Below are 57,671 nucleotides of genomic sequence, written 5' to 3'. Positions count from 1 at the left end.
TCCCGGTGCGAGCTTGTTGTCAAATGGGACGTCGCGCTGAGATTGATGGCCTTGGTGCATGTCCTCGTGTTGCAGAACAAGCTGCTCCGCGGTGAGGCCCCGGAGATCAGGGGCGCACCTGATAGGGCGCAAGTCTTCGAGGTGACTGGAGGCTTGCGCTCGTCCCCGATCGTATGCTCGTGGGACGCGTCGACGGCAGGTGTCGAGTTCAGACCTGTCCATGAAGGGATGGCCGATCCGTTCGAACTCGTGATGAAGGAGGAGGCGGCCGTTGAGCTGGTTTTGACACTCGCGGAGAGAATCGCGCACAACGGCACCACGATGGCTCGAGAGGGTGGATGATTGGCGAGCCTGATTCGTTTGCGCCTTCTCTGCCGGAAGACGCGGAAAGGGGCATGCATCCGGCGGAGGGCCCCCGCTCCACGAGCTCGGACCGAGAAGCGGACGCACGCATCCCAGCGTTTCTTCTCCCCAGCAGACAATGATTGACGGGAGCCAGCCCCTGCGCTGGCTCTACGTCCTCAATCCGCGTGTTCGCAAGCTCTTTCCGTCCCTCGTTGGCCTCGCCACTGGCGGTCGCCTCGACGCCGGGGCCACGATCCGCGCCGGTCGATCTTCCAACCGACCCCCCGTTCATGCTACGCGCCTCCCGTATGACGAACCTCGTGGAGTTCGGGACGCCTGCCGCGATGCCGCCGTCGGAGCGGCGTCTGCTTCTCGTGTTCGACGGGGGGAACGCGCCGGGATACGCGTCGGTCGCCGTCGCGCTCACCGAGGAGGCTTCGCGCCGCGGCTACGAGGTATGGGCCGCGACCGAGGGCTTCCGCTCGCTCACGCCCGACGCGACGAACGAGCCGCGCTTCGAGCGGCTCATCGTGAGCCGCCGCGAGCGCTACGCCCTGCTCGCCAAGGGCATCCCGGCCCGCAGCATGGGCCGCCGCGTCCTCGACGCCGGCAGCGACTTCCGCAGCGAGCGGTACCTCGGCTTCCACGATGTGCAAAAACGCCGCGCCGCCGCGGAGACCTTGCGAACCCAGGGGTTTTCCCACCTCGTCGGCGTGGGCGGCAATGGTACGTTCGAGGGCCTGCGCGCGCTGCTCGGCGAAATTTCCCCGCGGGTGCCGACGGGCTTCGTGAATGTCTCGATCGACAACGATCTCGCCGGCGATCGCGCGATCGGCTTCCTCACGGGCGTCGAGGCGGGCTCGACGATCGCCCGCGGGCTCTACGAGGATGCCTACACGCACAAGCGGATCTACCTGCTCGAGATGATGGGCAACCGGAGCGGCCGGCACGCGCTGCACTGCGGCGTGGCGGCGCGCGCGCACCTCATCGTGCTGCCGTTTTTCCAGTTCCCGGAGGCCGTGCTGCGCGAGACCGCCGAGGCGCTGTCGCGGGCCGACTACGCGCTCGTCGTGGTGGCCGAGGGCTACGAGCGCGAGCGGCGGGCGCGGGAGATGCCCGGCGCGTCGGCGAGCGAGTTCCTCCGGCGGCAGCTCGAAGCGGCGGGGCTCGCCGATTCGGCGCAGAAGCGCGTGATCGCCGAGCCGTTCAGCCGGTACCTGCGCGGCGTGCGGCCCGCGTTCCTGGAGATCTCGGCGGCGTACGTCAAGGCGTCGCTGCTCTTCGACGCGTTCGAGGAGGGCCGGACGGAGATCATGCCGTTCGTGCTCGCGTCGAACGACGTCGGCGTGCGCCCGTTCCACCTCATCGCGCGGGAAGACCGCGTGGAGCGAGCGTTCCTGCCGCTGCTCGCGCGGCTCCAGATCCCCGGCTTCTCCACGTGGATCCGGGACAATTTCACGAGCGAGAAGACCAGTCTCTGAGCGGAGGAGCGTCGTGGCAACGAAATGCATCATCCTCGATTTCGACGGCACGTTCACCGACGTCGAGCGAGAAGCCGCCCCGTTCGTGGAGGTGTACCGGGAGGCGGTCTTTGATCTCCTCGGTCGAGAAGATGCCGCCGTCTGGGAAGAGCGCGCCGCCGAGATCGCGCGAAATCCAGGCCGTTACGGCTGGATCCACGACGGGCGTATCGTCGCGCCCGCCGGGGCCGATCCATACATCCGCTCGACGAGCATCGCGCAGCTCCTCTTCGAGAAGTACGGCGTCCTGCGCGGCGAAGCGACCCGCACGGCCGTGCTCACGGTCCTGTATCACCTCGCCTACGAGCGCACGCTGACCGCGTTCCGGCCGCGCGCGAAGGAGGTCCTCGAAGCCCTCGCGGCGTCGGGCGTGCCGACGTTCGTCGTCACGAACGCGCGCACGGAGGCGGCGCTGAAGAAGCTGCGGACGCTCGGGCCCGAAGGGCTCTCGAAGATCGAGGTGCACGGCGACGCGCGCAAGTACGTGGTGGCCGAGCCCGAGACGGAAGACGCGCGGTTCTCGCGGGTGCCCGCCGAGATCCTCCTGCCGGGCCTCGAGCGCCCGGTGTATCCGCGGCGCGGTCGCTACTGGGAGAAGCTCGCGCACATCCTGCAAACGACGAACGTCGCGCCCGAGGAGGTGCTCGTCTGCGGAGACATCTACGAGCTGGATCTCGCGCTGCCGCTCGCGCTCGGCATGCAGGTGCACATGGTCACGGGCCCACGCGCGCCCGCGGCGCACGAGGTCGCTTTCTTCGAGTCGCTTGGCGCGCGCGCGAGCCACGGCGACGATCTCGGGCAGATCCTCGCGCGGGCCGGGCTCTCCGGGTAATTTCAGCCGCCGGTGCTGCCTTCGGGCGCCGGCGCGTCGACGTTGCGTTTGCGGCTCGGGAACATCCGCCGCGTTGTGATGGGCGTGAGCTTGGGGATGGATGGATCGCGCTCGTGGGCGCGGTTGACGATCTTCATCACGCGCTCCATGAGCGCGAGGCAGATGCCGTCTTGCAGGTCGAGATCGGCCTGCGTGATCTTGCCCTTGGTCCGCGCGCCGGAGGCGAGCGCCCCGGTGGACTTCACGTTCGCGGCGACGTCCTCGAACGCGAGGATTTGCGCGCTGTCGAGCCCTCCGTCTTCGAGCTGCCGCGCCGCCTTCGAGAGGGGGTTCTGGCGGATGTCCTTCGCGATCTTCGTCAGTGCTGTGAGGGATTGGGCGAGGGTGGTGAAATCGGTGACGCGGCCGGTGGCCTTCGAGATGCGCTCTTCGAGCCCTGGTTCGAGGTGCGCCACGCCTTCGAGTGCGGTGACGAGGCGCTCGCGATCCTCCATTCCCTCCTTGTAGGTCCGGTCGGCGACGGCGTGGGCGGCGGCGCGGCTGACCTCGCGGTCATCCTCGGTGGCGTCGAATTGCGCCACCATGTCCGCGAGTTTTTTCCCGGAATGGACGAAGACTTTGAGGAGCGGCTCGGAGAAACCGAGGACGTGGCGCTTTTGCGCGGCGGTGGCCTTGGGCCAGAACTCGCCGAGGATTCCGCCGAAGCGCACGAGGTCGGTGAGGATCTTCTCGCTGCGGATTTGCGAGCCCCGCTCCATCAATTCGGCATTGGGGATCTCGTTGGCGTAACGCTCCGCTTCTTCCTCGGTAGGGGCGGAGACCATCGCGAGGACAGCGGGCCAGGTGTAGGTGGCGGTAGTAGTCACGCTCGCTACGGTACCTGCCAGCGATCCGGGTGAGAAGGGGAAAAATGCGAGGGAAACGGGTGAAGCGGCACATGTAGGTGTTGTGTCGGTCACCGTGGACGCGTTCGCGGTGCCGGCCGACGCGTTTGCGGTGGTGCTCGACGTGTTCGCGGTGGCGCTCGACGTGTCGGCGGCGGGGGTCGACGGGGCTGCGGTGGGTGGGAGGGGCGTCGAGGAGGAGGGATGCGGGCGACTGCGCTGGATACCCGACCTGCATGCATCCTGCTTCGACGCGCCCGGGGAGGTTTGCCTGGAGGAGGGGGATCACCCTCGTTCGCACGTGGGCCAACCATTGCGGTTGGGGCGGGACCCCCGAGGGATGTAGGAGCCATCCGGACGGGATGTGGTACCGTGCGTCGTGCCCGTGGATCGCACCCTTGCGCCTCGACTCTCCCGCGCCCTGCCGCTGTTCGCGCTCGTCCTTTCGACCGCCGCCTGCGATCGCGTCGGCTACCGCGCCCTCGAACCACGCCCGAACGCCGGCCTCGCGACGAGCGGCGCCGGCATCTCGGCGCGGGTCGAGCGTATTCACGTCGGGTACTGGCAAACGAGCGCGAACACGCGGGTCGACGTGCACGTCGTCAACGAGGGAAAAACGCCCCTCCACGTCGAGCCCGAGCGAATCGAGCTCGCCGTGCTCGGGAGGCCGTCGCCGCTCGTCTCCGCATCCGTGGCCGACGGCGATGAGGACCTCGCGCCCGGCGAGGGCGGCACCTATCGCCTCACGCTCCCGGGCGCGCCGATCGAATCCGGCGCCCCCTATGTCCTCCGCCTCCATCCTGCCGTCCATGCGCCTGCCGACGCGATCGAGCCTTTGCCCCTCGTGAATCCGGGCAAGCCGCACCTCGGGTATGGCCCTCCGGCCGATTCCACGTGGGTCTTCGTCGCCCGCGTCGGCGGCGGCGCCATTCGGCGTGATGACGTCACGGCGGGGCTCGGCGGGATCGAGGTCTTCACCGGGCCGCAGTTCGGTCGATTCTCCTTTGGCCTCAGCGCGATGATCGGCGCGGGCTCGATCGGCGGCGAGGTCCGTTATCGCTTCGAGCCGGCGAAGGTGCTCGCGATCGTCCCGTTCGCCGGGTACGGGTATTATCCCATCGCGGGGATCGTCGGCCTGAATGTGGGTCACGGCGGCCGCGTCGGCGCCGAGCTCCAGTTCTCGCTCGGCGAGGTCTCGCGCTTCGGCTGGGCCCGGAGCGGCGCCCGCATGGGCCTCTTCGCGCACGCCGGGCCCGTCTACATGCGCGTCCTCGATTCGGTGGGCTTCGCCGCGCAAGGGGGCCTCACGTTCGGATTTTTCTAGCGCCTGCAATCGGAATCGACCCGGACATCTGGTAGCATGATCGGCCGGATTGCTTCGGAGGTCCCTTCATGACGCGTGACAGACTCTGGTTTCTTTTCCTTGCGGCGGCCGTCTCCTCCGCGGGGGCGATCGCCGCGTGCGGCGGCGGCGGCGAATCGAGCGGCGGCGCCGCGGGCAGCGGCGCTTCGGCCCCGGACGCCGGCTCGTCGTCCGGGGGCGGCGGCTCGGGCGGCGAGGGCGGTTTCATCAATTTCGACGGCGGCGAGCAGTCGCTCGTGATCGAGCCCCAGGACCCGATCCTCGACGTGACCGGCGTCCCCGGCTCGCTCCCCTTCCACGCAAAGCTCACCGACGGCTCGAACCCCGGCGCCGTGGATTGGTTCCTCGACGATGTCACCGTAGGAACCATTGGCGCTGACGGTGTTTTCGCGTCCGGCGGCTTCGTGGCCGGCAAGGCCAAGGTCACCGCGAAGAGCGGGCAACTGGAGGCGAGCACGACCCTCACGGTGCGCGTGAAGATCGCCGACAATGCCGGCAGTCTCTCGCCCGACGATCAGACGAAGCTCGACACCGGCGGCAATGCCGATCCGGGCTTCCGGTGGCTTTATCCGTACGACAAGACCGTCTTCCCCCGAGGACTTGCGGCCCCCACGCTCCAGCTCGCCGGCAATGCGGACGCCGTGCTCGTGAAGATCCACGTGGGCGACTTCGAATACAAGGGCTACTTCGGCGCGTCGGCCCCCGCGCGGGTGGACCTGCCCCCGGCCGTATGGAAGGGCGTCACGCAGAGCGCCGGCGCGAGCGACACGGTGTCCGTCACGGCCACGAGGCTCGCGGGCGGCGTCGCGACGGGGCCCGTCACGCAATCGTGGCGCATCGCGCAGGGCAGCCTGAGCGGCATCGTTTATTACAACACGTACGTCTCGAAGCTCGCGAACGGCGGCGCGGTGATGCGCATCAAGCCGGGGTCGAATGCGGAGGTCCTCCTCGGCGGATGCAATGTCTGCCACTCCGTCAGCGCGAACGGGAACGTGCTCGTGGCGGGCGTCAACTGGACCGTCGACAATCCGCTCGACAGCGCGAGCTACGATCTCACGCAGGACGGCACGGCCTCGCAGCGCTACCTCGACAACGACGGCCGCAAGTTCTCGTTCGGCGGCCTCACGCCCGACGGCACGTACATGATCACGAACGGCATCCCGGCGGGCGGCTCGCCCGTGCGTGGTTTGGCCGGGGATTACCCCTCGCGGCTCCTCGACACGAAGACGGGCGCCGACGTGGGGGCCTCCTCGTTCACGAACGCCGTGAAATACGCGCTCACGCCGACGTTCTCTCCCGACGGCAAGCACCTCGCGTTCACGTGGTACGACGCCTCGCCTGGGCGAACGCTGGCCATGATGGACGCCGACCTCTCGCAATCGCCGCCTTCGTTCTCGGCCATCACGGAGCTGCTCACGGTGCCCTCGGGTATCGTCGGCTGGCCGAGCTTCACGCCCGACGGCGGCGCGGTGCTCTACCACGCGGGGGATCGCTTCGACACCGCGGGTGGCGGCGCGACGCCTTCGTATGCCGAGGTCCTCCTCGTCGAGACGGCGACGAAGACGGTGAACAAGCTCGCGGCGCTGAATGGCTACGACGAGAATGGGCAGTTCATCCTGCCGTTCGGCGACGCCGAGGAGGCACGCCTGAATTACGAGCCCACGATCCTGCCCGTCCCGGTCGGCGGGTATTACTGGGTCTTCTTCACGAGCCGGCGCGTGTATGGCAACACGATCGGCCCCGGCGGCACGGTGCCGGCAGGCGACAACAAGTGGGGCACGTACATCAACGGCGCCGAGACGCCGAGCCCGCGCAAGAAGCTCTGGGTCGCCGCGATCGACATCAATTACCAGGGCAAACCCGATCCGAGCCACCCGGCGTTCTACCTGCCCGGCCAGGAGCTCGAAGCGGGCAACATGCGCGCGTTCGCGGCGCTCGAGCCCTGCAAGGACCTCAACCAGCCTTGCGAGTCCGCCGCCTCGTGCTGCAACGGCAACGTCTGCCGCCCGGCCGACGTGAATGGCGACGGCACGAAGGAGCTCGTCTGCGTGCCGCCGCCCGCGAACGAATGCGCGCAGGAGGGCGAGAGCTGCGAGACCGCGGCGAACTGCTGCGTGCCGGACTCCTTGTGCATCAACAATCGATGCGCGGCCCCCACGCCGAAGTGAGGTCGAGGCGCACGCCTCCGGCCTGATCGACCACGCAACCAGGGCGGCGCCCGGCGCACCGGGACGCCGCCCGTCAAGCCCCCCAGCATATTTCACGGGCGGCCGTGACCGGTCACGGGTCCTCTGGAAGCGCGTCCGTTCGAGCGGATGAATGCGTCGGAGGAAACCGACACGTCGCCCCTGGCACGCGAGATGCTCGGGGGGTTTGCATGTCGTCCCTGAGAAGACGCTTGGAATCGTATTGCGCCTTCGTGATGGGAGCGGCGCTCGGGCTGCCCGGGAGCGCCGCCGCGGTGGAGCCGAAGCCTCCGGTGGAGATATCCGGCTCCCCCGGCAATGGGGTGACGGTGAAGGTCGGGGACGTCTTCTCGTTCAATGCCCGGAGCCGGATCCAGCTCCGCTACCAGATCAACGTGCCTCCTGCGGATGATCAGGGCGAACGGGATTTCCAGCAGATCGTCAACATCGGGACGGCGCGCCTCTGGTTCTCTGGCCACGTCTATCGGCCCGAGCTGACCTACATGATTCAGCTCGCCATTGCTGGACGTGACTATCGTGACGGCGCGACGTCACCGATCTTCGACGCATACATCGACTGGAAGATCCACCGCGATTTTCATGTCCGAGCCGGGCAGTTTTTCGTTCCGTTCGATCGATTGCGGACGGTGCGCGAGTTCGCGTTGCAGATGGCCGACAGGCCGGTGCCGGTCGGCGAGCTGACGCTCGATCGCGACGCGGGCATCACGTTGTATTCGGAGAATTTCCTCGGGAAAGAGTCTCCCGTCGCCTGGCGGCTCAGCGCATTCGGCGGAGGCGGGACGAACCTCACCACGTCGAGGGAGCCCGGCGCGCTGCTCGTGGGACGGCTCGAGCTCCGCCCGCTCGGCAAGATCGACGATGACTCCGAAGGAGACCTCGAGCGCCGGAGAAAGCCGGCCGTGGCCCTCGGCGGCGCTTTCGCGGCGAACTACAACACGAACCGATTGCGGAGCACGACGGGCGCGACGTTCCTCGGCGGGACGACGGATTACCTGCACGCCGCGGCGGATCTCGTGTTCAAATGGCGCGGATTCGCGCTCCAGGGCGAATATTTGTGGAAACGCGCGGATGTGGATCGGATCGAGTCCACGGACGAGGATGGAAACCCGCGCACGGAGTACACGCGTTCGGGCCAGGGCACGGTCTTTCAGGCGTCGTACGTGTTCGATCCGCCGATCGAGATCGTGGCGCGGTTTTCACGATTGTACGCGTTCGGCGGGACGGATCCGAAGCTCGTCTCCGAGGTCCAGAGCCGCGGGCAGGAGGTCGGCGTCGGGCTCAACTATTACTTCAACAAGCACAAGATGAAGCTGCAAGCCGACTGGATCGCCCGGATGCCGCACGACTTCGATTTCGAGAAGGCGAACCACGCGGCCCACCTCCAGCTCGACGCGATGTTTTGAGGGGGACGCGTGCGTCTATCGATTCGGCTGCATCGAGGTGGGTCCCGCGGAAGGCTCGCGGAACCGCGACCACTCGATGCCGAGCTTGCGCATGCGCGCGCGCAGCGTGTGCGGGTTGATGCCGAGCAGGCGCGCCGCGCCGAACGGGCCTTCGATGCGGCCGCCGCGCGCGGCGAGGGCGCGTCGAATGTGCGCGGCCGTTGCCTCGTCGAGCGTCACGATTTCCTCCGCGTCGTGGAACGCCGCCGAGGGGGGAGGGCGCGAGGGTGGCTTCATGATCGGGCTGCCGAGCGCGGCCGCGAGCTCGAGCCGCTTGCCATTGCCGAGGATCGCGCCGCGTTCGATCACGGTCGCGAGCTCACGCACGTTGCCCGGCCACGTGTATCGACGGAGCAAGTCGAGGTCGGCGGCCGTCGGTGTGAGCCCGGGGCCGCCGAGGCGTTTGCCCGCGCGCTCGGCGAAAAACGCCGCGAGCGCCGGCAGGTCCTCCATGTGATCCCGCAGCGCGGGCAATCGAATGGGGAAGACGCTCAGGCGATACCAGAGGTCTTCCCGGAACGTTCCTTCGGCCACCATGCTTTCGAGGTGGCGGTGGGTGGCCGCGACGATACGCACGTCCACGTGGATCGTCTCGTGCCCGCCGACCCGCTCGATCGTGCTCTCCTGGAGCACGCGCAGGAGGCGCACCTGCGCCGCGCGCGGCAACTCGCCGACCTCGTCCAGGAAAAGCGTGCCGCCGTCCGCGCGCTCGAACCAGCCTTTGCGCGTGCCCACGGCGCCGGTGAATGCCCCGCGCTCGTGGCCGAAGAGCTCCGAATCGATGAGCTCCGAGGGAATGGCGCCGCAATTGACGCGCACCACGGGGCCCTTCGCGCGTCGCGAGCGCGCGTGGATGGCCCGCGCGATGACCTCCTTCCCGGAGCCGGTCTCGCCCAGCACGAGCACCGGCGCGTCCGTGGACGCCACCTGAAGGACGCGCTCCATCACCGGCTTGAGCCCGGCGGATTCTCCGATCACGAACTCGCTCATTTCCATCGGTTCCTCGGATATCGGCTCGGAAGGACGCGTGAGGCTCAGATCTCGTAATCGGGCACGAACACGCGGACCTTGCGCGGCGCGACGTGGACGGTGTCGCCCGATTTCAAGCCGAGCTCGGTGAAACGCTCGGGCGTGAGCTCCACGTTGATCAATTGGTTCGAGTCCAGCGCGCGGAGCTCCACCTTGGTTCGGGATCCCGTCGGATTCACGTGCAGGACCTTCGCCGCGAGGCTGCCTGCCTCGGTGGGGCTCCGCTCGACTTCGAGCTCGTGCGGACGCACGTACACGGCGGCGTCGCGCGCCTCGGGGTGCGGATACTCGGGATAGGCCACCGTGAGGCCGGAGACGACGGCCCGACCACGCTCGACGCGGCCGTGGAACACGTTGACGTTGCCGAGGAAGTCCATGACGAACGCATTCGCCGGGCGTTCGAACACCTCGGCCGGCGTGCCCACCTGCTCGATGCGGCCTTCGTTCATGATGACCACGTGATCGGCGACCTCGAAGGCCTCTTCCTGGTCGTGCGTCACGAAGACGCTCGTGACTTGAATTTCCTCGTGGAGCTTGCGGAGCCATTGCCGGAGCTCCGTGCGGACCTTGGCGTCGAGCGCGCCGAATGGCTCGTCGAGCAAAAGGACATTCGGCTGCGCTGCGAGCGCGCGGGCGAGGGCGACGCGTTGCCGCTGCCCGCCGGAGAGCTGCGCCGGATACCGCGATCCAAGGCCTTCGAGGCGGATCAACTTGAGGAGCTCGTCGACCCGGGTTTGTCTCTCCTGCTTGGGCACCCCGCGTACGCGCAGCCCGTACCCGACGTTCTCGGCGATCGTCATGTGCCGGAACAGGGCATAATGCTGGAAGACGAAGCCCACCTTTCGATCACGTGCGTCGTATTCGGTGATGTTCTCGTCGTGGTGCAGGACCGTGCCCCGGTCGGCGACCTCCAGGCCCGCGATGATTCGCAAGAGCGTGGTTTTTCCCGAGCCGGATGGGCCGAGCAGGGCGAGGAGCGAGCCGCTCGGGACGTCGAGGCTGACGTCGTCGAGGGCCCGGAAGCCGCCGAAGTTCTTCGATACGCCCTGGATGCGGATGCTCATGGATGCGCCCCCGTGCGGCCTTGCTCGGAGGCCGGGATGCGATCTTCGAGCTTCCGTTTGACGATGAGCGTCACAATGGCGAGTAGCGTCAGCACGGACGCGACCGCGAACGATCCCGGCATGTTGTACTCCTGGAACAACTTCTCGATCCGGAGCGGCATGGTGTCGGTCTCCCCGGCGATGTGGCCGGAGACCACGTACACCGCGCCAAACTCGCCCATGGCGCGGGCGTTGCACAGAATGATGCCGTACACGAGCCCCCATTTCACGTTCGGCACCGTGACGTGCCAGAACATCTGCCAGCCGTTTGCCCCGAGGCTCAGCGCCGCGAGCTCCTCGTCCGCGCCGATGGCATTCATCACGGGGATGAGCTCCCGCGCCACGAAAGGAAACGTGACGAAGGCGGTTGCCAGGACGAGCCCCGGCGTGGCGAAGATGATCTTGAGGTTTTGGTTCGCGGGCCACACGTCGAGGGCCTGCTGCCCGAGGACGAGCAACACGAACACCGTGGCGCCCGCGAGCGCCAAGCCGAGGGGAGGCGTTTTCCAAAGGCCACGTCGCGCGCGCGGGTGGCTTGGCCGAAAGACGAAATAGGCGACGGCGAGGAGGAGGACGAGGAGGGCCGAGACGAGGTACGGCATGATCGCGTAACCGTCGCGGCGCAGGAAGGCTCCGAAATACCCTTGGAGGCCGAAGATCAGCACGAACATGAGCCCGGCGACGACGGGGGAGACCGAGAAGGGCAGGTCGATCAGGGCCGTGAGCAGGGTTCGTCCCGGGAAGGAAAACCGCGCGATCGCCCAGGCCGCCGCGACGCCGAAGACGACGTTCGCCGCTACCGCGATGGGCACGACCGTGAGCGTCAGGCCGATGGCGTGGCGCGTGTCGGGATCCTCGACGAGGTTTTTCCAGTACACACCCGCGCCCTCGGCCAGCGCCCCGGCGAACACGTGGAGCACGGGAAGGACGATGAGCACGCCGACCACGGCGACGGCGAGCCCGATGAGGCTCCATCGCAGCCACGCGGGATCCTGCTGCGCCCGCCGGATTTTCGTCGCCGCGGACCTCGTTCGAAGCGCGTCGCGGACCTCCGCCGTCTCAACGGTCATGGCGCCGGCTCCAGCTCTCCAGGAGGTTTACCACGAGCAGCATCGAGAACGAAATGACGAGCAGCACGACCGCTATGGCCGTCGCCTCGCCATAAGCAAACTCCTCCAGGCGGGCGACGATCAAAATCGGAGCGATCTCGGTCTTGAACGGCATGTTGCCCGAGATGAAGACGACCGAGCCGTATTCGCCGATGGAGCGAGCAAACGCGAGGGCAAACCCCGTGATCAATGCGGGATACAGCGTCGGAAGGATCACGAAGGCGAACGTTTGCCAGCGCGTCGCGCCCAGCGAGGACGAGGCTTCTTCGGCTTCCGGGTCGAGGTCTTCCAGGACGGGTTGCACGGTCCGCACCACGAAAGGCAGGCCGACGAAGACCAGGACGAGCACGATCCCGAGCCTCGTGTACGCGCCGCGGATCCCGAGGGGGACGAGAAATCGGCCGAGCCAGCCGTTTTCCACGTAAAGGCTCGCGTACACGAGCCCGCCGACCGCGGTCGGAAGCGCCAGGGGCAGGTCGACGAGGCTGTCGAGGATACGTTTGCCCGGGAACGTGTACCGCGTGAGCACCCAGGCGATGAGTGCGCCGAGGACGACGTTCGTGAGCGCGGCGAGGAACGAGGTCCCGAAGGTGAGGAGATAGGCGGCGCGCGCGCGTTCGGTCCATACCGCGCCCAAGAAATCGTGCAGCGAGAGCGACCCGGCCTTGACGAAGACGGCCGCGATCGGCAGGAGCACGAGGAGGCCGAGGTAAAAGACCGTATACCCCAGGGTCAGGGAGAAACCCGGGAGCACTCTTCGGTTCACGCTCGCCATTCGCGGCTACTTCTTCGGGCTGTAGATGGTGTCGAAGACGCCGCCCTCGCCGATGAACTGCTTGTGCGCGTCGGGGAAGTCCTTGGCGATCTCGGTGATGGCGAAGAGCCGGAGCTCCGGGAAGATCGCGGCGTGTTTCTTCAGGATGGCCTCGTTCGTCGGCCGGTAGAAGTGTTTTGCGGCGATCTCTTGTCCCTCGTCGGTATATGCAAACCTGAGATACGCCTCCGCGGCTTTGCGGGTGTTCCTGCGGTCGACGTTGCTGTCGACGAGGGCCACGTGGGGCTCGGCGCGGATGCTGATGGGCGGATACACGAGCTCGAGCTCGCCTTTCGCTTCGCGCACTTCGAGGTGGGCTTCGTTTTCCCAGGCCAGGTGGACGTCGCCGATCTTCTTCTGGACGAACGTGGTGGTCGCGCCGCGCGCGCCGGAATCGAGGACGGGGACCTGCTTGTACAATTGCGTGACGTACTTGATCGCGTCGTCGCGCGAGCCGCCGCGCAGGACGACGGAGCCCCACGCGCTGAAGAAGGAGAGGTAACCGTTGCCCGAGGTCTTCGGGTTTGGCGTGATCACCTCGACGCCGGGCTTGATGAGGTCCGGCCAATCCTTGATTCCCTTCGGATTGCCCTTTCGCACCACGAAGATGACCGTGGACGTGTACGGCAAGGAGCGCGAAGGGAGTTTGTCGATCCAGTTCGGCTGGATGAGGCCCTTTTTGCTGATGGCGTCGGTATCGAGGTACGAGGCGAGCGTGACGACGTCCGCTTCGAGGCCGTCGATGACGGCCCGGGCCTGCGTGCTGGAGCCGCCGTGGGATTGCTTGAGGGTGACCTTCGTGCCCGATTCTTTCTCGTAGGCAGCGATGAACTTCTCGTTCAGGTCCCGCCAGAGCTCCCGGGTCGGGTCGTACGAGACGTTCAGGAGCTCGACCTCCTGGGCCGCGCCTCCAGGTCGGGACTTGCCGCAGGCCAAGAGCCCGAGCGCGCCCACGATCAAGGCGGTGATCGCCGTGCGTCGGCCCGCCGTCCCACCCGTCGGATTGTGTGCCACGATGACGAACTTATGTCTGCTATAACGGACGTGTCCAGTGAAATTTACTGGATGTCCGTCATGGCGGACGAGTGCGTGTGTGGATGAATACTGTGCAGGCCGCGTCGCGGATTGACGTGCGTTCGTGACGCGGGTATTCGGGGCGGATGTCGACGCGACCCCAAAAACTCGCCGCTTCGCTGGTCGTCCTCCTGGTGCTCGCCGGTTGCGGGGGTGGAGGCGGAAATGGGAGCGGTAGCGGGGGCGCAGGCGGAAGCGGCAGCGGCGGCGCGGGTGGAAGCGGCGGCGCAGGTGGAAGCGGCGGCGCAGGCGGTAGCGGAGGCACGGGCGGCAACGCCGTGAGCCCCGAGCCGCCCGCGGGGCTCGTTCATTACGTGACGGGCAACGACGCGGACGCCGACGTGACCCCCGCGGGGCCGGGCCTCATCTTGATGGGCGGCTCGACGGACGTGGACGCCGCATTCACCTGGTGGAAGCCGCGCATCGCAGGCGGCGACGTCGTCGTCCTCCGGGCCTCGGGCGCCGACGGGTACAACGAGTATCTGCAGGAGCTCAGCGCCTCGGATTCGGTGGAGACGATGCTCGTCACGAGCAAGGATCTCGCGAACAGCGAGTATGTGAAATGGCGCGTCGAGCACGCCGAGGGCGTTTTCCTCGCCGGCGGGGATCAGTCCGATTACGTGACGTTCTGGCGCGGCACGGCCCTCGCCTCGGCGATTGCCTCGGTCTGGCAGCGCGGCGGCGTCGTCGGCGGAACGAGCGCGGGCTGCGCCGTGCTCGGCGAGTTCGTGTTCGCCGCGCACGAGGGCAGCGTGTACTCGGACGAGGCGCTGCTCGATCCGTACAACGTCTTCATGACGATGGAGCGTGATTTCTTCACATTCGCGCCGCTCGCCGGGTTCATCACGGACAGCCATTTCGTGCCCCGCGATCGCATGGGCCGCCTCGTCGGTTTCCTCGGGCGGATCCTCACGGACGGCTGGGCCCCGAAGGCCAAGGGGATCGGCGTGGACGAGCAGACCGCGGTCGTGATCGACGCTCAGGGCAAAGGCGAGGTGATGGGGGAGGGGAAAGCGTATCTCGTGGTGGCGAACGAGAAGCCCACGAGCTGTGAGGCTGGAAAGCCGCTCGTGTATTCGGGGTTGTCGTATCATCGGCTCGCGGCCGGGGATACGCTGGAATTCCCGTCGGGCGAAACGAGCGTGCCCGCCGAGCCCCTCAGCGCCGCGAACGGCGTGACGAGCCCGGCGGACCCATATTGATCCGGATCAGGGCAGCGCTTTGAACTGCGTGATCATCTTCGTCCAGACGGCGGGCGTCACGCCGACTTCGAGGTGGCCGTAGGGCACGCCTTCCTGCTTCGACTTGTTTGCCTTGTTCGTGCTGGTCCAGCCCTGTGTGAGCTGATCCCGTGCCGCGATGCTCACGTCGAAGAGCACGCCGTCGCCCTTGGGATCACAGGTCGGGCAGGCCATGCCGTCGATCTCGAAGACCTGCCCGCTCGTGCCGCCCGAGGTGCCGTGCAGCACGTAGAGGTAATCGAGGCTCGTGCTGAGGCCACGCGCTCGGAGCCGATCGATGAGGTTGCCGCCCATCTCCGCGACGGCCTTGATGCCGATGCCGTCCATCAGCTTGTACTGCGCATAGCCGAGCGAATACGACTCGGCGGTGAGGCTGTCGTAGTAGAGGTGCTTGGCGCGGCAAGCGGTCGCGGGATCGTACGCGGTCGCGCGGCAGGTCGTGTGACCGGCGTCATCCATGATCCAGCCAGCGCCGCCGAAGATGTTCGCGGGGTTGTAGTTGGTCTTGATGGCGATCCAGTCGCGCCATTTCGTCTCGTCCGTGTCGAGCGTGGACCAGTCGTAGCTGATCGGATCGTCCTGCCGGTTCGGGAGCGGGTAATACGGGCGCAGATCGTAGGTGACCTGCATCTGGCCGAGGTAGGCCGAGACGAGCTTGCCCTTGTCGTCGACCGAGCCCCACATGGCCAGGTTGTACTTGTCGAACGAGTAACCCGTCGCCGAGGCGCCCTGCTCGGTGTTCAGCGTCTTCAGCGACTTCGGCGCGAGCGGCTTGCCGGTCGTGTCGAGGCCCGTGATGTTCGACGTGTAAATGCGGCGCCAGTAATCGAGCCATGTGCCGCCGCGGTTTTCGCAGACCGAGTAGGCATACGGGTTCGGGAAGATGTCGTTCGGCGAGTCCGCGTAGCCCCACGTCACGCATTGCACGGCGGACATGTAGCTCCACGTCACGGGGCCCTGGCCGAGCGGCGCGTTCTCCGCCGTGCTGTAGATGAGCAGCGGGTTGAACGGGTGGCGGAAGTTCAGGTCGATGCCGAGGTGCGGACCGGAGAGCGCGACGTACGTGCGCACGTCCTTGCGGAAGTTCGGGACGCCGAGCGATTGAAGCGCCGCGAGCTGCTCGAAATACTTCGGGCCCCAGTCGGTCCAGGTCGCGGGGCTCGACATGTAGAGGTCCGCCGCGACGACGCCTTTGCTCCAGGCGACGAGGTTGACCTTCGGCCTCCCCGTGAGCGAGCGGATGCGCGAGAGCGCGTTCGCGATGTGAATGGCCTGGTTGAAGTTGTCGCCGTGGAAGTTGCCGAAGGTCGTGGCGTAGGTGCAGAAGCCTTCGGCCTCGAGCGCCTGCACGAAGCCCGTCGCCTGCGTCATGCCGGGGTAGAGCTTGCCCGTGCCGTCGTCGCCGCTCGGCCGGAGCCAGACGTTCGCGTTTTGCATGGCGCCGTGCACGAGCAGCACCGGGGCCTTCGTCTTGTCACACTGATCGAGCGCGGTCTTCGGGCCGTGATGCAGGAGCACGAAGCGCGCCTCGGGACGCGTGGGGCCCTTGTCCGGACAAGCGGCGGCCGACGTCGAGCCGACGGCGCCGGCGCAGGTGTTCTGGTATTGGATGTTGAACCCGTCGACGAGCTGCTGGTTCAGGGCGCCGAAGTAGGTGCGCAAGGGATAGGTGGAGTCCTGGAACGTGTCCTGCCAGCGCCCCTTCGCCGTGCGCAGGTTGTACCCCTCGGTGCGGAACTTCTGCCGCCCTTCGAGGAGCTCGATCTTGCCCCAGGACCAGCTCGGGGGCGTGATGGCGCCGACGAGCTTGTAGCTCTGCGAGAACGTCGTGGTCGCGGGGGGATCGAAATAGGCCTCGTAATCGGAGATGAACGTGAGGTTGGAGCTGGCTTCGTCGGTCTCGTCGTCGCCCGGAGCGAACTCGTCGACGGGCGACGCCACGCAGCCCATGGCGGAGAGGGCCGCGAAGAGGGCCGTGAGCGCAAACGAACGACGGGGAAGCGAAGATTGCAGCATGGAAACCTCCTGGGCAGCGCCCGCCGGGGAGCCCCGGTTGTGCGACCGCAGCAAGTGCGGGTCGTCCATGCCTATCGGTGATCCGTGGGGTTTTCAAGCATCGTTCGAACCGGAAGGTCCGTTTGATGCTGCGGCTGCGAAGAAGTGTCGGAAGGGGAGCAATTGCCGCACTGCAAAAGGACGCCAGATGTGCGTGCTGCGGCGCAGCATGGAGCGGCGCGTCGTCAGCCGCGGATCTTCTTCGCCATTTCGGCGACGCGCTTGCCGAGGTACGTCGCGTGCGCGATGTCGTGCTCGGTGGGCGCGCCGTTCGCCGTGACGGAGGGGCCGTAGGGGTTGCCGCCGGACGAGAACACGAGCGGGTCGGTGTAGCCCGGCGTCACGATGACGCCGCCCCAGTGGTAGAACGTGTTGTAAAGCGCGAGCAGCGTCGACTCCTGGCCACCATTCGCGTTCTGCGCCGAGGTGAACCCCGAATACACCTTGTTCGCGAGTTTGCCCTGGAACCAGAGCCCGCCCGCCGTGTCGATGAACGACTTCATCTGCGCCGCCACGTTGCCGAAGCGCGTGGGCGTGCCAATGACGACGGCGTCGGCCCAGTCGAGGTCCTCGAGCGAGGCCTTCGGCTCGTCCTTCGTTTTGTCGAGGAACGCGCGCCACGCAGGGTTCCGATCGATGGCCGCGTCCGGCGCGGTCTCGGCGACGAGGCGGAGGCGCACCTCGGCCCCCGCCGCGCTCGCGCCCTTGCCCACGGCCTGCGCCATGGCGTGGTTGGTCCCGGTCGACGAATAATAGATGATCGCTACGTTGGGCATGGTGGCTGTCTAGCTCCGTCCAAGATCGGAAGATGAGGGGGCGGGGGCTCGCTCGGCGTGTCCGAGCGGAGCCCCCGCGCGGAGGAGGGCGCGTACGCTATCACGCAAGATCGAAGAGCAGCACCTCTCCTTTTCCGTGGCCGCTGAAGACGAGCTCCTTTTCGCCGCTGATGGCCGCGCCGTCGCCCGCGTGGAGCACGGTTTCGCCGAGCTTCACTTCGCCCTTCGCGACGTGCACGTAGGCGTGCCTGCCGTCGGCGAGCGCGTGGCGCGTCTCTTCGCCATCGGCCAGGAGCCCTGCATACACGCTCGCGTCCTGGTGAATCGTGACGCTGCCGTCGCGGCCGTCCCGCGAGGCGATGAGGCGGAGCCGGCCCTGTTTGTCCTCTTCCGAGAAGTTCTTCTGCTCGTACCCCGGCGTGATCCCGCGCTCCTCGGGCGCGATCCAGATCTGCAGGAAATGCACGCCATCCTTGCGCGATCCGTTGAACTCGCTGTGCGTGACGCCCGTGCCCGCGGTCATGCGCTGCACGTCGCCCGGCCGGATCACCGAGCCGTTGCCCATCGAGTCCTTGTGCGAGAGGGCGCCTTCGAGCACGTACGAGAGGATCTCCATGTCCCGGTGCGGGTGCGTGCCGAAGCCCTGGGCCGGCGACACGCGGTCCTCGTTGATGACCCGGAGCGACCGGAAGCCCATGTGCGCCGGATCGTAATAGTTGGCGAACGAGAACGTGTGGTACGAGTCGAGCCAGCCGTGGTTCGCGTGTCCGCGGTCTTCCGAGCGTCGCAGCCTGATCATCGTGGTCTCCTTGGTCCCCGGCCTCGTGCGGGGCGCTGTCCTTTCGCCCTCCAGACAAGCACGAGCCGGGCCAAGCTCGGGTAGGCGCTTTTTCGGCGGGAAACGCGAGGTTCGTGCTGCCTCCGTCTATCAAAATGATAGACTCGGGGCTCTCGAAATGAAAACCAAGGGCATGCGGGCCGCCGATCTGCGGCTCTCGGATCTGTTCTCGTTCGGCCCGAAGGGCGGGGTGATGCGCTTCGCGGGCGAGCGCGTGCTCCTCTTCGACGCGGTCGCGCTCGGACTCTTGCGCAAGCAGCTCATCGAGAGCTTCGGCTACCACGCGGCGCGCGCGGTGTTGACGCGCTTCGGGTACGGGCACGGCTGGCGGACGGCGGAGGCGCTGCGCGAGCGGATTCCCTGGGCGGACGAGCGGGAATGGCGCATCGCGGGCGGGCGGCTGCATCGGCTGTGGGGGCTCGTGACGTTCGAGCCGGTCGAGCCCGACGGGCGCCCGGGGCCCGAGCCGTTCGCCGACGCGATATGGAATGACTCGTACGAGGCGGAGCAGCACCTCCTGCACCTCGGGCAAGCGACGGAGCCGGTGTGCTGGACGCTCGCGGGATTCGCGAGCGGATACCTGAGCCGCGTCAATGGTCGGCCGATCTTCGCGCTGGAGGAGTCGTGCCGCGGCAAGGGCGACGCCGTGTGCCGGATGATCGGGCGGAGCCGCGAGGAGTGGGGCGAGGCGATCGTGCCGCACCTCTCGTTTTACGAGACAGACTGCCTCGACGCCTCGCTCCGGCACGTGCAGCGGTCCCTGCGGCGTGCCGAGACGCGGCTGCTTCGCGCCGAGCGGCTGCTCTCGGCGGGCGAGGACGATGCCGAGGTGCCGGGGATCGTGGCGCGGAGCGAGGCCATGCGGGGCGTGGTCGCGATGGCGCGGCGGGTCGCCCGGACAAACGCGACGGTGCTTCTGCTCGGCGAGAGCGGGGTGGGCAAGGAGAGGATCGCGCGGCTCGTGCACGACGCGTCGCCGCGCGTGGCGGGGCCGCTGGTGGCGATCAACTGCGCGGCCGTGCCGGAGAGTCTGCTCGAGAGCGAGCTCTTCGGGCACGCGAAAGGCGCGTTCAGCGGGGCCGTGACGGAGCGGGCGGGGCTCTTCGAAGCGGCGCGGGGCGGGACGTTGTTCCTCGACGAGGTGGGCGAGATCCCGCTCGCGATGCAGGCGAAATTGCTCCGGGTGCTCGAAGAGCGCGAGGTGCGGCGGGTGGGCGAGAACCGGACGCGCCCGATCGACGTGCGGATCGTGGCGGCGACGCACCGAAATCTCGCGGCGGCCGTGGCGCAGGGGCGCTTTCGGCAGGATCTCTATTTTCGGCTGCGGGTCGTGGAGATCGCAATCCCGCCGCTCCGCGAGCGTCCGGAGGACATCCTGCCGATCGCGCGGCGACAGCTCTCGGAGGCGGCGGCGCGGGAAGGGGAGGCGCCGAAGGAGCTCGGCAAATCAGCGTGCCGCGCGCTCTACGAGCACGCCTGGCCGGGCAACGTGCGCGAGCTCGTCAATGCGATGGAGCGGGCGCGGATCCTGTCGGAAGGGCCTACGATCGAGGGGGGCGATCTGCCGCCCGAGATCGGAGGCGCAGCAGCCGCAACAGCTCCGCGTGAAGCAGGGTTTTCCCCGCGCCCGCTCGCCGAGGTCGAGCGGGAGCACATCCTCGCGATGCTCGCGGCCGAGGGAGGAAACCGCAAGGAGGCTGCGGCGAAACTCGGGATCGGCGTGGCGACCCTTTATAGGAAGCTCAAGGAGTACGGCGAGGGCTAGCCGTCACTGGCAAGCGCCGCCCAGGAGATCCGCGCCGAGGCATTGCCCGCTCACGCAATCGGCGTTCGCGTAGCAATCTACGCCCGGCGCGCCGAGCGCGCAGACGTTCGCGACGCACACGCCCCCGAGGCAATCGGCGTCTTGCAGGCACGCCTTTCCCTGCCGGCACGGGTTGCAGGCGTCGCCGCCGCAATCGATGTCGGTCTCGTCGCTGTTCTTGATGCAGTCGCCGCAGCTCGGGCCGTGCTCGCCCTCCTCGCCGCACGTGATGCGCCCGTCGACCGGCGCGCAGAGCTGTCGGACCGAGCAGAACACGCTCACGCAATCCTGGTCGCTCGCGCACGCGGCGCCGTCGGGGCACGCGCCGCACGCAGTGCCGCCGCAATCGACGTCCGCCTCGTCCCCGTCCTGCACGCCATTGCTACACGGCTCGGCAGCCCCTTCGCCGCCCTCACCGCCTTCGCCCCCCGCGCCGGAATCCCCCTCCCCCTTCGCCCCGGCGCCGTTGTTCCCGCTCCCGTCCGCGTTCGCCGGGTCCTGCCACGCCTCGATGCCGAGGAGATCGGCGCAGCCGGTCATGGACACCAGCAAACCCAAACCCGATGCTATGAAGAGAATGGAACGCATGTTCAGTAGTTTACCTGGCCGAGCCTGCGCTCCGCAAGGCAACTCGCAGCGCTCGGATTAGAAATTTCCGATGAGAAGCGCTCCGCCCCCGGTCCGATTGGCGAAGGGCGCGACTTCGTAGTGGAAACCCGTCAGCGGCGCGGGCTTGGGGGCCTCGGCGCGCTCGGGGAGCAAAGCGAGTACGAGCGCCGTCACCGTGCTGGCGGCGCCAATGCCAAAGGCAATGTTCGCCACCGTGGCCGACCGGAGCGCGTCCTCGCGGAGCTCGCGCCCGCGCTCGCACGAGGCCGCCGTCGTGCAGGATTCCTGGAGCGAGACCGACGCGGCGTTCCGGCTGCTGGCCGAAAGCGCGAAGGCCCCCGCGACCGCGAGCCCGGTGAAGCCCACCCCGCCCGCCACGATGGCGCCCACTTTGCGCGGGCCAAGTCCTTTGGAGGTCAAAAGATTGGAGGTCCCAGGATCCGATGGTGCCGGATTTTTCTTCGCCGGCTCCACCGACGCGGGGCGATTCCAGCCGGGGATCTCGACCTCGGCGACCTTGCGCGCCTGCGCCGTGACCATGGCCCGGAACTCGGGCCGGCCCGCGAGGCGCGCGACGATCTCGTACGTGCCCGGATCGATGGGCTGCGCGACCCCGAGCTCGTCCGGCGCGAGGCGCACGCCATTGCGGAAGACGGCGGCCCCCTCGGCGCCCTTCGGGAGCCGCACGAGCAGGCGCGGCAGCTCCGGTTCGAGCGCGCTCGCGCGCTGCCGGGCGAACGCGCCGCGCTCGTCGTTCACGGCCTCCGCGCGTCGGGCCGTCTCGCCATACTCGCGCCACGCGGTGGCAGTGCGGCCCTCCTGCTCGTGGCAAGCCGCGAGCAGCCCGAGCGTGCCGATCGCCGGATCGAGCGCGTCGCTTTGCGCGAGCTTCGTGCAGGCCTCGACGAACGCGCCCTGTTCGAGCAGGCGCTTGCCGTCCTGGAAGAGGGTCTCGGCGAGCGTCGCGGCCTCGCTGGGATCGGCGGGCGACGTGAGCGGGGGCTCGTTGTCCGCGCGGGCTGCGGCGGGCGCGAGGGCGAGAAGCGACGCGGCGACGAGGACGAACTTATTTGCGCTTGCCACCGAAAATCCCCACCGTTTGCTTGATTGTTTGCGTTTGCTTCGAAGTCTTGGTCGTCGTCGGCGCCTTCGTGGTCTTCGCCGGGGTCGTGCTCGTGGCCGTGGACGACGTCGCGGAGGGGAGCGGCGCCGCGACCGTGACCTGCGGAGGCGGCGGCGTCGTCGGATCGGGCGCGCGCGCCGCGGGCGTGGCCTCGGGCGGCGTCGTCGTGGCCTCGGGCGTCGCTGCGTGTTGCGTGACGACGACGAGCGAGACGACCAGCGCGGTCGCGACGAGGCCCCCGGTCGCGAAGAGCGCCGCGCGTTTTTTTCGGCCTCGGGCGTCGCCCAGGTCGACGGAGCTCGTGAAGCCTGGATGTGTGTGCGCGGGCGCGCGCGGGAGCGTGATCGCCTGGTCCGTCGGTACGCGCGAGGGCCGGCCGGGCGAGGTCGTCTCGAAGCTCGCCGTGCCCACGAGCGCCTGACCGATGCGCGTGGCCCGGGTGCGAGCCTCGGGGCCGCCGAAGGGCGCGATCGCCTCCGCGAACGCGCCGAGGTCCGGGAACCGCTCGTGCGGCCGCTTCGCCAGGGCGCGCAGGATCGCCTCTTCGAGCCGCGCGGGGACATCGGGGCGTTTTTCGCGCACGCGCGGCGGTGGCTGCGTGGCGATGACGACGATGAGCTGGGTGATGCTCTCGGCCGCGTAGGGCGGCGCGCCCGCGAGCATCTCGTACAGGATCATGCCGAGCGCGTGCTGATCGCTGCGTGCGTCGACGTTCTTCGTCGACTGGATCTGCTCGGGGGACATGTACTGCGGGGTGCCGAAGACGGCGTCGGTCCCGGTGATGGAGGCGCTGTGCCCCGGCGCTTCTTTCGAGAGGCCGAAGTCGAGCACCTTGAGCACGCGCGGGCGGAGCGGGCGCTCGGCAAGGAAGAGGTTCGCCGGCTTGAGATCCCGGTGCACGAGGCCCTGCGCGTGGGCCGCCGCGATGCCCTCGCAGGCCTCGAGCGCGAGGTCGACGGCCTCGGCGACGGGGAGCTTGCCGCGCCGCGTGAGCTCGGCTTCGAGGTCGTGCCCGTAGAGCCGCTCCATCACGAGGTACGGCGCGCCCGTCTCGGTCTGCCCGACGTCGCTCACGCGCGCGATGTGCTCGGAGGGCAACGTCGCGGCGATGCGCGCTTCGCGGAGAAACCGCGTCACGACGTCCGACGAGAGCGCGAGCTCCGGGTTCAAAAGCTTGATGGCGACGGTCTGGCCGAGCGCGAGGTGCGTCGCTTCGAGGACCACACCCATCCCGCCGCAGCCGAGCTCTTGCTCGACGCGGTACTTGCCCAGCAGGATGGTCCCGGGCGGCGGCGCCACCATCATACTGACGACAGACGCTATCACGGCTCGTTTGCGACCGAAACAAGGTCGTCGTGTGTGCGCCGATGGAGGGACGTGTCGGAAATCCGACACCCCCCGAAGTGTCCGCGGACGAACCGTTGCAATTTGCAACGCACGGGGACGCGCCTGCGACAGAGGTATCGCAGCATCGGACGAAAAGAAGGTGACCGCAATTTCTGAGCAGGTTGCTTCGTGGACAAAGGGCCAAATTCGTGTTTGATGGTTTGACATGCCGAGTCGACCCTTCCGCACCACGATGGGCCTCCTGGTTTCCTCCGCCTGGCTCAGCCTCGCGGCGTTTCACGCGGCTTCATGCGCGGAAGGAGGCGAGGTCGGTACGAGCGGCACGGCCGGCGCGAGCGGATCGCCGAGCGGAAGCGGCGGCGGAGGCGGCGACGCGGGAGGCGGCGGGACCGGGGGCAACGGCGGAGCCGCGGGCACAGGCGGCGTGGGCGGCGTAGGTGGCTCCGGCGGCGTCGGCGGCGTCGGCGGGAACGCGGGCATGGGAGGCGCCGGCGGCATCGGCGGCGCAGGCGGTAGAGGGGGGACGGGTGGGGTCGGCGGCGTAGGCGGCGAAGGCGGCGCAGGTGGCATGGGCGGCGCGGGCGGCGGGCCCGTGGCCGGGCTCGAGCTCTGTGTGCTGAACGACGCGGGGCCGGAGGGCGCTTGCGCGAGCCCCGAGGAGCTCTCGTACGGCCTCGTGCCCCCGGGGACGACCCGGATGCGGCTTTTCCGCGTGGACAATACCTCGAACGCAACCGCGTCGTTTCAGACGGTGAGCGTGGCGAGCCCCGACTTTTCCGTCGCGGTGGTCCGGTTCGTGCCGGACGCGCCGAATCCGCCCATTCGCGTGCCGGTCACGTTGCCGTTCGACCGGCCGCCCGGCACAGCGCTTCATTTCGAGGTCACGTATACCTCGCCCGGCCTCGCCGAGCCGCTCGACCCGCTCCACGTGGAGGTCACGGCGACGATTGGCGGCAACCCGGCGTCCGACGTGATCGTGCCCATCGTGGGGACCGCCGAGGGCTGCCCGCAAGGCCAGGCCGTCTGCGACGCCGATCCGACGAACGGCTGCGACACGGACATCATGACGAGCGCGGGTCATTGCGGCGCCTGCGACAACGCGTGCAGTTTGCCGAACACCAACGCCGTCTGCGTGTCGGGATCTTGCAAGCCGGGCGCATGCACCACGGGGTTCGCGGATTGCAACGACGTGGCGGGCGACGGCTGCGAGACGGACGTGACGAGCAACGTGCTGCATTGCGGCGGCTGCAACTACGCCTGCGAGCTCGCGAATGCGACCGAGGCGTGCATGGGCGGCGCCTGCGTGCCGGCCGCGTGCACCGCGCCGTTCGGCAATTGCGACCAGGTTCCGAGCAACGGCTGCGAGACGAACCTGCAAACGACCCTCGCCCATTGCGGCGCGTGCAACGCCGCGTGCGACCTCGCGAACGCCGCCGAGTCCTGCGTGTCGGGCTCCTGCACGCTCGGCGCCTGCGACAGCGGGTTCGGCAACTGCGACGGCGTGGCCGCGACCGGCTGCGAGACGAACCTGCAAACGACCCTCGCGCATTGCGGCGGGTGCAATGCCCTGTGCGATCTCGCGAACGCCGCCGAGTCCTGCGTGTCGGGCGCCTGCACGCTCGGCGTCTGCGCCATGGGCTTCGGCAACTGCGACGGCGTGGCCGCGACCGGCTGCGAGACGAACCACCTGAACGACGCGGCGAACTGCGGCGGCTGCAACAACAACTGCGGGATGCTCATCCCGAACGCGCAATCGACCTGCTCGTCCGGCATGTGCCAGCTCGTCGCCTGCCAGCCCGGCTACGTCGACGTCGACGGCTCCCCGCAGAACGGCTGCGAGTGCCAGTTCGTCGGGGCAGACCTGCCCGACGACACGTTCGCCGACACGAACTGCGACGGCATCGACGGCGACGCGTCCGCGGCTGTGTTCGTCGCGAAAACCGGAAATGACCTGAACCCCGGCACGCGCGAGTCGCCGATGGCGACGATCTCCGCCGGGATCTCGAGGGCCGTCGTCCTCGGCAAGAAGCAGGTGTACGTGTCGCAGGGGCTCTACGACGGCCGCATCACGCTGGCGAACGGCGTGTCCTTGTACGGCGGGTACTCGGCGCAGAACGCCTGGGCGCGGAGCGCGGCCTACGTGGCCACGATTCAATCGAGCGGCGTGGTGAATGGGCGCGTGGGCGCGGTCGAGGGCAAGGACCTCGTCACGGCGATGACCGTCGACAGGATGACGATCCAGACGCTCGACACGAACGCGGCGGGCATCTCGAATTACGCGATGTACTGCAACAACTGCCCGTCGCTCGTCCTGAAAAACAGCTCGCTCTCCGCCGGCGCGGCGGGGCCAGGGGCGGCGGGGGCGGCGGGGACCGTTGGTGGGACCGGAGGCAATGGGGCCGCGGGCGGGCCCGGCGCCTGCGATTCCAACACCACGGCTGCCGGCGGCTCGGGCGGGTCGAGCGTGTGCAGCCGGACCGGCGGCCTCGGCGGCAAGGGCGGTTATGCAGCAGTCGGCGGATCAGGGCTCTCGGGCATCGGAGGCACGGCCGGCGGGATCGGCGGCTCCGCGGGCAATACGGGAACGGACGGCGCGGGTGGCCAGCCCGGCGCGGCGGGGACGAACGGCGGGAACGGGGCGGCCGGCAACGGCGGATCGACCGCGACCCTGTTCTGGGTCGGCAATGCAGGCGTGACCGGCGTGACCGGTGTGCACGGCAATGGCGCCGGCGGTGGTGGCGGTGGTGGCGGACAGACGGGCGCGTTCGTCATCAATGGCACCGGCAACGGAGGCGGCGGCGGCGGCGCGGGCGGCTGCGGCGGAACCGGCGGCGTCGGCGGCGGGGCCGGCGGGGGCTCGTTCGGGCTCTTCGTCCTCAATTCGAACGGAATGTCCCTGTCGGGCAATACGATCCGGAGCGCGAAGGGCGGGAACGGCGGGAACGGCGGTGCGGGCGCCGCGGGCGGGGCCGGCGGGAGCGGCGGTACGGGCGCGGCGACGTGCACCGCCGAGGTGGGCCAGGGCGGCAATGGCGGCACCGGCGGCAAGGGTGGCAATGGCGGGCATGGCGGCGGCGGCGCGGGCGGCCCCTCGTTTGCCGTGTACCGTGTTGGCAGCCCCTTGGTCTCGGTCACGGGCAACACGCTCACGCCCGGCACCGGTGGCACCGGCGGCACCTCGTCCGGCAACGCGGGCGTCGCGGGCTCGTCCGGGCAGCTCTTCTGAGCGGCGACAGTTCCGCCGGGCACGGTTCGTCGCACCCTTTTCCCGAGGGCCGGGGTTTACGGCCGGCGCGCGCGTCGCCTAGACTCGCGCGCCGCGGCGCTCGTGCGCCCGAGGGAGGTGGCCGTGTCCATTCGTTCGTTGTCTGCGGTATCGCTCGTCGTGCTGGTGCTCTGCTCCGCCGGGTGCAACAAGTCCGACCAGGCGGGCGGAGAAGCGAAGTCCGAGACCAGGGCCGGCGTCGATGGGAAGGCCGCGCCGGGGCAAAAGCCCGCGGGGGAGAGCGCGGCGGCGCCGTCGGGCGGCGGGGACATGGACGCGGCGAAGGCGCTGCTCGAACAGTTCTTGAAGCCGGGCGCGGATCACGCGGCGCTGACGAAGCGGCTCGAGCCGACGACCGGCGACTACAAGGCCGTGTTCAAGGATGACGCCGCGGGCAAGCTCGAATCGCATTACAAGAAGATGTGGTCCGACCCGAACGCGGCCATCAAGCCGAACGAAGGACAAACCCAGCTCCTCCTGTATTCGGCGACGACGGAGGAGATCGCGGCCGGCCAGGGCGACGGGCCGAATTTCCCCGGCGGATACAAAAAAGCCGTGGAGTCCATGAAGCCAGGCGTCCGCTGGTATCGGTTCAAGTTCGTCAAGCCCGGGGAGACGCTCGGCATGGCGTTCGACGGGCTCACGTACGTCAATGGCGAATGGCGCTTCTTCCCGAAGCCGTGGCGCGGGCTCGAGGGATCCTGAGGCGCCGGGAGAGACACGTGATCAAAACACGCTGGATGTTCGTGTTCGTGGGGATCGCGGCGGCTCTCGCCGGTTGCAGCGGCGGCGAGGGCTCCGAGCCCGTCGACGTTTGCGCGCCCTTCATGTCGGAGGCTTCCGCGGGCGAGGTCGAGATCGTCGTCCGGAACGACCGTCCTCAGCCCGTCTATTTGCGCAACGGAACCTGCGACGCGCAGTTTCAAATCGCGCCGCATGGGGAGGAGACACCACGAAGGGCGGAACTCACGGTCCTCGACGTCACGTGCGACGCGGCCCGGACGCTCGAAGGGTTCCCGCTCGATTGTTTCGACTCGGCCCTTTCTTCGATCGCGTCGGGCGCGACGCAGACGTTTCGATGGTCGGGCCTCCTCTACGAGCGGGTCGAAATGCCGGCGAGCTGCTATGCGAAGGCGGACCCGGCCGCGATCAAGCCGTCCACGTGTTCGCAGGGCTTCGCCGTCGCGCCGGGGATGGTGGAGGTGACCGTGCCGCTTTATGCGAACGTGAAGCAGAACTGCGAGGACGGTTGTCAGACCGGGCTCGATCCGTTCGAGGTCAAAGGAACGTTCAGCTACCCCGACGCGACGACCGTCACGATCCCCGTCCCGCCCTGATTCAATGTAGATCCGAGAGCAGCTTCTCCGCCGTGAGTTGGTCCGCGGCGAGCCCGCCGAAGTACCGCATCAGGCCGACCTCCTCGTACCGCGGCATGATGCGCGGGGAGAGCAGGCCGATCTCGCGCAGGTTCGGCACGAGCCGGCTGAACATCACGGTCCGGAACTCCTCCATCCCCTTTGACCGGTACACCACGTTTCGCCACTCGGCGCGCGTCATCCGGCCCTCGAACCACTCCTCGTAGACCTCGTACGCGGCGAAGCGGTTGCGCATCAGCAGCGCGACCTCGAACGCCCAGTCCTCGCGCTCCTGCCGCTCGCGCTCCGTCAGGTGCTTCGTGAAGTGCTCGCGCAGCGCGCAGACGCCGTAATGCACGTGCCGCGCCTCGTCCTGGATGACCATCTTGAGGAGCTCCTTCAAGAGTGGCTCCTTCGTCTGCTTGTACAGTGTGCTGAATGCGCCGAGCGCGAGGCCCTCGACCATGATCTGCATGCCGAGGAACTTCATGTCCCAGCGGCCGTCGGTCATGAGCGAGTCGATGATCACGAAGAGGTTGTCGTTGATCTGGTAGAGCTTGTTGAGCTTCGTATCGAGGTAACGGTTGAAGACCTCGACGTGGCGGCCCTCGTCCATCACCTGCGTCGCGCCGTAGAGCTTGCCGTCGAAGAACTGGACGGCCTCGGTCACCTGCGCGGCGGCGAAGAGCGCGCCCTGCTCGCCGTGCAAGAACTGGCTGAGCATCCAGGCGCACATGCTGTAGCTGAGCTTCAGCCGCTCGTTCTTGTCGAGCTTGATGCCGAGGTCCTCGATGTCGTCGAAGGAGAGAAACTCCTCGGGGATGATCGGGATCTCGGGATTGAGCGGATCGACGCTCGTGTTCCAGGGCAGGTCGTCGCCGTTCCACTGGCCGAGCTTGGCGCGGCGGTAGAGGTCGGCCATCTCGGGCTGATCGCTCGGGTAGGTCCAGTCGAAATGGGCCGTGTGCGTCGCGGGCATGTCCGTCGGCGTGCCTTGTTTGCCCCGGTGCAAGAGCAGGCCCCGCACGCCCGAGGGGCCGAGCGCGCCGAGCACCTTGGGATCCTTGACCGAGAGGAGGACCTCGAACGCCTCGAAATACGCGTCGATCTGCGACTGCATCCTCGGCGGGAGGAACCTCGTGAGCCGGCTCGTGTCGAACATCGTATGCCTCCTCCGAAAACCGTTTGATGTCAAAGCGTCGCGAGGAAATTCCTCGCCAGGGCGTCGTGATAACGGACCAAAAAGGCGTTGATGAGCGGCAGCGCCCGCTCGACCATGGTGGCGGCTTGCTCGGGCGCGAGCGAGGAGAGGCGCTCGGCGAGCAGCTTCGCCTCGCGGGCGAAGAGCGCGCCCATGGCCTCCTCGTACATCAAGATGTCGCGCGCCGAAAAACCGATCGACTCGTTGAAGCCGATCCGCCGGAACTCGGCGAACGTCTCCAGGATCCACGTATCGTCGCTCGCCACGACGAGCCGCGCGCGCCCCGAGGCGTCGTGCTCCTCCGCGGCCGCGATGAGCCCGAGATCGACCATGTCCTCGAGGTCCTTGCGCGAGAGCCCGAGCTTCTGGATGAGCTCGTTCGCGTCCGCCGTCGCGGGGTTGTCCGCGCGCGCGCCAAGCGCCCTGCTGAGGCGGGATTTCACCTCGTGGACGAACCTGCGTTGCGCGGGACTGAAGGCCTCGTCGCGCTCTTCGAGCAGGGCCTTGATGGCGCGCAGCGGGAGGAACCGCTCGTGCTGGAGCTTGCGCACGAGGAGGATACGGGCGAGGTGCTCCTCGCCGTAATACGCCATGTTGCGGCCGGTCTTGTGGCCCTCCGGCACGAGGCCCTGCTGGATGTAGAAATGGACGACCTGCCGCGGCAATCCGGTCCGCTCGCAGAGATCCTTCATGCGATACGGATACGCATCACGGTCCACGCTCGGGGGCTTCGCTCGGGCAGGCCGAGCTTCGCCCCCGAACCCCCCCACGGCGGGGCGCGCGGGCTCCTTGCTCGCGACGACGACGTCCATCACGGGACTTCCACCGTGCACGGCGCCGCCGCGCGGGACACGCACGCGAGGACGAACCCCTGGTTTTTTTCTTCCTCTTGCAGGCAATTCGGCTCTTCGCTCGTCACGTCCCCCGAGAGGAGCTTGATCTTGCACACGCCGCACCCCCCCATCGTACACGAGAACGGCATGGGCAAGGACGCGGCGAGGCCCGCTTCGAGCAGGGTTTGTCCGGGCGCGGCGGTCACGGTTTTCGTGCGGCCGCGGAGGCGGATCTCGATCGGGGCGGAGCTCGTGGGGAGCGCCGGCGTGGTGCGGCGCGCGGGGGCGAAGAACCGTTCCTCGTGGATGCGAGCGGGATCGACGCCGCGGGCGAGCAGCGCTTCCCGCGCCGCGAGCATCATCGGCTCGGGCCCGCAGACGTAATAATCGGTGGCACCTGCGTCGAGGCCGGAGGCCGCGGCGATCATGTCGAGCTCGCGTGTGACGTTGTCGTGATCGAGCAGGCCCGTGCGTCCCGTGAAACCCGCGGGCGGATCGGAGAGCACGTGGCGGAGCGTGAAGCGATCCGCGTGGGCTTCGGCGAGGGAAGCGAGCGCCTCGCGGAAGATGATGTCGGCCTCGCCCCGGTTTCCGTACACGAGCGAGACGCGGCTCTCGGGCTCGCGCGCGAGCGTGGTCCGCGTGATCGAGGCGAGCGGCGTGATGCCGCTGCCGCCCGCGATCAACACGAGGTGCCTTCGCGCCGCGGGATCCGGCGCCACCGTGAAGCTGCCGGAGGGGCCGAGCACGTCGAGGACGTCGCCTTCCGCGATCCGCTCGTTCAGGTGGTTCGAGGCGCGCCCGCCGGGCATTCGTTTGATGGTGATCGTCACCTCGGCGGCGGCGCCGTCTTCGTCGGGCAGGCTCGAGATCGAATAGGCGCGGCGGAGCACCTCGCCGCTCGCGAGCGTGACGAGCACGGTGAAGAACTGGCCGGGGACGAAGGGGATGCGGCGGTCCTCGGGATCGGCGAGCGAGAGCGAGACGGCGTCCGGGGTCTCGCGCACGACGCGCGTGACGCGGAGCCTGCGCGGCGTGATGCCGGCGCTCGGCGCGGGGGAAGGCGACGACGTGAAGGTGAGAAGGTGCCGGACGAGCGGCTTGCGGACCGAGTAGGGCGCGGGGCGCGCGCCGGTGAAGTCGTTCAAGACCGTACGTACGTCACGCACGAGCGCTTCGAGCCGGACGACGATCCTGGCGGGTAGGAGATCCGCGGGGCCTCCGCCTTTGCGCGTCTCGGCCTTGGCCTTGTCGAGCTCCATGGCTCGCTTGTATCCGCCGGACTGCCAAGTGTCAAGTGTCACTTGACACTGTGCGCGGTGGCTCCGAGGCAGCCGTCGCTGGGGATGCCGTCGCTGTCGCCGTCCGCGGGCGTCGCGCAGCGCCCCCCGCGTCCGCGGGATCGGAGACGCGGCACGAATTCGACGAGACGACGATCAGAACGGGAAACACCCGCGATGGATGCTTGGGGGTCGTACCATCGGCGTGGGTTCGTCGGCGGGACGTGTTGTCGTCCTGCCACCACCATGCTTTCCTCGGTACCGTGAGCTACCTGTTCGTCGTGTACCTGTACGACAAACGTCGCTGCTCGGCGAAGGCCATCGTGGATCCGTGGGCCGACGCGGAGCCGGGCTTCGCGGGCGAGAGCCTCGTGCGCGTGGCCGTGAGCCCGCGCGTCGAGGCGGTGTTCTATTTTCCCGGGAACTTCCGGCTGAAATCGCTGGCATTCTCGTTCGGCTGCGAGGTGTTCCTGGTGGACGACTGGGCCGAGGCGCCGGCCGAGGCGCTCCGGAAAGCAGGCGAGCGGGATTGGCAATACGTGGCGTGGATGTCGTCGGACATGAGCGACTACGACGTGGCCATGCGTCTCACGCCCGACGGCTTCGAGGGACGCGCGATGATCGACGGGGAGGGCGAGCGCGTCGCGATCGACAAAGGTGTCCTCCGGACGTACGAAAAAAAGACGATCGCGGCCTCTCCAGAGGAGCTCGGTTTCGGGTCCGAGGACCACACGACGTTCGATGAGGCGGCATTCGAGCGCGCGCTCGTGGAGCGGGAAGAGCCTTTCCGGCCGGGCCTCCTGGTGCACGACACGCTCGGCGTGACGCGTGGCAAGGTGATCGACGCGCTTCACAACGTGGCCGAGGGGCAAGGTGAGGTGCTGTGGCCCAAGGGCGGACCCGTGGATACGCCGGCCCTTCGGCGCGCCGTCGTCGAAGCCGACGACGCGCTCGTGCCGGCGCTGCCGCTTTGGGCGCACTTGCGTGACGAGACGAAGAAAGCAGCCGGCGGGGCGACGAAAAAGACGGGCCGGAAGAAATCGGGTTGATTCAGGGGCCCGGGCCGAATGTGCGCTCGGCGGCGACGAACGTAGAGCCGGCGATTCGGAAGGGCATTGGCATCACGTCCGCGGGCATGGGCGCGCGGAGGAGCTGCTCGGGCAAGGCATAGGTCCGATCGACCACCCGCACGGTCACGGGCGCGCCGGGCGCGAGGTCGATCGATCCTTCGATGCCCTCCGCGGGCAAACCCTGGAAGGTAAAACCCCAGGGCTCGGTGGTCGTCGCTCGAAACGCGCTCGGCTCGTCCACGCGTCGCCCGTCGATCGTCGCGCCGCGGAGGGGCGCCTCCGAGGTGACCGAGACGAGGACAAACGGCGCGCTCCGGCCCGAGCGAAGACGAAAGCGGAGCGTGCGGATCCCGTCGTGGATCGTGTCACGGAGGGATTCGATCTGGGGCGGCGGGACGTCGAGCGGCGGCGCCTCGGCCTCGTGCCGGAGCGTTCCCTGGTCGGGGAGCGAGAAGCGAGCGGCGCGGCGCGTGGCCTCGGGGATGTACAAGGTCGTCCACGGAGCGGGTTTGTCCTCGGTCGTCGTCCAGACGGCCTCGCGGCGATCGGCGTCGAGGGCGTACGCGAGGCAAGCCGGGCGCGGCCGCGCCGGCGAGAAGGGGTTTGTCCCGACGGCCAAGCCGAGCGTGATCACGAAGGCCGCCGCGAGGCCGAGGGCGGGTTTTCGCGAGGCGCCCGCGCCGAGGACCTCGAACAGCGGGGCGAAGAGGCCCGCGAGGAGGACGACGACGGCGACGGCCGGCGCGGCCCGCGGCAAGCCGAGGGCGACGAAGAGGAGATAAGGGACCGGGACGACGAGGACGAGCGCAGGAAGCGCGGAGAGCAGGAGCCAGAGGCCGCTCGACGGCGATTGCGGAGAAGGGCACCGTTGCCACACGAGCAGGCCCGCGAGCGACGCCGCGAGCGGGAGGGCAAAAAGAAAACTCGCGCCCGGCAGGAGCGCGGCCGTCACGAACGCGAGGAGGAGCCAGGCCGAGGCCGCGCCGAGCGCGAGTTCGACCGGGGAGAGGCGTGCCCGGAAAAACCGATGGGCGGCGGCATAGATGGCGACGCCGAGCAGGGCGAGAGCGATACGCGCGAGGCCTGGATCGAAGGGATCCCCGCGGAAAACGCCCCACACGGGCGTGAGGGCGCGGAGCGCGGCGACGATGCCGGCGGCGAGCCCGGCTGCGAGAGCGAGCGAGGCGAGGAGCACGCCGAATCCGGCGAGCACACGAGCCGGGCGCGCTTGTCCGCGCCGCATGGCAGAGAGGAGCGCGAAGACGAACAAGACCGCGGGGATCATCGCCATCGGCAGCGCCCACGCGCGGCCGTACACGACGAGCCCGAGGCCCGGCACGTCGAAATAAACGACCGGCTCGGCCGCGAGGGTCGTGAGATCGAGATCGCCGAAGCGCCGCGCGAGCGCGAGCGCGAGCGTCCCCGCGTGCGCGAGCGTCCGCCGGTCGAGGTGCGCCGGGGCGTCGACGGGAGAATGGTAATGGGCGGCCCCGTCGGCAGCCGCGAAATTCATCCCGGGCACGCCGGCCTGGCGGAAGGGGAAAAAATCGGTCTGGTGGCCGAGGCGGCGCGCGATCTCGGGGAAGAGCGACGAGGCGATGGGGTCGGGCGTGGCGTCTCCGAAATGTCGCACGAGCGCGCCGGCGTCGGCGCTCGTCTCGATGAGCCCGACCGGGCCTCGTGTGCCACGCGCGTCGAAGTTCAGCACGAGGCCGATGTCGCGGAACGACGGGTGCTCGCGGACGAAGACGTTTCCGCCGAGGATGCCGGCTTCTTCGGCGTCCGTGAACAGGAACATCACATCGTTGCGGAGCGCGGGGCCCGCGCGGAGGGCGCGGGCCGTCTCCAGCAAGACGGCGACGCCGCTCGCGTCGTCGGCCGCGCCGGGCGCATTCGGAACGGAGTCGTAATGGGCGACGAGCGCGAGGGCCGGGCCACGCTCGCGTCCGGGCAAACGCGCGACGAGGTTCTCGACGCGGGCGACGTCGTACGGCACGCCCCAGTGCGTGCCGAGCGCCGTGGCGCGCTGGATCTCCACGGAGATGCCGAGGCGCGTGAGCTCGGCGCGGATGAACTCCCGCGCGGCGTCGTGGCCCGAGGTGCCCGGAGGACGCGGCGCCGCGGCGAGGCGCGCCACGTGGGCCGCGGCGAGATCCACGGAAAAAGCCTGCGGCGTGGTGCTCGGCGGTGGGTCGTTCGGGGCGAACCCGACGATCCGGAAAGCGACGATCACGAGGAGGGCGAGCACGAGCGCGGCGCGGTGGGCCGCCGGGGGCATTTTCATTGGTTTTTCTTGACGTACCTGAAATCGCAATGGGAGGCGCCCGTGCCGATCGTGCCCGTGCGCTCGAGGCGCAGGCCCGAGAGCTTCGAGGCCAGGAAATCGTCGAGCCGGCAGATCAAGGGGACGATCTCGGGCGCGCCGTGCTCCTCGGCGAAGCGCGCGATGGGGCAGGCGTGCACGTCGAGCGCGAGTACGGCGTTCGAGGCCTCGGGCACCTCGATGCGGAAGCCCCCGGGCTCGCTCATGCGGGTCACCTGTTGCAGGTACACGCGCCGTATCGGCGCGACCTGGTAGGTGACGTTCAGCGCGGCGACGCGCACGGGGCTCATGCGCTCGCGGTACGACGCGTGGAGCATGTCCTCGGCGAGGCGGAGCGCGTCTTCTCGTTCGATCTCGAGGCCCTGGCGGAGCGCCTGGTAGAGCGCGAGGAGCGGGAGGGTGAGGACGAAGAGTTTTCGATTCGTCTTCTCCTGGAAATTCGGCGCGTCGGGCACGAGAGCGTAATAACGGGCCCACGTGAGCGAGCGCAGACGATCGGCGCGCGCCTCGCCGAGAGCACGTACGGCCTCGTCGCGTCCGAACCGGAGGATGTCTCCAAGGTGCTGCTCGGGGGTGACCCTCATGCCCCAAGACTACCACCGCGGCGGACCGGGGGCGGCGATTGGATTTTGCTCACAAGCACCACGACCCGGCGTCTATCCTGTGCGCCCCAGGCGTCCCCAGGAGGTCGTTCGTGTCCGTTCGTGTTTCTCTCGCCCGCACATCCCCGTTCGTCCTCGCGCTCCTCGCCTCGCCCGCGTGTCACGTCGAGGAGAAGGCCGCCCCGACGCCGCCGCCGCTCTCCGCGCCCGCCGCCGCGCCCGCCGCGACGAGCGAGGGCGAAGCGCCGGACGCGCGCGCAGAGTTCATCCGGTCGAGGTACACGAAATACGAATACCGCATTCCCATGCGCGACGGCGTGCGGCTCTTCACGGCGGTGTACGTGCCGAACGACGCGAGCCCTTCCCGGAAGTATCCGTTCCTGATGATGCGCACGCCTTACTCCGTGGCGCCGTACGGGGCCGATCGGTACCGCGAGCGCATGCTGTCGGAGGCGTTCGAGAGGGAGGGCTTCATCTTCGTTCATCAGGACGTGCGCGGCCGCTTCATGTCCGAGGGCGAGTTCGTGAACGTGCGCCCGCACCTCGACAAGAAGGGGCCGAAGGACATCGACGAGAGCACCGATACGTACGACACGCTCGAGTGGCTGACGAAAAACGTGGCCGGGAACAACGGGCGCGCGGGCATGCTCGGGGTGTCGTATCCGGGGTTTTATTCGTCGGCGGGGGCGATCGACTCGCATCCGGCCTTGAAGGCCGTCTCGCCGCAGGCGCCGATCGGGGACTGGTTCCGCGGCGACGACGTGCATCGGCACGGCGCCTTCAATTTGCAGCTCGCGTTCCATTTCTTCGCGTCGTTCGACAAGCCGCGGCCGAAGCCGAAGGAGGACAGCGAGGACGATTGGGAGGGGATCGACTACGGGACGCCTGACGCCTACCGGTTTTTCCTCTCCGCGGGGCCCCTGTCCGAGGCCGAGGCAAAGCATTTCAAGGGCGAGCGGCCGTTCTTCCGCGAGATCGTGGCGCACCCGAACTACGACGCGTTCTGGCAGGCCCGGAACATCCTGCCGCACCTGCGCAACATCAAGGCCGCGGTGCTCGTGGTGGGAGGATTTTACGATACGGAGGATCTCTATGGCCCGCTCGCCACGTACCGCGCGATCGAGGCGCAAAACCCGGGCGCGAAGAATTCGATCGTGATGGGGCCGTGGAAACACGGGGGCTGGTGGCACGGAAAAGGGGAAAAGCTCGGCGACGCAGAGTTCGGGTTCGCGACGTCGGTCGTGCTTCAGGAGCTCGAGCTCGCGTTCTTCAAGCATCACCTGAAGGACGGGCCGGATCCGGAGCTCGCGGAGGCGCTGGTCTTCGAGGCGGGCGCCAATCGCTTCCGGAGGTTCGACGCCTGGCCCCCGCGCGAGGCGAAGAAGGGGCGCCTCTACCTGCAAGCGAGCGGCGCGCTGTCGTTCGAGCCGCCGAAGAACGCGGAGGCCGAGAGCGACGAATACATGAGCGACCCGGACAAACCCGTGCCGTACACCCAGGAGATGGCGAACAACTGGTCGACGGGCTACATGGCCGAGGATCAACGCTTCGCGTCACGCCGGCCCGACGTGCTCGAATATCGCTCGGAGCCGCTCGAACGGGACGTCACGCTCGCGGGGCCGCTCGAAGCCGATTTGTGGGTGAGCACGACGGGGACCGACGCCGACTGGGTGGTGAAGCTCATCGACGAGAACCCCGGAAAGATGCCGGGGTTCACCAAGGAAGATCGGTGGGCGGGCAAGAAGGACCGGGGCGGGCAGCAGATCCTCGTGCGCGGCGAGCCGTTCCGCGGCCGGTTCCGCGAGAGCTACGAGGCGCCAAAGCCGTTCGTCCCAGGCGAGCCGACGAAGGTGAAGTTCGCGGTGAACGACGTGTTCCACACCTTCAAGAAGGGGCACCGGATCGTGATCCAGGTGCAATCGACGTGGTTCCCGTTCATCGATCGAAACCCGCAGAAATTCGTGCCAAACATCTTCGAGGCCAAGCCGAGCGATTACATGAAGGCGACGCACCGGGTGTATCGTTCGCAGGGGATGCCGAGCGCCCTGGAAGTGACGATCCTCCGGGCGCTGGACGAGTAGGTTTTTCTTCGCACCTCGAACGTTTCTCCGGTACGCTCGCGGCCCGACCCGCGATGACCACGATGAAACCCACCGCCGAGCCCACTGCCCCGCCGGAAACCACGACCGCGACGGACCCCGAGCAACAATGGCTCGATACGGTCTATCGCAAAGGGGAAAAACAGCTCACGCCGCGCGCGGTCATCGCCGGGATGCTCATCGGCGGGGTGATGTGTTTGTCAAACCTCTACGTTTTCTTCAAGACGGGCTGGAGCCTCGGGGTGACGCTGACCGCGTGTATCCTCGCGTTCGCCGTCTTCGAGCTGTTTCGCGCGGCGAAGCTGACGAAGAGCGAGTTCACGATCCTGGAGAACAACGCGATGGGCTCGGTCGCGTCCGCGGCCGGGTACATGACGGGCGGCGGGAACATGGCGGCGTTTGGCGCGCTGCTCATGGTCACGACGATGCGGCCGAGCACGGTCTGGCTGATGCTGTGGTTCGGCGTGATCGCGGCGATGGGCGTATTCGCAGCGATCCCGATCAAGCGGCAGCTCATCAACAAGGAGGCGCTCGCGTTCCCGACGGGCACGGCGACGGCCGAGACGTTGCGCTCGATGCACGCGGCGGCGCATGGAGATGCGGGGGCGCAAGCCGCGGGCGGGGGCAAGGAGAAGGCGCGGCTGCTCGGCATCGCGGGGCTCATGGGCGCGCTGCTCGCGTTCTTGCGTGACGCGAAGGCGGCGTGGATCCCGTTCAACCTGCCCGGCTCGATCGCGCTGCCCTTCCAGATCGCGGGGCGCGCGGCGAAGGACTGGACGATCACGCTGAACTGCGAGCTCGTGCTGGTCGGCGCGGGCGCGCTCATGAGCTTCCGCACGGCATGGTCGCTCCTGCTTTCGGGGATGGCCGGCTACGCGATCCTCGCGCCGCGGCTCGCCGCGGAGCACGCGATCAAAGAGGTGAGCTACAAGGCGATCGTCGGGTGGACGCTCTGGCCAGGCGCCGCGATCCTCGTGGCCTCGGGCCTGACGAGCTTCCTGCTCGATTACAAGAGCATCGCCCGTTCGTTCCGAGGTTTGTCGGGGATATTCAAGGGTGGCGAGAAATCCGAGAAAGAGGAGCCCATCACGGAGGTGGAATGCCCGGCGTGGTGGTTTCCCGCGGGGTTCGCCGTGCTCGCGCCGGTCGTGATCCTCTTGATGGGGTTCCTCTTCAAGATTCCGCTCTGGGCCGGGATCATCGCGGTGCCGCTCTCGATCGTGATGGGGTTTGTCGCGGCGCGCGTGACGGGCGAGACGGACGTGACGCCGACGAAGGCGCTCGGGCCCGTGACGCAGGCGGTGTACGGGGTGCTGACGCCCGGCAACCTCGCTGGCAACATCATGAGCGCGAACGTGACGGGCGGGGTCGGGCTGCATGCGGCGGATTTGCTGACCGACCTGAAGAGCGGGTGGTTGCTCGGCGCGAGTCCGCGGCAGCAGCTCAAAGGGCAGCTCTTCGGCGTGGTGGCCGGGGCGCTCGTCGTGGTGCCGGCCTTCTGGCTCATCATGCCGGACCCGTCCGTGCTCGGCAGCGAGGAGTGGCCCGCGCCGTCGTGCCTCGTATGGGCCGGCGTTTCGAAGGCATTCGCAGGCGGGCTCGGGGGTTTGCCCCCGGGGGCGGACCGCGCGATGGTGATCGGCCTTCTGCTCGGCGTGGTGCTCGCGCTCGCGGAGCGATTCGCGCCGAAGAAGGTGCTTCCTTTCGTGCCTTCGCCGGCGGGCCTCGGCATCGCGCTGGTGATCCCGGCGAGCAACGCGATCGCGATGTTCATCGGGGCGACGATCGCGCACGTGCTGCGCAAGGTGAAGCCGGTGCTCGGTGAGCGGCTGACGGTGCCGGTGTCGAGCGGGTGGATCGCGGGTGAGAGCTTGATGGGAATCTTGATCAAGCTGCTCGTGGTGGCCGGCGTGCTGCAGAAGTAGGTGGGAGTTTTCTGGGGAGGAGCCGGTTGCGCGTGGATTGCTGAGGGTCGATGATGCTCGCTTGATGAGCAAGACCCAAGGCGCCACCGCGATGGCCGTACTCCGCGCGATCGGAGAGAATATCCCCGGCGCGATCATGTTCGCGCTCGACCGGGACTATCGATACATCTATTTCAATCCCCGACACGAGGGGGTCATGCGGGCGATCTGGGGCGCGGACATCCGCCTCGGCCTGAGCATGCTGGAGGTCATCAAGGCCTCTGCTGATCGCGAGAAAGCCCGCCTGAACTTCGATCGCGCGCTCGCCGGCGAGGCATTCACCGTCGTCGAGGCGTATGGCGACGAGGCGTTGCAGCGGAACTACTGGGAGAACGTGTACGCGCCGGTGCGCGGCGAGGACGGCGCGGCGATCGGCGTGTTCGTGCAGGTGAAAGACGTCACGACCGAGAAGCGCAACGAGGCGCTCGTGGCGGAGCATCGAGCCGAGCTCGAACGAATGGTGGCCGCACGGACGGCGGAGCTCGAAGAGAAGATCGCGCTGATCCAGGCGATCTCGGCGCCGATCATTCAAGTGTGGGACGGCGTGCTCGTGGTCCCGCTCGTCGGGACACTCGACGAGCGGCGAGGCGAGCGGGTGACGGACGATGTGCTCGCGGCCATTCAGCAATTTCAGACGCGCGAGGTGCTCCTCGACATCACGGGGATGCGGTCGGTGGACGAGAGCGCCGCGCATCGGCTCCTGCAAACGATCAGCGCGACGCGGCTGCTCGGGGCGGGCTGCGCCGTGGTGGGCGTGAGCCCGGAGGTCGCGAGGACGCTCGTGGGAATCGACGCGCCGCTGTCGGGCGTGCCGACGTATGGGACGCTGCGGGATGGATTGCGCGCGGCGCTCAGGCGAATGGCGTTCGAGGTGGTGCGGCGGAGGAAGTGATCATGCCTCCGCCGCGCCCGTCTCCTTCTTCTTCGTGCGCCGGGAGAACAGCCGCCGCGTCGAATTCGGCAGGAGGCGCGGGATCGTCGGATCGAGATCGTGCGCGGCTTCGAAGGCGCGCACGATCTGCCCGAGCAGGAGGATCGCCACGCCGTCTTCTCGATCGAGTCCTGCCTGCGCCGCGGCCTTCGCCGCTTGCCGTTCGCCGGCATTCGCCGCGGTCGTCCGCACGGCATTCGCCGCGGCCCTGAGCTCCTCCGCATAGGCCGCATCGAGGCTCGCGAGCGTGAGCCGCGCGAGGATGGGCGAGGCGGGCGGGGCTTTCAGCCACGCGTCGAGGACATTGGCGAGCCCGTCGAGCCCGCGCGCGAGCGTGTCCGGCGTATCGGCCGTGCCGACCGTCTCGTCGACCTCCGCGCGTAATGCCGGGTCGAGGCCTGCGGCGTCCCGCAGCGCCGAGGCGGCCTGATCACGCACCGCGACCGCATGCGACGCGGTGCGGCTCGCCTCGGTCGCGCGCTTCGCCCGCGACTTGCCCTCGTCCGTCGTATCGTCCGCCATCTTCTGCGCCCGCACGTGGAGCGCGAGGAGCTGATGCACGGCCACGCCGAGCAGGGGCAACGAAAACCCCTTGAGGCATTTCTTCTGCGGATCGGTGGCGCCTTGCCAGAAGTTGTACGCCTCCTGATACAGCCGCACCCCGTCGACGACGAGCCGGCTCGTGGCGATCTCGCGACCCTTGTCGGTGAGCTGCTCGTTATCGGTGCCCGCGAGCAGCGCATCGAGCAATCCCGCCTGAGGCGCGCCGACCTTCGCGGCGAGGATGTCGAGGGTGTGGATCGGATCGTCACTGGATTGGATGGGCATGGCCGGGAGAGTCGGGCGAGCGGGCGAGCCGTGTCAAGGGGAATTGTGGGCGAGAGCAGGGTGGAGCGCTGCTGCAGCATCGAATGGTTTCGATGCCCGGCTTCCGACATGATCAAGAGCGGCCACGCCGCCGTTGACGAGGGCACGAGCTCCTCGCGAACCTTGGATAGCCACGAGGGGACGGCGTCGTTCTCCTTGGGCATCGGGGGCGGGCCGGCCGAACGCCTATGCGGCGCTCTCTTCCGGGGTATTCGTAAAGATGAACTCGACGTTCTGCAGGGCACCGGACCCGAGCTTCCGGCGCAGGTAGCTCCAGACCCGGGGGCGTGATCCGATTCATGCAAGAGCAATGACCTTGCTCCGCCAGCCCAGGGCCTCGTCATCCAGCCCCGAGGCCTCGTCATCCGCCCCCGCCCCGTCGTCATCCGGTCGGAGCCCATCGCCAAATTGCGTCGTCATCATGTTGGACGCCGTCGTCATCCGAGAAAGCGCCCTCGTCACGCGAGAAAGCGCTCTCGTCACACGAGATCGCGCCCTCGTCACGCGAGAAAGCGCCCTCGTCACGCGAGATCGCGCCCTCGTCCTCCGACAACGCGCCCTCGTCACCCCACCGGGACCAGATCGATCCTCCCGAGCTCCTCGTGGACGGCTGCGACGGTCGCCGTGATCCGATCCCCCACCGCGTACCGCACGCCCGCGCCGAGGAGCGCCTGCGCGGCGAGGTCCGTGCGGAAGGGGCCGCCAGGCAGAGCGTCCGTCGTGATCGAGCCCATCGCGCCCGTGCCGGCGATCTGCACGAGGAGGCCAAACGGCTTGAGCGCGACGATGTTGCCCGAGACCTCCTCGCCGAGGCGGCCGGCATAAAGGCGCGCGACGAGCATGCGGTGGCGCTCGGCTTCCGCCTTGCCCGCGTTTTGCGAGGAGCGGTCGCAATCGGCCGCGAGGACGGCGAGGCCGGCGCGGATGTCCTCGTAATCGCGGTGGCCTTCGAGGTACCGCTTGAGGATGCGGTGCACGACGAGGTCGGCGTATCGGCGAATCGGCGAGGTGAAATGCAGGTAGAGCGGCGCGCCGAGGCCGAAGTGCGCGCCGGGATCGGGCGTGTACCGCGCCGGGCCGAGGGCCTGGCCGAGCACGGTGCGGATCGCGGGCTCGAAGCGGGCGCCCGCGATCTGTGCCTCGAACGCGGCGAGCGAGCGGGCCGAGAGGCGAGGGCCGAAGCCGGCTTCGATGCCGAAGTTATGCGCGAGCTGCGCGAGCGTGCGGACGCGCTCGGGCGAGGGTTCGTCGTGGACGCGGTAGATGCCGGGGAGGCCACGCGCGACGAGCCACTCCGCGACGGCCTCGTTCGCCGCGACCATGAGCCGCTCGACGAGCCTGTGCGCGGGCGTCTCGCGGTGCGCCTCGATCGCGGTCGGCTCGCCCGTGCGCGCGTCGAGCTCGATACGCGCCTCCTCACGCGCGAGGTTGACGCCACCCCGCGCGGCGCGAACGGCGCCGAGGCGCGCGACCGCGGTGCGCAGCCAGCGCAGCGTGCTCTCGACGGCGTGCGGGACGCCCTCGGCGTGGCCCTCGGCGAGGAAGGTGTCGACGGCGTCGTACGTGAGGCGCGCGCGTGAGCGGACGAGGCTCTCGTAGACGTCGACCGACGTGATGCGACCTTCGGGATCGATGCGGAGCTCGGCGGTGAGCGCAGGCCGGTCCTCGCCCTCGACGAGGCTCGCGGCGCGCGACGAGATGGCCTCGGGGAGCATCGGCAGCACGCGGCCCGCGAGGTAGACGCTCGTGCCGCGCAGGCGCGCTTCGCGATCGAGGGCCGAGCGCTCGGGGACAAACACGTCGACGTCGGCGATGGAGACGAGCACGCGGAGTGCGCCGCTCGCGTCGGCCGGATAGGCCGAGAGCGCGTCGTCGATGTCCCGCGTGGAGGCCGCGTCGATGGTCACGGTCGGGACGCTCCGGAGATCGCGACGCCGCTCCATCGGGATCGGCCGCGCGGCTGCTTCCTCCGCGGCGCGATCGAGGGCCTCGGCGAAGACCGCGCGGAGGCCGTGCCGCGCGATGCAACGCTCGACGCCGAGGTCGGCGCCCTCGGGCACGACACGCGCGACGACGAGGCGATCGCCCGAGACCTCGGCCACGACGTGTGTGCCTTCGGCGAGCTCGCTCGTGGTGTCGAGGGGCCAGTCTGTGTTCGCCACGGAGCGATCGATGCGCAGGTATCGTTTGCCGCCGCGGAGGGCGACGCTGCCGAAGACCTCGGCGCGGGGGCGGCTGACGAGCGCGAGCTCGGTGGCGACGAAGCGGCCGCTAGCGTCGGACGAGAGCCGCGCGGAGACGACGTCGCCGTCGAGGAAGGGGTTCAGATCCGGAGGCGTGATGAACGCGGAGATCGGGGTCGTGCCTTCGACGACGAAGAACCCGAACCCGCGGGGATGAACGGAGACGCGCCCGCGTGTCGTGCTGTCGTTCATGTGCTGTCGGGACCGTCGCTCTCGGCTTGCCCGCGGCGCCACCGGAGCTGCATCTCGATCTCCTCCGTGTCGCCCTCGGCCTCGTGCTCGATCGAGAGCTCGGCGTCGTACGGGACCGTGACCCGAACGCCGCCGACCTGGACGCGGAACGGCTCGCCTCGCTCGACCGCGTCGGCGACGCGGCGGAGGAGCGCGACGAATTCATCCCTCGTGCGGATGCGCGTGACGTCTCTCGCCATGGCCGGGAGGATAATCGGCTGATCGTCGCGATGTCCACGGGGCATGTGCTAGTGTCCGCCCCCCTCAGGAAAACCGAATGGAAGCGAAATCCGAGGTGATCCAGCGTCTCGAAGCGAAGGCCAGCCGCGCCTTTCCGCACGTGCTCGCCGCGCGTGACCTCTCCGCGCGGACGCTGGTCAGGCTGCGCGAGCTCCTTCAGGGGCACGATCCGGAGGACGCGAGCATCGTCGTCTTCGGGTCGTTCGCCCGCGGCGAGTACACGCCGGGCAGCGACATCGACTGGACGCTGCTCGTCGACGGGCGCGCCGACCGGGTCCACTTCGAAGAGGCCGTCGCGATTACGCGTATCCTGGATGCGGCGAAGTTCCAACCGCCGAGCCCGTTCGGCGTCTTCGACAACGTGTCCTTCAGCCACCCCTTGCTGCACCTCATCGGGGGCCACGACGACACGAACCGCAACACCACGCAGCGCATCCTGCTCCTGCTGGAGTCGATCGCGATCGGCCAGAGGGAGGCGCTCGATCGGGTCGTCGACCTGGTGCTGCACCGCTACGTCTCCGATGATCGTGGTCTTTTGTTCTCCAAGCGTTCGAAGCTCGTGCCGCGTGTCCTCTTGAACGACATCATCCGGTACTGGCGCACCATCACCGTCGACTTCGTGAACAAGCAGGGCTTCAAGGGCGGCTGGGCGCTGCGGAACGTCAAGCTGCGCACGAGCCGGAAGCTGCTCTTCGCGAGCGGGATGCTCGCGTGCTTCTCGCTCGAGCTCTTCGGCAAGGGCGAGTTCCGGCGTGGTGAGGGCGGCATCGATCCAACGCGTGTCGTCCACTACCTCCGCGAGCGGCTCCGCCTCTCGCCGTTCGAGCAGATGTGCGAGGTTCTGCTCCGGCCTACGATCTCCGTCGAGACCGCGCAGAAGGTGATGGGCTCGTACGACGCCTTCATGGCCATCATCTCGGACGAGGACAAACGCCGGCACCTCTCGGATCTCCCGTTCGAAGCCTTCAATCAAGACGCGCTCTGGAAGGAAGCGACGAACTTGACCTACACGTTCCAGGAGGGGCTCGATCGCGTCTTCTTTCACGAGGACGAGGAGATCGCGGGCCTCGTGCGGCAATTCGGCGTGTTCTGAGGGGAGCCGCGGTTGCGCGTGTGCCGGCCGCGGAGTAACCACACCGCCTTGCCATGTCGGTTCCAGATGAACGACGCACGCACAGAGGCCTGACCGTCGCGGGCCTCGTGCTCGCCCTCGCCATGGCCGCGCTCGAGGCGACCGTCGTGGCCACCGCGATGCCCACCGTCACCGGGGATCTCGGCGGCATCGAGTATTACGCGTGGGTCACGAACGCGTACCTGATCACCTCGGCGATCTCGGTCCCCATCTTCGGCAAGCTCGCGGATCTGCACGGTCGAAAGCCCGTGCTGCTCGCGGGGATCGCGATCTTCCTCCTGGGATCGGCGGCGAGCGGCGCCGCACAATCGATGCCCGCGCTCATCGCGTTCCGGGCGATCCAGGGGCTCGGCGCCGGGGCCATGCAGCCGATGCCGGTCACGATCATCGGCGACATCTTCGGTATCGAGGAGCGCTCGAAGCTGCAAGGGTACATCGGCGCGGCGTGGGGGTTTTTTGGCCTCGTCGGGCCGATCATCGGCGGCGTGATCGTCGAGAACGTGTCCTGGCGCTGGGTCTTCTACATGAACCTGCCCTTCGGCGTGGCGGCGGCGGCGCTCGTCGCGACGGCCCTGCACGAGCGCGTGGAGCGAAAGACGCGGCGCCTCGATCTCGCGGGGGCCTTGCTCCTCGCGGGCTTCGTGACGTCGCTGCTCATCGCGAGCTCCGGGGTGCACAAGTCCGCGACCTTCGTCCTCGCGACGCCGCTCCTGCTCGGGGCCTTCCTCTTCGTCGAGCGTCGCGCCGAGGAGCCGCTCCTGCCGCTCGCGCTTTTTGCGCGTCGGGTGATGGCGCTCTCGTCCGCGATCGGCGCGATCATCGGCGGCGCGATGATCGCCCTCCTCACGTACGTGCCGCTCTTCATCCAGGGCGTGCTCGGCGGGACGCCGACACAAGCGGGGAGCTCCATCACGCCGATGCTCGTCTCGTGGCCCATCGCGAGCACGTTCAGCGGGAGGATCCTCCCGAGGGTCGGCTTTCGTGCCCTCGTTCGTTTCGGGATGGGCTGCACGGCGGCGGCCGCGGTTGCCTTGCCCCTCGTCGCCGAGGAAGGGCCCATCGCGCTGCGCGTCGTGACCGGGCTCTTCGGGATCGGGATGGGCTGCGCCAACACGGCGCTCGTCATCTCGGTGCAGACCTCGGTGCGCTGGGAGCAACGCGGCGTGGCGACCGCGAGCACGATGTTTTTCCGGACGATCGGCGGGGCTGTCGCGGTCGGCGTGATGGGCGGCGTGATCGTGGCCTCGCTTCGGAAGGACCCAACACTTCCGAGCGACGCGGCGAGCCGAGCGCTCTCGCGTGAGGGAATGTCCGCGCTCGGGCCCGACGTCGTGCAGCGTATCTCCGGCCTGCTCGACGCGGGCCTCGGGACGGTGTTCTGGATGATCGCGGTCCTCGGCGTCCTCGCGTTCGTCGGGGCGCTGTTTTTCCCGGACGTACCTCTGGCGACGAAGGCCGCGGAGCCGGCGCCCGCGCCTGCACCTCCCGCGCATTGATCGTTTGCGATCGAAAGAAGAGCCCACTCAAGGAGCGGGCGCCGTCGTCGGGATCTGCCGCGAGCGTGGCAGGATCTTTTTCACGCGCGGGTTCGGCGTGAGATCGAGCCCGAAGCTGATGCCGAGGCTCGCGCGCACGTCGTGCAGCGCGGCGAGCTCGAGCGTGGGCGGGACGAGGCGGTAGCTGCCTTCGAGGAACAGGGAGATCGGCTCGTCGTTGATCGCGAGGATCGTGCGCTCGACGCGGCCGTAGCCGAGCGCGCCGACCTTCCACGTGCGTTCGCTGGTCCAGTGCGGGGTGATCTCGGCGCGGGTGTCGAGCGAGAGGAGCCCGTCCTGCGTCTCGAAGCGGAAGCGGAGCGAGCCGGCTGTGCCAGGGGCGACACGGTGCACGAGGCGAGGGCGCGCGATCGAGCCCTCGGGGCCGGTGCCGCGCTGCGCGCCGTAGACGTCGAGGTCGTACCGCACGCCCACGCCGATCTCGAGGCTGCGGCCGGGATGGTTGGAGCGCAAAGGATCGAGGTAGGCGGTCGCGCGCGCGACAGAAACGCGGAGGAAGGGGATGGCCCCGCCGTCCGCGGTGCCCGTGGGCAGGGCCCGCGGGACGATGACGCGGCCGAACTCGGCGTCGAAGCCGACGTCGAAGGGGAAAGGGATGCTGAGCGGCGGCGAGGAGGGCAGGACGATGCGCGGCGCGAGGTCGTGGCGGTGCGCGGCGGCGCCGTAGAGGACGGCGTCGAAGGAGGGCATGTCGCCGAACGGGCGGGCGAAGGGGGCGACGAAGCCCGAGAGAATGCGTTGATCGAATTGCCATTCGACCCGCGCGGGCCCTTCGCCGAAGGCATACCGGCGGCGGATGGAGATGCCTGCATGGACCTCGAGCGCAGGGGTGATGCGGCCGTTCTCCTTGCGCGCGCCGGAGGCGGCGGCGCCGAGGCGGATGCGGCTTTCGAGATCAAAACGGACGCGGAAGGTGCGGCCCTTGGGCGAATGGCGAAAGTCTCCCTCGTCCGCCGCGGCCATGGGCGCGGGGGTCACGGCGATCGCACCGATCACAGCGATCGCAGCGGTGAGGGAGCGTCGGATCACGGGTCCTCGAAGGCGGGCATCGGCTCGAAGACGCGCGGCGGGGCGCCGAAGGACATGCGCAGGCCCGCGAAGAAGCGGAGCTCGACCGCCCGCACGTCACGCACGAAATCGTTCTGCGTGCGGCCCTCGGCCGCGAGGCGGACCGAGATCGGCTGGTCGTTGATCGCGACGAGCACGCCCTCGTACGCGAACGAGCCCGCGAGGCGATTGACGGTCTCGCCCGTGAGATCGCCGGAGACGATGGTGGGGCGGCGGAACGTGAGGTCGCTGAAGAGATAATGCAGGCCGCCCTTGCCGAGGCTGATGCGGGTCTCGATCGCGGCCGTGGGTCCGAGGAAATAATTGCCCGATTTGCCGGAGACGATGGTCCGATCCTGCCAGTGCGCGCCGAAATTGCCGCCGATTTCGACGCGGAGGTGGCTGTACATGTCGTCGGATTGCCAGGGGTTCCAGGCGACGTGGAACTCGCCGAACTCCATGTCGAGGGCGTCGCGGAAGGAGGGCTGGCGATCGAGGACGGAGAGGACGCGGAAGCCGAAGCCCATGCGCGGCAGGATCGGGAAAACGTCGGGCTCGCCGAAGAAGGTGCTGATCCAGAAGAGCGGGCGCCTGTGCTCGTGCTGGTAATCGTAGGAGAGGAGCGTGCCGCGGAGCTCGAGGTCGGCGAACGTCGCGCTGCCTTCGAGGATGCGGAGGTCGTGCCGGGCGCGCCGTCGCGGCGAGAGAATGCTGAGGTGGATGCCCATCTCGGCGTTCGCCCGGGCAAACGGGAAGCCCGCGGGGATCGCGAACCCGCGGCTCGATTGCAGGGTGGGGGCCCAGCCGACGCCGATGTAAAAGCGGTTCAAAAGGTCGAATTTGACCTGGAAGGCCCGGCCGCTCTCGCCGCGCGCATACCCGGGCGGCGCCTCGGCGACCGCGGGGACGATGCGGGCGCGGCGCGCGAGATCGCGGTAGGCGTCATCGTTGTAGGGCGTGCAGGGCTGGACCTTGTCGAGCGGATCGCCGATGCCGACCATCTCGCCGGGGGCGACGAGGCACGTCTCTCCTTTGGCGTCCTGCGTGCATTGGACGCGGAGCGTCTTTCCCTCCTTCAGGTTGTAACAGCTCACGGGCTGGTCCCAGCGGAGCGCGGGCGGCGCGTCGTCCGCCGCGGCGGGCGCCGCAAACGCGAGGAGCGGGGCGGTGAGCAGCGCGGACAAGAGGAGGCGTCGGGGAGGTGATCGCACGGTGTTACCTCGTGGCGAAGGCGCCGGCGCGCGAAAAGGAGATCGCGGCATCCAGCAGGCTATCACGGTAGAGGCACGCGCCGTGCCGGCAAGAGGGGAGGGGTGGGATCAGGGGCCTATCCGTTCCGAAAGTGCAGAACATCGACGACGACCGCCCGAAATTCGACAGGGGCCTGCGAAGCGGCGGACGCGGCCACGCGCGGGATCCTGCCGACGCGGCTGCGCATGTGGCGCGCCGTGCCTTTGCCGACGTTGAGCGCTCCGGGGTGTCCTTGGTAGATTTCACCCGATGCTCAAGAACTTCCGATCCTTCACTCGACAGGCAAACCCATTCCAGGCGGCCGTGGCCCTCGCCGCCCTCTCCTTCGCGGGGTGCAGCGACGAGCCGGCGCAAAATCCGCCCTGCGTGGGCGATGCCTGCAATCCTCCCCCACAGCCGTGCGTGCCGGCGATGGACTTCGAAGGGCTCGATGGCGGGCTCACGGGGACGCTACGCAGGTTCTACAACGGCAACGGCGACGGGGGGCTCGCGCACATCAACTACTGGACCCTCAAGGCCGGGATGCCCGAATTCGACGACCTTCCGCCCGAGGAGCAAGCGAAGGTCAAGAAGATGCAGGCGAGCCTCCTGCATTCGTTGAAGCTCGCGCCGAAGGACGACGTGGCCGGCATCGAGGTCACGGGCACGCTCACGGTGACCGAAGGCGGGGTCACGCGGACGCAGGAGATCGTGCTGAAGATGCCGAACGACTGGAACGGCAAGCTCGTGGTGGCGGGGACGCCCGGTACGCGCAGCGAATTCGCGAACGAGGGGACGATCGTGCCCTGGGTGCTACGGCGCGGTTATGCCTACGTGGCCGGCAACAAGGGAATGACGAACGGCGGGGTCGACGGGAACGCGACGCTGCTGAACAAGGCGCACCCGACGCAGCACTGGGGCGCGATGATGCTGGATCTCGCGGAGTGGGCCGCGCAGCAGATCGAGATCGTGACGTGCAAGGCGCCGACCCACGTGTATGCCGTGGGCCTGTCGAACGGCGGATATCAGGTGCGGCGCGCGCTGGAGATCGATCACGAGCGCGAGAAGGCCGGCGGGAAGCGGATCTTCGCCGGTGGGCTCGACTGGTCGGGCGCGTACTGGCCCGACGCGCGGGTGCTCGACAAGGACAAGAACGGGACGGTGACGCCGGCCGAGTATGCCGCGGCAAACCACCTCGTGAGCTCGAATGAGCGCGCGGCGCTCGCGATGAAGTGGGCCTACGATGCGGCGACGCTCTCGACGCCGGCCGCGTTCGCGGAGACGCCGCCGTTCTCGGGGGCCCAGGATGCGATGATCGCCGCGGGCTTCGGCGCGCCGTCGGCGACGATATGGGGCGCCTACAACACGGCGTTCGACTCCCTCAAGGCGTCGCTGCCGCAATTCAAGGGGATCGGGTACTACAACTTCACGGCGTATTACTTCAAGGCGGAGCTCCTCGGCCACGATCTGGCCGGGAGCGCGGCGTATAGCTGCTTCCCGCCGAACGACATGGATCCGCCGCCGTTTTATGCGTTCCTGGCCTCGGCGCCGGACGCCGGCTGGACGGAGGAGAGCGTGTCGTATGCCCTGAAGAACGCGAACACGGGCGAGTTCTCGGCGCCGCTCGTGAGCATTCACGGCGACGCGGACGGGCTGCTCGGGGTGATCTCGAACGCGGAGGACTACCGCGACGCGGTGACCACGTACGGTGATCCGGACCTGTACCGGCTCTACGTCGTGGCCGGCGGCGGCCACGTGGACCTGCATTCGGACGGGGTGCTCGATTTCGATTTCGACGGCACGCCGGCCGAGGAGGGCGCGCAGGACAAGTTCACGATCCTGCAGCCCTACGCCGAGCGTGCATTCGACGCCCTCGTGGAGTGGGCCGAGAAGGGAACGGCGCCGCCGCCGAGCAAGACCCTGGCCGCGGACGCGGTGAACGATCAGCTCGACGCGTCGAAGATCGAGCTTTAGCAGGCTGTCGAGAAACACCGCGAGCGCCCTCCAGTCCGTGAACACGGACCCTCGACGCGGGTCGATGATCTGCGGGTTGAAGGGCGCTTGCCATCATTCTAACGCCAGCGTCGACGCAAGATCGTGATGGGGCCGTGCCGGTATTGCAGGAAGCGCGTCGCGAATACACCAAGCTGGAGCGGGTCTGGGTCGACGGTGCGTATCACGGGGAACCCGAACCAGATTGATCCTTTTCTGATGGTGGGTGGCTCACAGTGGAGCCTGCAGGTAAGGTGATGTCTGTCCTGGACATGTACGAAATTCCTGGAGTATTTGGATGACGAGTGTCAAGACTCCGGCCCGGAGGAACATTGAAGTCCGCGCCGTTGTTTTTCGAGGAGAGCTCGTCGTCTCAGGCCATTGATGCGATCAGACAATGGCTCGTCGCGCGAATGGCGGCGCTGGTGGGCGCCGCGCCGCGAGAGGAGCAGGCAGGGATCGACCTCGGCGCCCCGTTCGCGCGGTTCGGCCTCGACTCGAGGCAGGCGCTCGAGATCCTGCGCGAGCTGGAGGCGCTGGTCGGCCGGAGGTTGAGCGCGACCGCGATGTGGGAGCACCCTACAATCGAGGCGCTGGCGCGCTACGTGGTCGCCGGCGAGCCGGAGGCGCGCGCGCACGGAGCGCCCTTGACGGTGCCGGTCCCGTCGGGCGGGAGTGACCGGCGCGACGAGCCGCTGGCCATCGTGGGGATGGCGTGTCGATTCGCCGGAGCGCCCGATCTGGACGCGTACTGGCGCTTGCTGGCCGAGGGCGTCGATGCGACGGGCGAGGTGCCCGCAGAGCGGTGGGACGGAGGCGCGTACTTCGACGAAGATCGCAGCGCGCCGGGCAAGGCGGTGAGCCGCCGCGCGGCGCTGCTCGAGCACGTCGATCAATTCGATCCGGGGGTGTTCGGGATCTCGCCGCGCGAGGCGCACGAGCTGGATCCGGCGCAGCGGCTGGCGCTGGAGCTGTCGTGGGAGGCGCTGGAGCACGCGGGGATCCCGCCGCGGTCGCTCGAGGGCAGCGCGACGGGGGTGTTCTTCGGCTCGATGTGGCACGACTGGGCGGACCTGACGGCAGGCGACGCGGCGGGCATGACCGCGCACCGCGCGACGGGGCAGGCCCCGAACATGATCGCGAACCGGGTGTCGTACGTGCTGGGGCTGCGGGGCCCGAGCGTGGTGGTCGACACGGCGAGCTCGTCGGCGCTGGTGGCGCTGCACTACGCGGGGCACAGCCTGCGGAGCGGCGAGGCGGAGGTGGCACTGGTGGGCGGCGTCAACCTGCTGCTGGCGCCCGAGACGATGGTGTTCGTGTCGAAGTTCGGCGGGCTTTCGCCGGACGGGCGGTGCAAGGCGTTCAGCGCGAACGCCGACGGCTTCGGTCGCGGCGAGGGCGGTGGGGTGATCGTGCTGAAGCGGCTGTCGCAGGCGCAGCGCGACGGCGATCGGATCTACGCGCTCGTGCGCGCGACGGCGGTCAACAACGACGGCGCGAGCTACGGGCTGACGGCGCCGAGCCCCGCGGCGCAAGAGGCGGTGCTGCGCGAGGCGTACACGCGCGCGGGGATCGAGCCGGGGGCCGTGCACTACGTCGAGGCGCACGGCACGGGCACGCCGCTCGGCGATCAGATCGAGCTCGGAGCGCTCGGGGCCGTGCTCGGCGGCGCGCGGGCGGCGGAGCGGTCGTTGCTGGTGGGCTCGGCGAAGACGAACATCGGCCACACCGAGGGGGCGGCGGGGATCGCGGGGCTGCTCAAGGCGGTGCTCGCGATGCAGCACCGGCAGGTGCCGGCGAGCCTCCATGCCGAGCCGCCGAACCCGGAGATCCGGTTCGGCGCGCTGGGGCTCCGCGTCCCGACCGCGCTCGAGCCATGGCCGGCGGCGGCGTCGGAGCGCGCGCTGGCGGGCGTGAGCTCGTTCGGCTGGGGCGGTACCAACGCCCACGCGGTGCTCGAGGGGCCGGCACCGGACGTACATCTGCTCGCGCTGGCGGCGCCGGCGGAGGGGGAGCTTGCCGAGCGCGCGAGAGGGCTGCGCCGCGAGCTCGCGGATGCGCCGGCGGGCGCGCGACTCGGCGAGCTTCTCGCTGCGAGCGCAGCCGGCGCCTCGGGGCAGCCGGCGGATCGATCCGAGGGAGCGTCCGGGCGTCATCGCCTGGCCGCCGTGGTGCGCTCGTCCGGCGAGGCGATCGAGGCCCTGGACGCGTTCCTGGGCGGGGTGCCGCACGCCGGTCTGATCGCGGGGGGCCGCGCGCCGGCGCGTCCCGGCGTGGTGTTCGTGTTCTCGCCGCTCGGCGCGCAGTGGGCGGGCATGGGCCGGCAGCTGTTCGCGCGCGAGCCGGTGTTCCGCGCGTCGGTGCTGCGGAGCGATCGCGCGCTCGGTCCGCTGCTCGGCCGGTCGATCGTCGAGGATCTCGTGCAGCCGGCGGCGCCTTCGCGGTTCGACGACGCGGTGTTCGTGCAGCCGTTGCTCTTCGCGGTGCAGGTGGCCCTGGCCGAGACCCTGCGCGCGCACGGCGTCGAGCCGGACGTGATCGTCGGCCACAGCGCCGGCGAGGTGGCCGCGGCCTACGTCGCGGCGGCGCTCGATCTGGCGGACGCCGCGCGGGTCATCCATCACTACAGCCGCGTGCAGGCCTGGGCGGCGGGGCCGGGCGCGATGGCGGTGGTCGAGCTGCCGGCGGCCGAGGTGGCGGCGATGCTCACGCCGTACGCCGGCCAGGTCGAGCTCGCGGCGGTGAACAGCCGGCGCCAGGCGGTGATCTCCGGCGCAGCGGAGCCCGTGCACGCGCTCGTGGAGGCGTGGCGGGCGCGCGGCACCACGAGCCACGTGATCCGCGTCGACGTGGCGGGCCACAGCCCGCGGATGACCGCGCCGCTCCTCGAGGAGCTCGAGGCGTCGCTGCGGGATCTCCAGCCGCGGCGGCCGCGGATCCCGATGTGGTCCACGGTCACGGGCGCCCGGGTCGACGGCGCCGATCTGGGCGGGGGGTACTGGTCCGGGAACCTGCGCCGTCCGGTGCAGCTCGGCGCGGTCATCGAGCAGCTCGCGGAGGATCACGGTGTGTTCGTCGAGCTCGGGCCGCACCCGGTGCTCGCGTCCGCGCTCGCCGAGAGCGTCGCGGCGCGTGGTGCGCCGGCGGAGGTGCTGGCGGCGCTCCGCCGCCCGACGGACACCGCCCGCGGGGGGGACGACGAGCGGCGGTCGCTCGCTGAGGCCCGCGCGAGGTTGTTCGTGCTCGGGGCGACGCGGGCCTCCGGCGAGGAGGCGCCGATCGAGCCGGTGCCGGTGGTGCTGTCGGCCCGGAGCACGACCGCGCTGCGCGGTCAGGCCGAGCGGCTGCGCGAGCACCTGGTCAGCCGCCCCGAGCTCGCGCTGATCGACGTTGCCTTCTCGCTCGTCACCACCCGCTCGTGCCTCGAGCACCGCGCCGCGATCGTGGCGCATGATCGGCCGGAGCTGCTCGATGCGCTCGATGCGCTCGCCGCGGGACGGTCCGCGCCACGCGCGGTCGTCGGCCGGCGCACCGGCGGCGGCAAGGTGGTGTTCGTCTTTCCCGGCCAGGGCTCGCAGTGGCAGGGCATGGGGCGGGCGCTCCTCGACAGCGCGCCGGTGTTCCGCGATCAGCTCCTCGCCTGCGAGCGCGCGTTGGCGCGCCATGTCGACTGGTCGCTGCTCGACGTGCTGCGTGGCGACGGCGCTTTCGCGGGCACGCCCGCGCTCGACCGCGTCGATGTCGTGCAGCCGGCGTTGTTCGCCGTCATGGTCTCGCTCGCCGCGCTGTGGCGCTCGATGGGCATCGAGCCCGACGCGGTCGTCGGCCATAGCCAGGGCGAGATTGCCGCGGCCTGCGTCGCGGGTGCGCTGTCGCTCGAAGATGCCGCCGCGGTGATCGCCCTGCGCGGCCGCGCGCTCGCCCGGCTCGCCGGCCACGGCGCGATGGCCGCCGTCGAGCTCGGCGTTGACGCCCTCGCGCCTCACGCGGCGCCGCTCGGCGATCGCCTGGCCATCGCCGCGATCAACAGTCCGCGCGCCACGGTGGTCTCGGGGGACGCGAACGCCGTGGACACGTTGCTCGGCGCGCTGTCGGCGGCGGGGGTGTTCGCGCGGAAGGTCCGCGTCGACTACGCCTCGCACGGCGCGCAGGTCGAGGCCGCCCGGGCGGAGCTCGTGGCGGGGCTCGCCGGCATCACGCCGCGCGCCGCCCGGATCCCGCTTTACTCCACCGTCACCGGCACACCGCTCGCGGGCGACGAGCTCGACGCCGGGTACTGGTATTGCAACCTCCGGCAGACCGTCCGGTTTGCGGACGCGATCGAGCGCCTCGCCGCCGACGGACATCACTCGTTCGTCGAGGTGAGTCCGCACCCGGTGCTCGCGCTCGCGCTCGGCGAGACGCTCGAGCACGCCGGCGTGCCGGCTGCCGTCGTCGGCTCGCTGCGGCGCGACGACGGCGATCTTTCGCGTTTCCTCTGCTCGCTCGGCGAGCTGCATTGTCTCGGGCAGCCGGTCGACTGGAGCGCGTACTACCAGCCGCGGCGGCCGCGGCGGGTCGAGCTGCCGACGTACGCGTTTCAGCGACAGCGGTTCTGGCGCGCGGCGCCGGGGAGGCCTCACGCCGAGGCCGCGCCCACCAAGCCCGCGCCGGTGCCCCTCGCAGCGTCGTGGCCGGAGGCCGGGGACCCGGCGCTGCTCGGCCGGCTGCGCGCGCTGTCCGAGCCGGATCGGCTGCGCCACCTGCTCGCGATCGTGCTCGCCGAGACCGCCGCCGTGCTCGGCCACTCCGCCACGTCGTCGATCGATTCGCACACGGGGTTCTTCGATCAGGGCCTCGATTCGTGGACGGTGACCCAGCTCCGGCTCCGGCTGGAGCACGTCACGGGCGTCGCGCTCTCCTCCAGTGTCGCGTTCGATCGTCCAACACCCCACCACCTCGCGGCGTTCCTCCGCGCGGCGCTCGCACCGGCGCTCGGGGCGTCCGGGGACCCGACCGACGAGGCGCGCGTGATCCCGCCGGCGCGTGCGCCGAGGGACGAGCCGATCGCGATCGTCGGCCTCGCGCTCCGGATGCCGGGCGGCGCCGACGACGCCGACGGCCTGTGGCGCCTGCTCGAAGGCGAGGCCTGTGCGGTCGGTCCGATCCCGGCGAGCCGCTGGGACGCCGACGCGGTCTACGATCCCGATCTGGCGGCGCCCGGGAAGAGCTACGTCCGCGAGGCCGCGCTGCTCGATCGGATCGATCTGTTCGATGCGGCGTTTTTCGGGATCAGCCCGTTCGAGGCCAACCACATCGATCCGCAACATCGGTTGCTGCTCGAGACGGCCTGGCAGGCGCTCGAGCAGGCGGGCATCGTGCCGGCGGCGCTGCGGGACTCGCAGACGGGGACCTACGTCGGGATCGGGCCGGGGGATTACCTGTCGCTGCACGGTGCGCCGTCCACCGAGGCGCACGCGATGCTGGGGACGAGCCCGTCGCTGGCGGCGGGGCGGCTTTCGTTCACGCTGGGGCTGCAAGGCCCGGCGCTGTCGGTCGATACGGCGTGCTCGTCGTCGCTGGTGGCGCTGCATCTGGCGTGTCAGGCGCTGCGCCACGGCGAGTGCAGGCTCGCGCTGGCGGCGGGCGTGAACGTGCTGGCCTCGGCCGACGGCTTCGTGCGGATGTGTCGCGCGCGGGCGCTTTCGCCGGACGGCCGGTCCAAGACGTTCTCGGCGCAGGCCGACGGCTACGGGCGCGGCGAGGGCGTGGTCGTGCTCGCGCTCGAACGGCTGTCGGATGCGCGCGCGGCGGGGCGCGAGGTCCTGGCGCTGGTCCGTGGCAGCGCGATCAACCACGACGGCGCGTCGAGCGGGCTCACGGTGCCCAACGGGACGTCGCAGCAGAAGGTCGTGCGCGCGGCGCTCGACGACGCGGGGCTCGCGCCGGCCGACGTCGACTTCGTCGAGTGCCACGGCACGGGGACGGCGCTCGGCGATCCGATCGAGGTCCACGCGCTCGGCGCGGTGTACGGGCGGGAGCGCCCGGCGGACCGGCCGCTGCTGCTCGGGGCGGTGAAGACCAACGTCGGCCACCTCGAGTGGGCGGCCGGGCTTGCGGGCGTGGCGAAGGTGATCGCCTCGCTGCGCCACGAGGCGCTGCCGGCGACGCTGCACACCTCGCCGCGCAACCCGCGCATCGACTGGGACGCGCTGCCGGTGGCGGTCGTCGATCAGCGGCGGCCGTGGCCCCGGGATGCCGCGGGGCGGGCGCGCCGCGCGGGCGTGTCGTCGTTCGGCCTCTCGGGGACCAACGCGCACGTGATCCTGGAGGAGGCGCCGCGGGACGCCTCGGGAGAGGTCGAACGAGCGGCGCCGGCCGTGGTGTCGCCGGTGCCGGTGGTGCTGTCGGCCAAAAGCGAGGCCGCGGTGCGCGCCCAGGCCGCGCGGCTGCACGAGCACCTCGTCGCGCGTCCCGAGCTCGCGCTGGTGGATGTCGCGTACTCGCTGGTCACCACGCGCTCGCAGCTCGCGCATCGCGTGGCGCTCGTCGCCCGCGAGCGCGCCGAGCTGCTCGGTGTCCTCGCGTCCTTTGCGCAGGGGTTGTCCGCGCCACGCGTGGTGGTGGGTTCGCGGACCGGCGATAACAAGCTGGCGGTGCTGTTCACCGGACAGGGCAGCCAGCGGCCGGGGATGGGCCGCGGGCTGTACGACGCG

At 69.2% G+C, this 57,671-nt stretch carries 41 protein-coding genes (2 of these 41 cut by a window edge); 19 read left to right on the top strand and 22 right to left on the bottom strand.

The genetic code is table 11. The features are described 5' to 3' along the window. From POL67_RS33995 to POL67_RS33985, 3 genes are all read left to right on the top strand, one after another. Nucleotides 1-342, top strand: partial view of a hypothetical protein gene (locus POL67_RS33995; protein ID WP_271924773.1) — the 3' portion only. The gene continues 219 nt to the left of window position 1, outside the view; only the last 342 of its 561 coding nucleotides appear in the window; its start codon lies off the left edge, out of view; it ends in the stop codon at nucleotides 340-342. Between the two features lie 311 nt (nucleotides 343-653). Beyond that, nucleotides 654-1,826, top strand: coding sequence for a 6-phosphofructokinase (locus POL67_RS33990; RefSeq protein ID WP_271924772.1), 1,173 nt, complete (start codon nucleotides 654-656; stop codon nucleotides 1,824-1,826). A gap of 13 nt (nucleotides 1,827-1,839) precedes the next feature. Then, nucleotides 1,840-2,697 carry an HAD family hydrolase gene (locus POL67_RS33985; protein ID WP_271924771.1) on the top strand — a complete coding sequence of 286 codons (858 nt, stop codon included), beginning with the start codon at nucleotides 1,840-1,842 and terminating at the stop codon, nucleotides 2,695-2,697. Nucleotides 2,698-2,699: 2 nt separating this feature from the next. On the opposite strand, the gene POL67_RS33980 is transcribed toward POL67_RS33985, so the two are convergent. Continuing rightward, nucleotides 2,700-3,563 (bottom strand): HAD family hydrolase, encoded by an 864-nt coding sequence (locus POL67_RS33980; protein WP_271924770.1) that lies wholly within the window; start codon nucleotides 3,561-3,563, stop codon nucleotides 2,700-2,702. A 403-nt stretch (nucleotides 3,564-3,966) separates the two neighbouring features. Between POL67_RS33980 and POL67_RS33975 the strand changes: the two genes are divergently transcribed. The 3 genes from POL67_RS33975 (at nucleotide 3,967) to POL67_RS33965 (ending at nucleotide 8,554) form a co-directional block, all read left to right on the top strand. After that, nucleotides 3,967-4,905, top strand: a complete 939-nt coding sequence (locus tag POL67_RS33975) for a hypothetical protein (protein WP_271924769.1) — start codon at nucleotides 3,967-3,969, stop codon at nucleotides 4,903-4,905. A gap of 68 nt (nucleotides 4,906-4,973) precedes the next feature. After that, a complete protein-coding gene (locus POL67_RS33970) occupies nucleotides 4,974-7,112 on the top strand; it encodes a TolB-like translocation protein (RefSeq protein ID WP_271924768.1) in 2,139 nt (712 codons plus the stop codon). A 230-nt stretch (nucleotides 7,113-7,342) separates the two neighbouring features. Next, nucleotides 7,343-8,554 (top strand): porin, encoded by a 1,212-nt coding sequence (locus POL67_RS33965; RefSeq protein WP_271924767.1) that lies wholly within the window; start codon nucleotides 7,343-7,345, stop codon nucleotides 8,552-8,554. Between the two features lie 15 nt (nucleotides 8,555-8,569). Here POL67_RS33965 and POL67_RS33960 read toward each other — a convergent pair whose 3' ends face one another. From POL67_RS33960 to POL67_RS33940, 5 genes are read right to left on the bottom strand one after another with little or no spacing between them, the layout of a single operon-like run. Further along, the gene (locus POL67_RS33960; RefSeq protein WP_271924766.1) at nucleotides 8,570-9,589 is read right to left on the bottom strand and encodes a sigma-54 interaction domain-containing protein; all 1,020 of its coding nucleotides are present in this window, start codon (nucleotides 9,587-9,589) and stop codon (nucleotides 8,570-8,572) included. 38 nt (nucleotides 9,590-9,627) lie between these two features. Continuing rightward, complete coding sequence (locus POL67_RS33955; RefSeq protein WP_271924765.1) at nucleotides 9,628-10,686, bottom strand: sulfate/molybdate ABC transporter ATP-binding protein; 1,059 nt, start codon at nucleotides 10,684-10,686, stop codon at nucleotides 9,628-9,630. After that, nucleotides 10,683-11,795 carry a sulfate ABC transporter permease gene (locus tag POL67_RS33950; protein WP_271924764.1) on the bottom strand — a complete coding sequence of 371 codons (1,113 nt, stop codon included), beginning with the start codon at nucleotides 11,793-11,795 and terminating at the stop codon, nucleotides 10,683-10,685. Before POL67_RS33950 ends, POL67_RS33955 begins: the two co-directional genes overlap by 4 nt. Beyond that, complete coding sequence (gene cysT / locus POL67_RS33945) at nucleotides 11,785-12,609, bottom strand: sulfate ABC transporter permease subunit CysT (protein WP_271924763.1); 825 nt, start codon at nucleotides 12,607-12,609, stop codon at nucleotides 11,785-11,787. Before cysT ends, POL67_RS33950 begins: the two co-directional genes overlap by 11 nt. 6 nt (nucleotides 12,610-12,615) lie before the next feature. Further along, nucleotides 12,616-13,662 (bottom strand): sulfate ABC transporter substrate-binding protein, encoded by a 1,047-nt coding sequence (locus POL67_RS33940; protein ID WP_271924762.1) that lies wholly within the window; start codon nucleotides 13,660-13,662, stop codon nucleotides 12,616-12,618. Nucleotides 13,663-13,808: 146 nt separating this feature from the next. Between POL67_RS33940 and POL67_RS33935 the strand changes: the two genes are divergently transcribed. Then, entirely contained in the window at nucleotides 13,809-14,924 is a 1,116-nt protein-coding gene (locus tag POL67_RS33935; RefSeq protein ID WP_271924761.1) for a cyanophycinase, read from the top strand. A 6-nt stretch (nucleotides 14,925-14,930) separates the two neighbouring features. Here the strand turns inward: POL67_RS33935 and POL67_RS33930 are convergent, their stop codons facing one another. The 3 genes from POL67_RS33930 to POL67_RS33920 all read right to left on the bottom strand — a co-directional run bounded on the left by POL67_RS33930 (nucleotide 14,931) and on the right by POL67_RS33920 (nucleotide 18,593). Beyond that, nucleotides 14,931-16,979, bottom strand: coding sequence for an esterase/lipase family protein (locus POL67_RS33930; RefSeq protein WP_271924760.1), 2,049 nt, complete (start codon nucleotides 16,977-16,979; stop codon nucleotides 14,931-14,933). Between the two features lie 224 nt (nucleotides 16,980-17,203). Beyond that, complete coding sequence (gene wrbA / locus POL67_RS33925; RefSeq protein ID WP_271924759.1) at nucleotides 17,204-17,794, bottom strand: NAD(P)H:quinone oxidoreductase; 591 nt, start codon at nucleotides 17,792-17,794, stop codon at nucleotides 17,204-17,206. Nucleotides 17,795-17,894: 100 nt separating this feature from the next. Then, nucleotides 17,895-18,593 (bottom strand): pirin family protein, encoded by a 699-nt coding sequence (locus tag POL67_RS33920; protein WP_271924758.1) that lies wholly within the window; start codon nucleotides 18,591-18,593, stop codon nucleotides 17,895-17,897. A gap of 157 nt (nucleotides 18,594-18,750) precedes the next feature. Here POL67_RS33920 and POL67_RS33915 point away from each other — a divergent pair, with 157 nt between their 5' ends. Further along, complete coding sequence (locus POL67_RS33915) at nucleotides 18,751-20,397, top strand: sigma-54-dependent Fis family transcriptional regulator (protein ID WP_271924757.1); 1,647 nt, start codon at nucleotides 18,751-18,753, stop codon at nucleotides 20,395-20,397. A 3-nt stretch (nucleotides 20,398-20,400) separates the two neighbouring features. On the opposite strand, the gene POL67_RS33910 is transcribed toward POL67_RS33915, so the two are convergent. The 3 genes from POL67_RS33910 to POL67_RS33900 are packed head-to-tail and all read right to left on the bottom strand — an operon-like array spanning nucleotide 20,401 to nucleotide 23,494. Next, nucleotides 20,401-21,024: a hypothetical protein gene (locus POL67_RS33910; RefSeq protein ID WP_271924756.1), complete on the bottom strand. Its 624-nt coding sequence runs from the start codon at nucleotides 21,022-21,024 to the stop codon at nucleotides 20,401-20,403. Between the two features lie 57 nt (nucleotides 21,025-21,081). Continuing rightward, the gene (locus POL67_RS33905) at nucleotides 21,082-22,128 is read right to left on the bottom strand and encodes a hypothetical protein (protein ID WP_271924755.1); all 1,047 of its coding nucleotides are present in this window, start codon (nucleotides 22,126-22,128) and stop codon (nucleotides 21,082-21,084) included. Then, on the bottom strand, nucleotides 22,112-23,494 hold the full coding sequence (locus POL67_RS33900) for a serine/threonine-protein kinase (protein WP_271924754.1): 1,383 nt from the start codon (nucleotides 23,492-23,494) through the stop codon (nucleotides 22,112-22,114). Before POL67_RS33900 ends, POL67_RS33905 begins: the two co-directional genes overlap by 17 nt. Nucleotides 23,495-23,720: 226 nt before the next feature. On the opposite strand from POL67_RS33900, the gene POL67_RS33895 reads away from it, so the two are divergent. From POL67_RS33895 to POL67_RS33885, 3 genes are all read left to right on the top strand, one after another. Next, a complete protein-coding gene (locus POL67_RS33895) occupies nucleotides 23,721-26,741 on the top strand; it encodes a hypothetical protein (RefSeq protein WP_271924753.1) in 3,021 nt (1,006 codons plus the stop codon). A 123-nt stretch (nucleotides 26,742-26,864) separates the two neighbouring features. After that, nucleotides 26,865-27,485 carry a hypothetical protein gene (locus tag POL67_RS33890; protein WP_271924752.1) on the top strand — a complete coding sequence of 207 codons (621 nt, stop codon included), beginning with the start codon at nucleotides 26,865-26,867 and terminating at the stop codon, nucleotides 27,483-27,485. 17 nt (nucleotides 27,486-27,502) lie between these two features. Continuing rightward, the gene (locus tag POL67_RS33885; protein ID WP_271924751.1) at nucleotides 27,503-28,117 is read left to right on the top strand and encodes a hypothetical protein; all 615 of its coding nucleotides are present in this window, start codon (nucleotides 27,503-27,505) and stop codon (nucleotides 28,115-28,117) included. Nucleotide 28,118: 1 nt separating this feature from the next. Here POL67_RS33885 and POL67_RS33880 read toward each other — a convergent pair whose 3' ends face one another. Genes POL67_RS33880 through POL67_RS33870 form a run of 3 tightly spaced genes read right to left on the bottom strand, consistent with a single transcriptional unit; the run spans nucleotide 28,119 to nucleotide 31,431 of the window. Continuing rightward, entirely contained in the window at nucleotides 28,119-29,297 is a 1,179-nt protein-coding gene (locus POL67_RS33880; protein WP_271924750.1) for a ferritin-like domain-containing protein, read from the bottom strand. 29 nt (nucleotides 29,298-29,326) lie between these two features. Beyond that, nucleotides 29,327-30,148, bottom strand: a complete 822-nt coding sequence (locus POL67_RS33875; protein ID WP_271930933.1) for a MerR family transcriptional regulator — start codon at nucleotides 30,146-30,148, stop codon at nucleotides 29,327-29,329. After that, complete coding sequence (locus tag POL67_RS33870) at nucleotides 30,148-31,431, bottom strand: ferredoxin--NADP reductase (RefSeq protein ID WP_271924749.1); 1,284 nt, start codon at nucleotides 31,429-31,431, stop codon at nucleotides 30,148-30,150. Before POL67_RS33870 ends, POL67_RS33875 begins: the two co-directional genes overlap by 1 nt. Before the next feature lie 281 nt (nucleotides 31,432-31,712). On the opposite strand from POL67_RS33870, the gene POL67_RS33865 reads away from it, so the two are divergent. Next, a complete protein-coding gene (locus POL67_RS33865) occupies nucleotides 31,713-32,498 on the top strand; it encodes a hypothetical protein (protein ID WP_271924748.1) in 786 nt (261 codons plus the stop codon). A gap of 1 nt (nucleotide 32,499) precedes the next feature. Here the strand turns inward: POL67_RS33865 and POL67_RS33860 are convergent, their stop codons facing one another. After that, nucleotides 32,500-34,803, bottom strand: coding sequence for a M20/M25/M40 family metallo-hydrolase (locus POL67_RS33860; protein ID WP_271924747.1), 2,304 nt, complete (start codon nucleotides 34,801-34,803; stop codon nucleotides 32,500-32,502). Beyond that, nucleotides 34,800-35,426: an L-2-amino-thiazoline-4-carboxylic acid hydrolase gene (locus tag POL67_RS33855; RefSeq protein ID WP_271924746.1), complete on the bottom strand. Its 627-nt coding sequence runs from the start codon at nucleotides 35,424-35,426 to the stop codon at nucleotides 34,800-34,802. Before POL67_RS33855 ends, POL67_RS33860 begins: the two co-directional genes overlap by 4 nt. 110 nt (nucleotides 35,427-35,536) lie before the next feature. Here POL67_RS33855 and POL67_RS33850 point away from each other — a divergent pair, with 110 nt between their 5' ends. The 3 genes from POL67_RS33850 to POL67_RS33840 all read left to right on the top strand — a co-directional run bounded on the left by POL67_RS33850 (nucleotide 35,537) and on the right by POL67_RS33840 (nucleotide 40,399). Next, nucleotides 35,537-37,525, top strand: coding sequence for a CocE/NonD family hydrolase (locus POL67_RS33850; protein ID WP_271924745.1), 1,989 nt, complete (start codon nucleotides 35,537-35,539; stop codon nucleotides 37,523-37,525). 62 nt (nucleotides 37,526-37,587) lie between these two features. Continuing rightward, nucleotides 37,588-39,468 carry an OPT family oligopeptide transporter gene (locus tag POL67_RS33845; protein WP_271924744.1) on the top strand — a complete coding sequence of 627 codons (1,881 nt, stop codon included), beginning with the start codon at nucleotides 37,588-37,590 and terminating at the stop codon, nucleotides 39,466-39,468. Nucleotides 39,469-39,532: 64 nt separating this feature from the next. Beyond that, entirely contained in the window at nucleotides 39,533-40,399 is an 867-nt protein-coding gene (locus POL67_RS33840; protein ID WP_271924743.1) for an STAS domain-containing protein, read from the top strand. Here POL67_RS33840 and POL67_RS33835 read toward each other — a convergent pair whose 3' ends face one another. From POL67_RS33835 to POL67_RS33825, 3 genes are all read right to left on the bottom strand, one after another. Then, the gene (locus POL67_RS33835) at nucleotides 40,400-41,266 is read right to left on the bottom strand and encodes a hypothetical protein (protein ID WP_271924742.1); all 867 of its coding nucleotides are present in this window, start codon (nucleotides 41,264-41,266) and stop codon (nucleotides 40,400-40,402) included. It lies immediately after the preceding gene. A gap of 602 nt (nucleotides 41,267-41,868) precedes the next feature. Beyond that, complete coding sequence (locus POL67_RS33830) at nucleotides 41,869-43,740, bottom strand: ribonuclease R family protein (RefSeq protein WP_271924741.1); 1,872 nt, start codon at nucleotides 43,738-43,740, stop codon at nucleotides 41,869-41,871. Next, nucleotides 43,737-43,979 carry an amphi-Trp domain-containing protein gene (locus tag POL67_RS33825; protein ID WP_271924740.1) on the bottom strand — a complete coding sequence of 81 codons (243 nt, stop codon included), beginning with the start codon at nucleotides 43,977-43,979 and terminating at the stop codon, nucleotides 43,737-43,739. The genes POL67_RS33830 and POL67_RS33825 overlap by 4 nt, the downstream gene beginning before the upstream one ends. 77 nt (nucleotides 43,980-44,056) lie before the next feature. Here POL67_RS33825 and POL67_RS33820 point away from each other — a divergent pair, with 77 nt between their 5' ends. Both POL67_RS33820 and POL67_RS33815 read left to right on the top strand, forming a co-directional pair. Then, nucleotides 44,057-45,112, top strand: a complete 1,056-nt coding sequence (locus POL67_RS33820) for a nucleotidyltransferase domain-containing protein (protein WP_271924739.1) — start codon at nucleotides 44,057-44,059, stop codon at nucleotides 45,110-45,112. 53 nt (nucleotides 45,113-45,165) lie between these two features. Then, a complete protein-coding gene (locus tag POL67_RS33815) occupies nucleotides 45,166-46,647 on the top strand; it encodes an MDR family MFS transporter (RefSeq protein ID WP_271924738.1) in 1,482 nt (493 codons plus the stop codon). A gap of 27 nt (nucleotides 46,648-46,674) precedes the next feature. Here POL67_RS33815 and POL67_RS33810 read toward each other — a convergent pair whose 3' ends face one another. Together POL67_RS33810 and POL67_RS33805 are read right to left on the bottom strand one after the other, a co-directional pair. After that, nucleotides 46,675-47,736 (bottom strand): hypothetical protein, encoded by a 1,062-nt coding sequence (locus POL67_RS33810; protein ID WP_271924737.1) that lies wholly within the window; start codon nucleotides 47,734-47,736, stop codon nucleotides 46,675-46,677. After that, on the bottom strand, nucleotides 47,733-48,965 hold the full coding sequence (locus POL67_RS33805; RefSeq protein ID WP_271924736.1) for a hypothetical protein: 1,233 nt from the start codon (nucleotides 48,963-48,965) through the stop codon (nucleotides 47,733-47,735). Before POL67_RS33805 ends, POL67_RS33810 begins: the two co-directional genes overlap by 4 nt. A 289-nt stretch (nucleotides 48,966-49,254) precedes the next feature. Between POL67_RS33805 and POL67_RS33800 the strand changes: the two genes are divergently transcribed. Beyond that, nucleotides 49,255-50,958: an alpha/beta hydrolase domain-containing protein gene (locus POL67_RS33800; protein ID WP_271924735.1), complete on the top strand. Its 1,704-nt coding sequence runs from the start codon at nucleotides 49,255-49,257 to the stop codon at nucleotides 50,956-50,958. Nucleotides 50,959-51,308: 350 nt separating this feature from the next. Further along, nucleotides 51,309-57,671: the 5' end (the start) of a type I polyketide synthase gene (locus tag POL67_RS33790; RefSeq protein ID WP_271924734.1), read on the top strand. Its footprint extends 14,406 nt past the window's final position; the window shows 6,363 of its 20,769 coding nt (coding positions 1-6,363); the start codon lies at nucleotides 51,309-51,311; its stop codon lies beyond the right edge, outside the window.

The organism is Polyangium mundeleinium (assembly GCF_028369105.1).
In the GTDB taxonomy this organism is placed as follows: Bacteria; Myxococcota_A; Polyangia; order Polyangiales; family Polyangiaceae; genus Polyangium; species Polyangium mundeleinium.
Note: the sequence above shows the minus strand (reverse complement) of the source record. Positions and strands in the feature narration are given on the sequence as shown.

What these genes read in the sequence shown, in the direction of transcription:
- POL67_RS33990 (WP_271924772.1), top strand. Translation starts at nt 654, where the DNA reads ATGACGAACCTCGTGGAGTTCGGGACGCCTGCCGCGATGCCGCCGTCG.
- POL67_RS33970 (WP_271924768.1), top strand. Translation starts at nt 4,974, where the DNA reads ATGACGCGTGACAGACTCTGGTTTCTTTTCCTTGCGGCGGCCGTCTCC.
- POL67_RS33960 (WP_271924766.1), bottom strand. Translation starts at nt 9,589, where the DNA reads ATGGAAATGAGCGAGTTCGTGATCGGAGAATCCGCCGGGCTCAAGCCG.
- POL67_RS33955 (WP_271924765.1), bottom strand. Translation starts at nt 10,686, where the DNA reads ATGAGCATCCGCATCCAGGGCGTATCGAAGAACTTCGGCGGCTTCCGG.
- POL67_RS33950 (WP_271924764.1), bottom strand. Translation starts at nt 11,795, where the DNA reads ATGACCGTTGAGACGGCGGAGGTCCGCGACGCGCTTCGAACGAGGTCC.
- cysT (WP_271924763.1), bottom strand. Translation starts at nt 12,609, where the DNA reads ATGGCGAGCGTGAACCGAAGAGTGCTCCCGGGTTTCTCCCTGACCCTG.
- POL67_RS33935 (WP_271924761.1), top strand. Translation starts at nt 13,809, where the DNA reads ATGTCGACGCGACCCCAAAAACTCGCCGCTTCGCTGGTCGTCCTCCTG.
- POL67_RS33930 (WP_271924760.1), bottom strand. Translation starts at nt 16,979, where the DNA reads ATGCTGCAATCTTCGCTTCCCCGTCGTTCGTTTGCGCTCACGGCCCTC.
- wrbA (WP_271924759.1), bottom strand. Translation starts at nt 17,794, where the DNA reads ATGCCCAACGTAGCGATCATCTATTATTCGTCGACCGGGACCAACCAC.
- POL67_RS33920 (WP_271924758.1), bottom strand. Translation starts at nt 18,593, where the DNA reads ATGATCAGGCTGCGACGCTCGGAAGACCGCGGACACGCGAACCACGGC.
- POL67_RS33915 (WP_271924757.1), top strand. Translation starts at nt 18,751, where the DNA reads ATGAAAACCAAGGGCATGCGGGCCGCCGATCTGCGGCTCTCGGATCTG.
- POL67_RS33910 (WP_271924756.1), bottom strand. Translation starts at nt 21,024, where the DNA reads ATGCGTTCCATTCTCTTCATAGCATCGGGTTTGGGTTTGCTGGTGTCC.
- POL67_RS33895 (WP_271924753.1), top strand. Translation starts at nt 23,721, where the DNA reads ATGCCGAGTCGACCCTTCCGCACCACGATGGGCCTCCTGGTTTCCTCC.
- POL67_RS33880 (WP_271924750.1), bottom strand. Translation starts at nt 29,297, where the DNA reads ATGTTCGACACGAGCCGGCTCACGAGGTTCCTCCCGCCGAGGATGCAG.
- POL67_RS33875 (WP_271930933.1), bottom strand. Translation starts at nt 30,148, where the DNA reads ATGGACGTCGTCGTCGCGAGCAAGGAGCCCGCGCGCCCCGCCGTGGGG.
- POL67_RS33870 (WP_271924749.1), bottom strand. Translation starts at nt 31,431, where the DNA reads ATGGAGCTCGACAAGGCCAAGGCCGAGACGCGCAAAGGCGGAGGCCCC.
- POL67_RS33860 (WP_271924747.1), bottom strand. Translation starts at nt 34,803, where the DNA reads ATGAAAATGCCCCCGGCGGCCCACCGCGCCGCGCTCGTGCTCGCCCTC.
- POL67_RS33855 (WP_271924746.1), bottom strand. Translation starts at nt 35,426, where the DNA reads ATGAGGGTCACCCCCGAGCAGCACCTTGGAGACATCCTCCGGTTCGGA.
- POL67_RS33845 (WP_271924744.1), top strand. Translation starts at nt 37,588, where the DNA reads ATGAAACCCACCGCCGAGCCCACTGCCCCGCCGGAAACCACGACCGCG.
- POL67_RS33840 (WP_271924743.1), top strand. Translation starts at nt 39,533, where the DNA reads ATGAGCAAGACCCAAGGCGCCACCGCGATGGCCGTACTCCGCGCGATC.
- POL67_RS33835 (WP_271924742.1), bottom strand. Translation starts at nt 41,266, where the DNA reads ATGCCCATCCAATCCAGTGACGATCCGATCCACACCCTCGACATCCTC.
- POL67_RS33830 (WP_271924741.1), bottom strand. Translation starts at nt 43,740, where the DNA reads ATGAACGACAGCACGACACGCGGGCGCGTCTCCGTTCATCCCCGCGGG.
- POL67_RS33825 (WP_271924740.1), bottom strand. Translation starts at nt 43,979, where the DNA reads ATGGCGAGAGACGTCACGCGCATCCGCACGAGGGATGAATTCGTCGCG.
- POL67_RS33820 (WP_271924739.1), top strand. Translation starts at nt 44,057, where the DNA reads ATGGAAGCGAAATCCGAGGTGATCCAGCGTCTCGAAGCGAAGGCCAGC.
- POL67_RS33815 (WP_271924738.1), top strand. Translation starts at nt 45,166, where the DNA reads ATGTCGGTTCCAGATGAACGACGCACGCACAGAGGCCTGACCGTCGCG.
- POL67_RS33800 (WP_271924735.1), top strand. Translation starts at nt 49,255, where the DNA reads ATGCTCAAGAACTTCCGATCCTTCACTCGACAGGCAAACCCATTCCAG.